Genomic DNA, 57,671 nt, shown 5'->3' with positions numbered 1-57,671 from the left:
TTTGCAAGTAATGTGTTTAATGAAAATACAATGCTTAAATACCTTACTAAAGATGCTATGCAAGGTGTATTAAATGCTATACAGCGTGGTAAAAAAATTGAACGTAATGTGGCTGATCAAGTAGCGGTTTCCATGCGTGATTGGGCTTTAGCTAAGGGAGTTACTCATTATTCACATTGGTTTCAACCACTAACAGGAAGTACAGCCGAAAAGCATGATGCTTTTTTCGATTTAACAGAAAAAGGATTAGGAATAGAGAAATTTGATGGTAGTTCTTTAGTGCAACAGGAACCAGATGCTTCGAGTTTTCCAAGTGGGGGTATTCGAAATACTTTTGAGGCTCGTGGTTATACGGCTTGGGATCCAACTTCGCCAGCATTTATTTATGGAACAACACTTTGTATTCCAACGATATTTGTGGCTTATACTGGAGAAGCTTTAGATTATAAAACACCGTTATTAAAAGCCTTACACGCTGTTGATGAAGCAGCTACTGATGTTTGTAAATATTTCGATAAAAATGTTAAGAAAGTTACATCTTCTTTAGGGTGGGAGCAAGAGTATTTTTTAGTAGATAAAGAATTAATTGCTAGTAGGCCAGATATTTTGCTTACAGGAAGGACTTTAATAGGGCATTCTTCGGCTAAAGGGCAACAACTAGACGACCATTATTTTGGCGCTATTCCAACACGTGCTTTTAATTTTATGAAGGATTTAGAGCACGAGTGTATTTTATTAGGAATTCCAGTAAAAACCCGTCATAACGAAGTTGCACCAAACCAATTTGAATTAGCCCCAATTTATGAAGAAGCTAATTTAGCTGTAGATCATAATGCACTCGTTATGGATATTATGGGAAGAGTGGCTAAACGCCATAATTTCAAGGTGCTTTTACACGAAAAGCCTTTCGCGGGTATAAATGGCTCTGGTAAGCATAATAATTGGTCGTTGTCAACAGATACTGGTATTAATTTATTGTCGCCAGGAAAAACACCTATGAGTAATCTACAATTTTTAACTTTTTTTATAAACACTATTAAGGCTGTTAAAGATTATGAGGAATTATTGCGAGCTTCAATAGCGTCTGCTAGTAACGATCATCGCCTAGGAGCCAATGAAGCTCCACCGGCAATTATGTCGGTGTTTATTGGAGAACAATTATCTAAAGTTTTATTTGATTTAGAGGGTGTTACAAAAGGAAAATTATCCCCTCAAGAAAAAACTGAATTAAAACTTAATGTGGTTGGTAAAATTCCTGATGTTTTACTCGATAATACAGATAGAAACCGAACATCTCCATTTGCTTTTACAGGAAACAAGTTTGAGTTTAGAGCCGTTGGTTCTTTATCTAATTGCGGGAATCCAATAACGGTTTTAAACACGATAGTAGCCAAACAACTAAAAGATTTTAAAATTGAAGTCGATAAATTAATAGAGAAAAAAGATTTAAAAAAGGATGAAGCTATCTTTAATGTACTTCGCGAATATATAAAAGAAACCAAAGCTATTTTATTTGAAGGCAATGGTTACGGAAAAGCCTGGGAAGACGAAGCAAAAAAACGAGGTTTAAGTAATAACCGTACAACACCAGAAGCACTTAAAGCAAAAATAACAAATAAAAGCATAGCACTTTTTGAAGAAATGGGAGTAATGAGTAAGGTTGAAACTGAAGCTCGCTACGAAATAGAAATGGAAGCTTACGTTACTCATATTCAAATTGAGAGTATCGTTTTAGGCGATATGGCAAGAAATCAAATTGTACCAACGGCGGTAAAATATCAAAACACTTTAATTGATAACGTACAAGGGTTAAAGGCAATTTTTGAAAATGATTTCGAGAAATTGGCTAAAGAGCAAATAAAATTAATTAAAGAAATATCAAAACATATTGAAGGTATAAACGATAATGTAACAAAAATGATAAGAGCAAGAGAAGCTGCCAGTAGTAATGAAAACGTTCAAGAAAAGGCCATTGCTTATTGTTTTAAAGTAATACCTTTTTTCGAAAAAATTCGTACGCATTGCGATAGTTTGGAATTATTAGTAGATAACGAAATTTGGCCACTTGCCAAATACAGCGAATTATTATTTACAAGATAAAATTAAATCCCGTAATAAAAATGCGGGATTTTTTAATGCAAAAAAGTAAATTTGCAACTCAATACAACATTATGAGTCAAGAAGTTTCTAAACGATACGCACAGCGAGGCGTTTCAGCATCAAAAGAAGATGTGCACAATGCCATAAAAAATATAGACAAAGGTTTATTTCCTAAGGCATTTTGTAAAATAGTTCCAGATTATTTAACCAATGATAATGACTACTGTTTAATAATGCATGCCGATGGTGCTGGAACAAAATCATCTCTAGCTTATATGTATTGGAAAGAAACTGGAGATGTTTCGGTATGGAAAGGTATTGCACAAGACGCTTTAATAATGAATATTGATGATTTATTATGTGTTGGTGCTACAGATAATATTATGTTATCTTCAACTATAGGTAGGAATAAAAATTTAATTCCTGGTGAAGTAATTTCTGCAATAATTAACGGCACAGAAGAATTAATATCGGAATTAAAAAAGTTTGATGTTACCATTCATTCTACAGGTGGTGAAACTGCCGATGTAGGTGATTTAGTGCGAACCATTATTGTAGATTCTACAGTAACAGCCAGAATGAAGCGAAGCGATGTTATTAACAATGCAAACATAAAACCTGGAGATGTTATTGTTGGTTTAGAAAGTTTTGGGCAAGCCTCTTACGAAACGGAATATAATGGGGGAATGGGAAGTAATGGGCTAACATCTGCAAGACACGATGTATTTAATAAATATTTAGCCGAAAAATATCCTGAAAGTTTTGATGCGTCTGTACCAGAAGATTTAGTGTATTCTGGTCAAGTTAAATTAACTGATGAGGTTGAAGATTCTCCAATTAATGCGGGTAAATTAGTGCTATCACCAACACGTACTTATGCACCAATAATTAAAGCTATATTGGCAAAATATAATAGTGAAACTATACATGGTATGGTGCATTGTTCCGGTGGCGCGCAAACAAAAATTCTTCATTTTATTGAAGAAAATCATATTGTAAAAGACAATATGTTTCCAATTCCGCCTTTGTTTAAGTTAATACAAAAACAAAGTAATACTAACTGGAAAGAAATGTACCAAGTATTTAACTGCGGGCACAGAATGGAACTTTATGTTTCTCCAGATGTAGCTACAGATATTATAGAAATATCAAAATCGTTTAATGTTAATGCTCAGGTAATTGGACGAGTAGAAGCATCAAAAGAAAAAAAGCTTACAATAAAAAGTGAGTTTGGAGAGTTTACTTATTAAATTTTGTTTCAATTTTAATTTTTTGGAATGATTATTGATAAGTTATGTAACTTGAAGATTAACTAAATAAAACCAAATGAAGTATTTTATTTTCATATCTGCTTTTTTAGTAGTAAGTATATCATCCTATGCGCAGCCTAGTTTTTTATTTAAAAAAGATAAAGATAAAGAGGAAAAATACACAGGTCCACAATGGGATCAAACAAATAAAGCGTCGGTTTATTTAAGTCAGGTTTCTTTTGTTAACTGGAATGCTGGTGGGACAAATTCTATTTCGGGTTTGTTTGCTTTCGAAACTAAAGCAAATTACACTGATAAATATTTTAGTTGGAGCAATAATGCTCTTGTTCGATTAGGTATAAACAAACAACAGTCTAAAGATTTACAAAAATCTGACGATTTAGTCGAAATAAATTCAAATTTAGGATATCAACCAGATGTGACTTCAAATTGGTTTTATTCGGCTAGAATGAGTTTTAAAAGTCAGATGTTTAATGGTTATTCTTACCCTAATAAAGATAATCCTATTTCTAGATTGTTAGCTCCAGGTTATTTGTTTTTTGGTGGTGGTATGGAATATGGTAAGCATATTGATAAATTATCGCTTTATTTTTCTCCTGTAACTTTAAAAGCAACATTTGTTTTAGATGAAGATTTATCTAATGCTGGTGCGTTTGGAGTTGATCCAGGAGTATATGATGATAACGGAAATCTGTTAATTCCAGGAGAGCGCGTAAGAAAAGAAATTGGTGTTTTGGTTACCAATACCTATGAAACAGAGGTAGCAACAAACATAAATATTAAAAATCAACTTAGTTTATACTCTGATTATGTAAATAATTTTGGCAATATAGATATTGATTGGAGTGTTGATTTCGATTTTAAAGTTAATAGTTTCATAAAAGCAACTTTAGGTTCTCATATCCGATACGATGACGATGTTAAAACAACTGTGCCATCAACTGAGGTAGAGGGTGAATTTGATGAGGCCGGAGCTAAAGTGCAATGGAAACAATTTTTAGGAATTGGTGTTGCCGTAGATTTTTAGTAGTTCTCGCATATTACATATTGGTGTAAATTTTTCTTAACTTTTCTTTTCTGTTTTTTTTTTAGATAGAGTTTTAAATAAATCCTTTAATTAGTGTAATAAAACTACATGTTATAAAGCTATCTATAAGAAATATACATGAGAAAAATTTAAAATTTGTGAGACCTCTTATTTTATAAAAGTTTAAGTGTTTTCTTAAGTTTATATCGCTTAACATTATCCATAATAAAAAGGTTAAAAACAGCTTTGTAACCAATGCCAATAGAATAACAGGGTTTATAATTGTAATGACTATAGTTATTAAAAAAGACCAAGGGGCTATTGGCTTGTAATAATTTAGTATGGAAGTAATTTGCCGTATCATAATTTATTAAACGTTTTAGCAATTAAAATTATTTTGCACTTCAATTAAATCCATAAAAAGTTGTACTTTTGATTTCCAATTTTTTGAAGATAGATGTTAGAGAAGTTACAGATAGTAAAACAACGATTTGATGAGGTTAGCGATTTAATAATTCAACCAGATATTATATCAGATCAAAAGCGTTATGTAGAGTTAAACAGAGAATACAAAGACTTACGTATTCTAATGGATAAACGCGAAGAATATATTGAATTAACTAATAATTTAGCTGAAGCTGAAGAAATTATAGCAGACGGAAGTGATGCAGAAATGGTAGAAATGGCCAAAATGCAATATGATGAAGCTAAAGAAGGTATACCTAAATTAGAAGAAGAAATTCGAGTACTTTTAATACCTAAAGATCCAGAAGACTCAAAAAATGCAGTAGTAGAATTACGCGCAGGAACAGGAGGAGACGAGGCAAGTATTTTTGCAGGCGATTTATTTAGAATGTATAATAAATATTGCGAAAATAAAGGTTGGCGTGTAGATGTTGTAGATTTTAGTGAAGGTACAAACGGAGGCTTTAAAGAAATACAGTTCGAAGTATCTGGTGAAGATGTTTATGGTACATTAAAGTTTGAAGCCGGTGTGCACCGTGTGCAGCGTGTACCACAAACCGAAACACAAGGTCGTGTACATACAAGTGCAGCAACTTGTATGGTGTTTCCAGAAGCAGAAGAGTTTGATGTAGAAATAGACCCTAAGGATGTAAGAATAGATTATTTCTGTTCATCTGGCCCTGGTGGGCAATCGGTAAATACAACCTATTCGGCAGTACGTTTAACGCACGAACCTACAGGTTTAGTAGCGCAATGTCAAGACCAAAAATCGCAGCATAAAAACAAAGAGAAAGCATTTAAGGTGTTACGTTCTAGATTATACGATTTAGAGCTTGCTAAAAAAATGGAAGAAGATGCTGCTAAACGTGGTAGTATGGTTACATCTGGAGATCGTAGTGCTAAAATTAGAACATACAACTACCCACAGGGTCGTGTTACCGATCACAGAATAGGTTTAACACTCTACGATTTACAAAACATTGTAAACGGAGACATTCAAAAAATAATAGATGAATTAATGCTTGCAGAAAACACAGAAAAATTAAAAGCAAGCGACGAAACCATTTAAATATATTCCCGCAATTGCGGGATTCTTTTTATATAATAGTTTACTGAAAATATTAAAAATGACAACAGCACAACTTGTTTCAGAAATTAAAAAAAAGCAATCATTTCTTTGTATTGGTTTAGATGTTGATTTAAACAAAATTCCCGAACATTTATTAAAAGAAGAAGATCCGATATTCGCTTTTAATAAAGCAATTATCGATGCCACTCATCATTTATGTGTTGCCTATAAACCCAATACCGCTTTTTATGAGGCATATGGTATAAAGGGATGGAAAGCTTTAGAGAAAACTATTATATACTTAAACAAAAATTATCCTGAAATTTTTACGATAGCAGATGCAAAACGCGGAGATATAGGTAATACAAGTACAATGTATGCCAAAGCTTTTTTTGAAGATTTAGCTTTCGATTCTGTTACTGTGGCTCCATATATGGGAAAAGACTCTGTAGAGCCTTTTTTAGAATTTAAAAATAAGCATACTATACTTTTGGCTTTAACGTCAAACCAAGGAGCTTTCGATTTTCAAACAAAACAAGTAGGGGAGAATGAGTTATATAAAGAGGTTTTAAAGGTATCTAAAACCTACAAAAATTCTGAGAGCTTAATGTATGTTGTTGGAGCTACTAAAGCCGAATATTTAGCTGAAATAAGAGAGATTATTCCAGATAGTTTCTTATTAGTTCCAGGTGTTGGTGCTCAAGGAGGAAATTTACAAGAGGTTTGTAAATTTGGACTTAACAGCCAAATAGGTTTATTAATAAATTCATCACGCGGTATTATTTATGCATCAAGGGGAGAGTATTTCGCAGAAGAAGCAGCACTAAAGGCGGAGGCTATACAAAAAGAGATGAGCGCATTTGTTTAATAGTTATGAAACCATTTTTTCATCTTTATTATTAATTAAAGTATTCTGTAGTTGCACTAATTTTATTGGTTTTACTAAATAGTTACTTACCTGATTACTCTTTTTTGCTCTGCGTTTATCATTATCATCAATAGAGGAGGTTACAATGTGTATGGTTGGCTGATAGCTCTTTTTTTTGTTTAATTTTTTTATTAAATCTAGAAATTGCCAACCATTAACACATGGCATATTTAAATCTAATAAAATAGTTTTAGGAAGTATTTGGGGAGTTTCAATATTCTCTTTTATAAAATTAAATGCTGATTTTCCATTTTCAAATAATAATATTGCAGAATCTTTAATATTTAATTTAATTAGTAAGCGCTGTGTAATTTTTCTAAAGAGTAAATTATCGTCTATTATTGCGATTTTATGCATGAGTAATCTAGTTTAATGGTAATAATGTTGCCAATAGTTTTTTGTGGTAATATTTTAATTTTTCCGCATAGTTTTTTTATGTATAAATTTAGGAAGTGCAAGCTGTAATTTTGGTTTTTATCTTTAGATTGGTTTTTAATTTTTTTTATTATTAAAAATTTAGAATTGTCTGTGTAAATTATATTAAAAAAGTTGTCTTTGCGCGATGTGGTAATATTTATATTTAGGTCAATCTCATTTAATTTATTCATAAACGAATTAATAAATAAGTTAACGAATAAGTTTTTCACAAACACTTCAGGTAATTTTAGGTTAGAGTTTAAATTGTAGCTAATTATAGTATTTTTTGGCCTTAAATAATCTAACTCGGACGTAATCTTTTTTAAGTTTTTAGAAAACTTAAGTTTTTTGATTTTATCTGTGCCTAAATTTTTTATGAACTCATGATAATTTGTCAATAAATTTAACCCATAGTTTAAGTTATTTACATTTGTTAAGTACATAGTTTCAAGATTATTGAATTTAACTGAATTGTCTTGTTCAAATTCTTTGTAAAAATTATAAAGTTCTTTTAAAGCTATTATAGGTTCTCTTAAATTATGAGATGTTAATGAAGCAAAATCATTTAAATAATTATTTTTTTCACCTAACTCATTGTTTACTAGTTTTAGTTGAGTGTTTGTTTTTAGTAAAGCTTTTGATTTATCTGATATTTCTTTAAAAAAATCTATAAAGCGCGATGAGTAAAGAAAAATGCTCATTAGTATTGTTAGATTTAAAAACAAGAAAATTATAAAAATTCCAACGTTAGGTAAAATTAGATTGAAATATATAGCAATAGAAACACTTAATATAATGATAATTGGAAGTATAAAAAAGTATGGAAAATAGTTGTAAGGATGAGTTTTTTTTAACGGTAAAATTTGAAATTCGTAGTTTTTTATATTTTCAATTAATGCAATTTCAAATAATGAAATTGAATTAATAAAAAATAATATAGATGTATTCCAACTTAAACTGTTAAAACCTATTACTTTAGTTACAGATTCTTTGTCTAACAAATAGTAAAAAATAGCAAAGGAAGATAGTAAATATAATAAGCAATTAGCAATAATAAAATATACATCTTTTTTTATGGACCAAATAAAAAACACACTAGCATAAGCCAGTATAAACATTAAAATTGTAGCCTGAGAAGATAAAGCAAAAACGCCGTTAGTGTTTAATTGTAGAATATAAGCAATAAGCTGGAATATTTGGATAAAAAAGCCTAATACTAAAACATACTTAATAAATTTTTTTTTTATTAAAAAAGGAAGAACAAGTAAAATAAAACTAATGCTGGTGGCCACCTTCATAGTGGCGTTTGGATTTATATTATAACCGGTAAAAAAATTATTAATATGCTGCGTAAACCAAGCGTACATGTTTACAGCTGCCATTAAAATTGTAAAAACGGCTGTAAGTTTATATGCAAATAATGCACGGTGCCGTAAATTATGTTTTTCTGAATATGCCATAAGTTTATCGGTATAGGTTAACAAATTACTAAATATAGTAATTTTCTTTCAACATAAAATGTTTTTAACCTACATAAATATAATAAACCTATAGGAATTATAATATGAAAACAATTATACTTGATTTGAGAATTATTAAATTAAACCAATTGGTTTAAGTCTTGTTTATAATCTACTTTGCTAACATCATCAACAAAATTCTCAATCATATTCTCTAATTCCTTTAAACTTAAAAGTTTGTTTAAATTGGGCTTAATTTTACCTACTTTGCAAAAATGTTTATTCATGATATCGTTCTTTATATTAAATTACGATAAAAGTGTAGATTTGGATGTTTTTACAAGTTATTTCTAAGGGAAAAAATAAGATAACTTTAAGCAATCGATTGTTTATTATTAAGTTCTCCAGACAAAAAAATTAGCCTATTAATTTTATACGACATCTTAATAGCTCTAAATTCGAAAAAATCGCTTAGAGCGGAATCACTTTGTTTATAATTATAGGAATGTTCAACAAGTTGTTGGTGTCTGCGCTTAAGTTTTTTAAGTTTAAGTTGTATTAATTCAATTCTATTCATTAGTTTGTTGGTTTTTAATGAGTTAAATGTACGATTTTTTAGTTTAATAAAAAAATGTACTTAAAAACCAACTTTTAATAAACGAGAAATTAATCCTGTAATGCAAAAACACGTTTTAGTAAATCGGTAGTTCTAGACGATACATTATTACGTATTTCTTTTTCCTCAATAGCAATCATTTTATACACACCATTTAAAGCTTCTCCTGTAACGTAATCTGTTAAATCTGGGTTTACATTATTTGTAAAAGGTATATTATTATATTTTGTAATTAGGTTTGCCCAAATTTGATCGGCACCAACCTTTGCAAACGAATTATTAATTACAGGTTGAAATTTGTTGTAAAGTGAGGTTTGCGTTTTTGTAGTTAAATATTGAGTTGCCGCATCATCGTTACCCAATAAAATGTTTTTGGCATCGGCGAAAGTTATTCCTTTTACTGCATCTACAAAAATAGGTGTTGCTTCTTTTACAGCGTCTTCTGCAGCACGATTTAATACTTTTAAACCTTCGTCGGCTAAATTACTTAATCCAATATCTCTTAATGCCTTATCAACTTTTTGCAGTTCTTCAGGTAATGTGATTTTTACTAATTCATTTTTAAAAAAACCATCGGTTTGGGTTAATTTGGTAACTTGTTTATCAATACCTAAATTTAAAGCTTGTATTAGTCCTGATGCAATTTGGTCATTTCCTAAACTAGTAGTTTCTTGTGGAAGTTGGTTAACAACTTGCTGTAATTCAGCACATGCGGTTAAGTTTAATACCAGAAAAGCTAATAAAATTTTACGAATCATAGAAGTGATGTTTAATTTTCTAAGTGCAAAGTTAATATTTATATACTATTTTAGCATAGTATTTGTTATTAATAAAGTTAAAGTTAATATCATGAATTTAATGGCATCCAAATATTTTGTTTTTTTCTTCTTTTTCAGTTTACATAGTGTTTTTGGTCAAGTTAAGGTATCTCAAATTATTAATGAGTCTCAGCTAGCAAAAAGCACAGAAAATGCTTTATACTTTGTTGATTTTTGGGCTACTTGGTGTAATCCTTGTATTCACGTGTCCAAATATTTAGAAACTTTACAAAGCCAATATCCCAATAATTTTTATGTTTTATCTCTTTCTCAAGAAAGTCCAGAAGTTGTAACAAAATTTTTAAATAAGCATAATCTTAAATTGGCGGTTGGAATTGATTTTGATGGCGAAACTTTTAAGAAGTATAATATTTATAGCTTGCCACAAGGTGTTTTGTTTAATTCAAATGGTATAAAACTATGGGAAGGACACCCAGCAGATTTTAAAAAACAACATCTTGAAGATTTTTTAAAAAAAAATAAAAGTGTAACGAATGTGCATTCATTTTTTAAAACGGAGGCTTATGCTGTTGCGCCAAGTAATTTAGCAGCATTAGATCTTGATGATTTTGAATGTCATGTTATTGAAAATTTCAGTGATTTTGAAACTATACAAATTATCGAAAATGATTCTTATATTGAATTAAGTGGGAGCTTGCAGAAAATATTGTCATACGTCTATGGTGTTTATTATAAACAAGTAAATGTTAGTGAGAATGATAATAAAAGCTACAAAATGCGGTTTACAAGAGGAAGTAGGGCTAGTAAAAATATGAAGCGTACTATTTTTAAAGCTTTAAAGTTAAGTGCAAAGCAAGAAGAGTTAAAAGGAGATGTTCTTACCATTGTTTTTAATAATGCTAATTTTTGGGATACCTCTCAGTTTAATTGGGAAGGTAATAATCAGAAATTTTTAATAGGTGATACAGAAATTCAAGCTGATAACGTTTCATTTAACGATATGCTTTATAAAGTATCTAATCTTATTGAAAAACCTATCCTAGTAAATGATAAATACGAAGACGACACCTTACACGACTGGCAAATCCATTATAAATATTATGAATTAATGGTAAGTAATTTTCAAGATTATGGTGTTCAAGTTTCAAATAAAAACATGAATTATCCAGTATATAGTATAACAAAAAAAGCACCCTAAAAAAGGGTGCTTTTTCTCTCTTTAAATTGAGTTATTCTTAGTTATTTAAAACTCTAAACTCGGTTCTTCTGTTCTTTTGGTGATCAGATTCTGAACAATCTACACCATTTGAACAACGGTTTACTAAACGAGTTTCTCCATAACCTTTAGCAGTTAAACGATTTCTTGAAATTCCTTTAGATACTAAATAGTTTACTACAGAGTTAGCACGTTGTTGCGATAAAGACATGTTAAAATCATCGTTACCTCTAGAATCTGTATGAGACATTAACTCAATGTTTACAGGCTTACTATTTAATAGTGGTAATAAAGTGTCATCAATAATCTTTTTAGAGGCAGGTGTAATTCTTGCACTACCTAATTCGTAAAAAATTGGTAAGACGTTAGCACTTAATAATCCACAATCAACTTCTTCCCAAGTAGTAATGCCGCCTTTTTTAGCTAAAACCGTTTTAGTTACAGTTTGCGTTCTAGAAGGAATAGTTACACTTTTTGTAGTTGCAGGAGTATCTAATACTTGTTTTTTAATAGTTGCATATTCCGCAGGAATAGCAATTTCATCCATTCTAGCCGGTGTTTTAATAACTCTTTTCTTATAAGTTGCACTTGCTTCTGATACAGGAATGCTTTTCGTACTAGCATCGCTAGCTAAAGTTGTAAAGCTAACATCTTTTGATTGTGAAGGGTACTCAACGAAACATGCTACAACACAATCTTCCTTATTTGGTGAATCACAGGCCGTTTCTTTGTATTCCCATCCTGAAGTTGCCGGATATACTTCAAAAGTTCTAGAATCTGAACCAAAAGAAGCAGGAATAACTTCTAAATTATTTCTTCCTTCTTTTTTAATGTAAGGAACCTCAATAGTTTCATAAGTCGCAGGTACATAAACAAACTTTTTAGTTGCTTCTTTTACTAAAACACGTTCTTCAACTGTTTTGTAAGTTGCTGGTACAACAGTTAATTTAGTGTAAGCAGGATACACTTCAATGGTTTCTTCAACATCTTTAAATTCGTCTTTTGTGATACATTTTACGTAACACTTTCCTGGGTCTGGATTAGCAGGTAAATTTTGAGAGTTAGCAAACCCAACACCTAATAATAACATTAGCCCAACTGATAATTGTTTTTTCATTTTTTTAAATTTAGTTAATGGAAATTTATTCTTCGATTTTTAAGACACAGAAAAAAATAAATAGTCACTAAATTTATGAAAAGACAATTCAAAGCCTGTTAACAAAGCTTTAACACAGTAAGCTAAATTTGTTGGTTATGTGAAAATAATTGTTTTGTTATTAAATACCATAACTTTGCGGTTGGCATGTAATTTTACAGCGTTAGCTAAAACAATTTTTTCTAGATCTCGTCCTTTAGCTATCAAATCCTGTATGGCATGGGCGTGTGTAACTCGGGTTACATCTTGTTCTATTATTGGGCCAGCATCGAGTTCTTCGGTAACATAATGGCTGGTAGCACCAATAATTTTTACACCACGTTTGTAAGCCGAATGGTAAGGCTTAGCTCCTACAAATGCTGGTAAAAAAGAATGATGAATATTAATAATTTTATTCTTATAAACATCTATTAGTTTATTCGATACAATTTGCATATAGCGAGCTAATACAATAAAATCGATGTTATGAGATTTTAAAAGTTCTAATTGCTTTTCTTCAGCGTTAGTTTTTGTTTCCTTGGTTACAGGTATGTGATAAAATGGAATTTTAAAATTATCAGCAATATGCTTTAAATCATTATGATTACTTATAATAAAGGGGATTTCTAAATTTAATTCACCCGAATTATATCTTGCTAATAAATCATATAAACAATGATCGTATTTTGAAACAAAAAGAGCCATTTTGGGCTTAGCTTCCGATGAATAAATACGCCATTTCATTGTAAATTTATCTGCCAACGATGTTTTAAAATCAGTTTTAAAATTATTGGTATTGAAGTTATCAGAAACAAACTCACTTTCTAGTCGCATAAAAAAGATGTTTTGTTCTCTATCAACATATTGATCTATATAAACAATGTTACCGTTATTTTTAACAATAAAATTAGTTACCGAAGCAATAATATTTGGTTGGTCGTGGCAATGTATTAATATGGTTATTTTGTTCATTTATTCTTTGTTTAATGCATTCAAAATTAATTTAAATAGTATTAAAATTGTTAATTTTTTTATTTTTTATGATTTATACATAAATAGTAAAAAAAAATTGCATCTTTTTTACAAAATAATCGTCTATTAAATGAACAATAAAATTAATTATTATGAAAAATAGAGAAAATTGCGCTTGTAATTGCGAACCATGTAGTAAAGGAAAATGTAACGATTGCCAATGTGAGAATTGTAATTGTAAAAATTGCAATTGTTAATTAATTATCAGCTTAAATTTTTTGAAATTTAAGCTGATTTATATAAATTAAGACATGACAACAAAGAAAATTTGGGAAACATACTCACAAGACATTAAACGTTTTATAAAAGATAAAGTAAAACAAAACGATATTGCAGATGATTTACTGCAAGACACCTTTATAAAAGTACATACAAAAATACATACCTTAAAAGATGATAGTAAACTTAAAGCATGGTTGTTTTCTGTAGCTCGATATACTGTTTTAGATTATTTTAAAACCAGTAAACTTAAAGTTAATACAAATGAAATTGAAGCGGAAGTAGAAACAGAAATTTATAAGCATTCTGAAAAAGATTGCTTACGAGGCATATTAGTTAATTTACCAAAAAAATATAGAAACCCTATTTTTTTATCAGATATAATGGGTTTGAAACAACGTGAGGTAGCAGAGCGTTTAAAATTACCATTATCTACTGTAAAATCTCAAATACAACGTGGAAGAACTAAAATAGCTGAAGGTTTTATGGATTGCTGTGGTTATAAATTAAATGAAGAAGGGCATTTGGTTGGCGAACTTAAAGAAAAAGAAGATTGCAAAATTTGCCACTAAAGAGTCATCATCCAGTTGCGCTGTAATTTTTTAAACTTTTTTAATTCACTTCTTAAAATAGGTAAAAAATCTTTTCCGTTACTATTTGAACGTTCTAGTCTGTATGAATTTTTATAAATTCTGTTGGTTAAACGTTTTAAAGAAGCAATGTGCTTACGTTTTTTAAGTGAACAACGTTCCAATTGGGCATTAGCAATTTCTGGAGCTAAAGAATTAGATTGCTGAACGATATCCCCAGAAAAATAAATATTATTGTCTTCCGTCCCATCAGGGTTCAAAGCACATAAATCGTCATTTAAATAAAAAGAAATGTTTTGTGAAAGCGCAAAAATCTCTTGCGCTTTAATGTAAATCGGTAACTCCGATAGGTTTAATGGGGTATTAGTGGACATTTGTTTGTTTTCTTAGCAATTACATCAAAATTACTCACAACTAACTAGAATCTTCTTTAGGTTTTAAAGTAAAATTGTATATTTGGTTTAAAATTTAATTTTTTACTAAAAAAAATCTTTTAAATGAAGTTAGATGTTCTTAATTCTAAGATTTTGAAGTGTTTACAGGAAAATGCACGTTTGTCTAATGCCGAAATAGGTAGGCGAGTAGGAATAAGTTCGCCCGCGGTTTCCGAGCGAATAAAAAAAATGGAAGATTTAGGAATTATTGAAGGTTATAAGGCAATTGTTTCTCCTTACGAAATAGGTTATCAATTAAAAGCTATAATAACACTTCGTGCCTTTATGGGTAAATTAAAGCCTTTCTTGGAAAAGGTAAAAACCTACGACGAGGTGATAAATTGCTACCGAATTACAGGCGATGAAAATATTGTTATGGAAGTAGTTTTAAAGAACAATAAACATTTGGAAAGCTTTATAGACCAATTGATAACATATGGAGAATCGAAAACTCAAATTGTATTGTCGCGAGTGATTAAGCAGAAAGAGGTTGCTCCTTTAAAATAATAAATTTTCTTTTTAAAAATTTAATTTTAAGTTTACAATTACCCCAGTTAGGTATTTATACTTTCTATATGTTTTGCTATTAATTTTGCATGAATTCTAGAATTTTCAATAAACCATTTATGGGTTTCTTCACCACCACAAATTACGCCAGCTAAATACAATCCTTTTATGTTAGATTCCATAGTTTCTGGATTGTAGTTAGGTATTCTTTTCTCTTCAGAAAGTGTTACACCATTAGTTTTTAATAAATTAAAGTCTGGCAAATAACCGGTTAAAGCAATTACATAATCGTTATTTAAAGTAAGGCGTTTTTCTGGCGTTTTAATGGTTACTGTATTTTCTTTTATTTCAGTGAGTTCAGAATTAAAGTAAGTGGTAATACTGCCTTCTTTTATGCGGTTTAAAATATCTGGTCGCACCCAATATTTAACACGTTCACCTATGGTTTCTCCACGAACTACCATAGTTACATTACCGCCTTTTCTATAAATTTCTAAAGCGGCATCAACAGCTGAATTACTTGCACCTACAACTACAACATTTTGTAAAGCGTAGTTGTGAGCTTCTTTGTAATAATGTGTAACTTTAGGTAAATCTTCACCAGGAATATTTAATAGTTTAGGAATATCATAAAAGCCAGTTGATATAATTACCCGTTTACTTATGTAATTTGCTTTATCGGTTGTTACGGTAAATTCATTATCGTTTTTATTAATAGTTTTAACGGTTTCATATAAATTAATATTTAATTTATTTGATGTTACAACACGGCGGTAATACTCTAAAGCTTCATCTCTGTTAGGCTTTGGATTATTGCTTATAAATGGAATATCATCAATTTCTAATTTTTCTGAAGTAGAAAAGAAGGTCATATTTTTAGGGTAATTAAATAAAGAGTTTGTTAATGTTCCTTTTTCAATTATTAAATAGCTCCAGCCTCTTTTTTTACACTCTAAAGCACAAGCAATTCCAATTGGTCCTCCGCCAACAATTATGATATCTTTTTTATTTTCCAAGCTTTTCTTTTATTATCAGTTTTTAATTTTTCATTTAGGCTAAATAATATAATGGCACAAATGGCTGCAATAGCCGTAATAATATACCAAGTTGTATTATAACCAACGGTTCCTGCAAGTTGTAACCCTGCATTATGCCCAAAAATATGAGCCACAGAAAACGAGATGGAATATAAAGCCATGTATTCACCTTGATTACCTTTTTTCGCACGATCTACAGCAAATGCGTTAGAAAAAGGAAAGGCTATCATTTCGCCAAATGTCATTAATAACATACCTATAATTAAAACTCCAGACCAAGTTGTTAAGTTTAAAATTAATAAACTTAAACCTGTTAAAATAGCGCCAAAAAACATAAGACTAAGTTTGCTGTATTTTGAGTTTTCTAGCCACTTAATTAAAGGCATTTCAAATACAAAAATAAGAAATCCGTTAAGACCTAAAATTATTCCAATTTCAAATTCACTTAAAACATGTACATCTTTGTAATATATGGTTATGGTTGAAAAATATTGAAGAAATACAATACCAAATAACATCATAGCTACTAAAAATATAAGAAATGCTTTATCGGAATAAGCCGAAACTGGATTTTCTGTTTTAACTTCATCTAAAATCTTTGCTTTTTTAGGATGTAATACATTTATTAATACTAAGGTTGCAGCTATACACGTAATACCATCTACCCAAAAAAGTCCGCCATAACCTAATCCTGTAATTATTAAGCCTCCAAGGGCAGGACCTGCCGAAAAACCTAAATTTATAGCTAATCGAATTAAAGTTAACGAACGTATTTTGTTTTCTGGTTTACTGTAAGCATTTAATGCCACAAACATAGCTGGCCTAAACGTATCGGCTACGAGCATTACAACAAAAATACCGAAACAAATAGACGCAAAAGTGTTTAAAAATTGGAGGACAATAAATAAAATACCAGTGCTTAATAAACTTCGCACCATAACTTTGTAATAGCCTAAAGTATCGGTTAATTTACCACCTAACCAAGAGCCCGCAACCGAACCTAAACCAAAGGCGCTCATTACCCACCCAACATCGGCAACCGTAAAATTTAAATCTTCTTTTAAGTATAACGACAAAAATGGAATAACCATGGTACCAGCTCTATTTATTAAAGTAATAAAAGCAAGCCACCAGATTTCTCTAGATAAGCCTTTAAAAGTATTTATGTAGTTGTTAAATAGATTTTTCATGATTAAAATTTGATATTCTATTTTTTTATTAATAAAAAAAGCCCGACTTAAATAAAGTCGGGCTTATATATTTGTAAATGCGTTAATGCATTATTTCAAAACATAAAAAACCCAACCTCTTTGCTTAACCGAGGTGAATAATTTTTTACAAGTTGAAATATATAAACGCATAATATTTTTTGTTTGCTTCCTCAAAACTAGTTAAAAAAGTTTTAAGTTGTATTTTTGAAATGAAAAAATTTAATATGAAACCAATAATTATATTGTTTACAGCGCTAATTTGTTTAAGCGGATGTGCTCAAAAAAAGCGATTTTTAAAGGGAGAAACCGATTTTCAAAAGGAATTGAATGCAGAATATAAAGATGCTTCTACTTCTCCATTAAAAAAGAATGATAGAAAAGCGTTTGAAGGTTTAGATTTTTTTAAAGTAGACTCTGTTTATGTTGTAAATGCAAAATTAGAGCGCACTCCAGATAGCAAATGGTTTAATATGAAAACAACAACAAATAGGTTGACTAAAGAACGTATTTATGGGGTTTTACATTTTGAATTAAAAGGAAAGCCATATAAACTAAATGTTTACCAAGGTTTAGAATTAATGCAGCGAGAAGGTTTTGAAGATTATTTGTTTTTACCCTTTTTAGATGAAACTAACGGAAGCACAAGTTACGGAGGCGGGCGTTACATTGATTTAAGAATTCCGGAAGATGATAATATAATTATTGACTTTAACCAAGCTTACAATCCTTACTGCGCATATAATGAAAAGTATTCTTGCCCCATTGTGCCTCGCGTAAATTATTTACGAACTAAAATTGAAGCAGGGGTGAAGGCATTTAATAAACATTAGATTACTTAGTATAAAACCAAACTTTCGATTGAAACGGGTCGAAAACCACCTTTTTGCTATCCATTAAAAAGGAAGCACCTAGTTGTGCAGCAGGAATTTTCCAAGTACCAATACCTCCGCAGGTTTGAGCTTCAGGTGGTGTTTGTTTTAAAAATATATTTACATCGTTGGTTAAAAATATAGGCGAACCATCAATCGAAGTAATCGAGAATTTTACACCTTTAGGCAATTTATAGGCTTTAACAGCTTCACTATAATAACCAACGCAAGTGCTTAACGTTATATTTGCTGAAGGGTTTTCAACTAAATAAATGCCTGCATCAATTAAAGCATTAAAAAAGGCCCGATTAATATTTATGGAGTGGCGGTATTTGGCATCGTCATAACCCGAATCTATTTGAGCAGTGGCACTAATAGTACCAATTTTTACTGGAATGGTTGGGATGTTCGCTGTACAATCGTTATTTAATTTAGTATAATCGTTTGAATAATAACCAACACTAGATGCAGCCTTAAAATCTTTACTAATTAATGTTTCGTTCATGCAGAAATTGAATGCAGCCGATTTGTAAATGGCATTATTTTCGTAATCCAACATATAAATATTGGTAGTTAAAAAGTCGGTTCCAATAATGCCAGCTTGTTTAAAATTAGTTAATCCTGCAATGTTTTTATGGTTTTGATGATATAAACTTACTGATCCCCAATTACCAAGAAAATTAAAGTTGTTGTATTTGTTGGAGCTATTAACAATAGGCTTGCCGTTAATAAAGTTATTGGTATCAATGGTGCTAGATGTGGTTCCGAAATCAACTAAAAAATAACCTTCAATGTTTCCAACAGAAACTTTAGCATAAGGTGTTGCTTGCCCTAATTTTAAAGGGAATTTTTCGCCAAAGCATAAATCGTTTTGTGCACAAGCTACTGTAATTGTAAATAAAAAACCGAGTATAATTTTAAAACATTTCATTTGAAAACACAGGAATTAATTTTGGTTTTAAAATTACTTTTAATTTTTGGAAGACATAAAAAAAACCGCAATTTATTGCGGTTTTTTAATTTAGAAATCTATTGTAAAATTATGCTTTTTTTACAGGTTTAACCGGACAACCAATGGCTTTCGTAAAGTTTGTTTCTGGCTTTTCACCTTTTAATAATGCATCAATAGCATCTTCAACATATTTTGTTTTAACATCACTTGCCGATCTTGCATTGTCATCAATGGTGCCAATGTATTGCACTTTTCTTTCTGCATCTAATAAAAATACGTGAGGCGTTCTAACGGCACCGTATTTAGGGAAAACTTCTTGATTTTCATCAGCTAAATACACAAAAGAAAATGCTTTTTCTTTAGCTCTAGTTTGCATAGCTTCAAAACTTTCTTTGTCGCTGTTGGCATTAACATTTGGGTTTATAGCTACAACCGAAAATCCTTGTGGAGCATATTTTTTGTGTAATTCTTCTAATCGGTCTTCGTACATTTTTGCAAACGGACATTCGTTACATGTAAACACAACAATGTAACCTTTAGCGTTTTCAATACTTGATAACGAAAACAGGTTGCCATCAACATTTTTAAGTTTAAAATCGGTTGCAGTTTCACCTATTTTATAGCCTCCAATTTCTTCCAAGGTTTTTGTTTGTTCAGGACTGTGGTTTCCTCCTGGAGGCGGTCCTTTTCTGTCGCCATGATGTTTAGGTGGATGCTCGCCTTTTGGTGGATGATCTCCCTTTGGGCCTTTGTGTTCCTGTTTTACAACTTCTTTTTCTTTAGATTCAGATTTGTTTTTGCATGAAGTCAATACTCCTAAAGTAAAAATTAGAGCTATTGTTAATACATTAAATTTTTTCATAAGTAGTTAAAATTATAATTAAAAGTTATTTTGAATTTCGTTATTTAAATCTTCTACATTTTCAAAAGAACGCTCGTAAAACATACGTTTATTGTTTATTGAAATAATAGTAAACGGTATTGCGCCAGACCAATTAGGATCTATTTTATTAATCCACGAATTAGCATCAGGATCGTCTAACATAATCACTTTGGCTGTAATATTTTTTTCTTTTAAAAAAGGTTTAAGTTCCTTTTCAATAGTTTCAGGAAAATCTAGACTAACCAATAAAAGTTCAACGTTTGGATGTTTTTGAGCATATTCCTGTAAATAAGGTAATTCCTTTACACAGGGCGCACACCACATAGCCCAAAAGTTAACAATTTTGGTTTTGTTTGAAGTACTGTATAATAATGGTTCAATAGTATTGAAATTATATACAGTTATTTCTTGGTTATTATTTATTGAAGTGTTTTTATTCTTTTTATTGCCACAAGCAGCTAGTAAAAAGAACAAAGAAAAACAGCTTAATAAAAGACTTTTTCTCATTAAAAAATAGCTTTATTAAGCTGTTAGACTTGTTGTGAAAGTATAGGTTTAATGCTTTAACAAAGTTTTAAGCATTTTTTTGTTTATTAATTTCGTCTTGTAATTGTCTGCGTACTTTTTGTTCGCGCTCTAAAGCTACTTTGCGGTGTTGTTCGAACTCTTCTTCGGTTTCTGCTAAGGCTTTTTTAGCACTTTTTGTTATCGCATTACTATTTTTAAATTTATAAATGAAAAGTAATAATAGCGCTAATAATGCTGCAATTATAATCCACATTAAGCTATTATAACCCGTTTTACTCATCTGAATACCGAAAAGAGACATGCTGTCTTTTTCGGCATTTGTTGCATCTAAAGAGCTTTGAGTGTTATTTAAATTAGATTTTAACGTAGAAATTTCTTTGGCTTGTGTATCTACGACAGCTTTGGTGTCGACTAAATTCTTTTTTATGGTATTTAAAGTGTCTTTAGTATTTTCTCTTAAAGCGTTTATCATACTTAACTTTACAGCTTCGTAAGGTTGACCATTAGTCCCTTTAAAATTACCGGATTTTCTTAATAGATATTCGAATTGATCATCTATGGTGCCCGTATTTATAGATTGAGTTTCATCTTCATTAGTTTGAGCAAACGAAAATGTTGTAAAAAGGCAAATTAATAGTATCCAGAAGTTAGATTTAATAGTGTTCATTTATTGTTAAATGTAAATAGTTATGTTAGGTCACTAATTTATAAAATTAAGTTTAAATAAAAAGCCTCAAATTAATGAGGCTATATTATATACGGTAAAAATATAAATTTAGATGCTATTAATAGTAGGTATAACGCCTAACTTTAGCAACATATTTTGCTAAACGAATAACTTGATGGCTGTAACCATATTCATTATCATACCAAATATAAAGTATTATGTTTTTCCCATCTTTGCGAACAATTGTTGATTTGCTGTCGTAAATGGATGGAGCAGAGCTTCCTATAATATCGCTAGATACTAACTCGTCGCTTAATTCGTATTTTATTTGCTCAACCAAATCGCCTTCTAAAGCATATTTTTTAAGAATTGTGTTTACACCATCGAGAGAGGTTTTATTTTTTAATTCTAAATTTAAAATGGCTAATGATCCATTTGGAACAGGAACTCGAATGGCATTCGATGTTAATTTGCCTTCTAAACTAGGTAAAGCCTTGGCAACAGCGCTACCAGCTCCAGTTTCTGTTATAACCATATTTAATCCTGCGGCTCTTCCTCTTCGGTATTTTTTATGAAAATTATCGACCAAATTTTGGTCGTTGGTATAAGCATGAATGGTTTCTAGATGTCCGCTTTTTACACCAAAAGAATCTTCAACAGCCTTTAAAACAGGTGTAATGGCGTTTGTAGTACATGATGCCGCAGAGAATATGTTTAACTCGTCTGGATTATAGCTCTTGTGATTTACGCCATAAACAATATTTGGAATGCCTTTACCTGGAGCTGTTAAAATAACTTTGTCTACACCTTTTGCTTTTAGGTGTTTACTCAAGGCAGCATCGTCTCGAAAAGCTCCTGTATTGTCAATAACCAGAGCATTATTTATATTAAATTTGGTATAATCGATACTTTCTGGAGCATTTGCAGAAATAATTTTAACAGTTGTTCCATTAATTATTAAAGCTTGATTTTCTACATCGATGTTAACCGTTCCTAAAAAGTCGCCATGTACGGAGTCGTTACGAAGTAAAGAAGCGCGTTTTTCAAGAATTTGTTCATTTATATCTCCACGAGTTACAATAGCTCGAAGCCGTAATTGGTTTCCTTTACCTGTGCGTACCATGAGTTCTCGTGCTACCAATCTTCCAATTCGTCCAAAGCCGTATAAAACAACGTTTTTTGGGGTAATGGAGCCATTTTTGCTGGCATCTTTTAATTTAGAAGCAACAAAAGCCGTGGCATTGCTATATGCATTTTCTTCTAAATGATATTCGAAGGTAAGTTTGCCTATATCAAGCTTAGCAGGAGGTAAGTTTAATGTTTTTATGGCTTGAGCAATTTCAACAGAATCGAAAACAGAAATAGGTTTCTGCACAAATTTACCAGCGTAATCATGTAAATTTAAAATTTGGCTTACGTTTCTATCAATTAATTGGTTTCTAAAAATGACTAATTCAATAGACTTGTCGTACCAAAGATCGTTTACTATTTTAATAAATTCTACGGTGGCTTTTCTTCGGTCTGCTTGAAAGGCTAATTCCTTTTCATAAGTTTTATTAAAACTCATAGTATATAGTTTAGTTTAAAGTTTTATGAAGTAAAAATACCATATTTCAAACGTTTTCGTAAGCTGTTTAACGAAAAAAATAACCCTTCAAAAGATTATCTTATTTTGAAGGGTTGTTAGATTGAAAAGACTTTATAATTTACAAATTATCTAAAATTATAACGTTCTTTTTCGCCATTGGAATTTATAAGTTCAATTCGTAACGGTTCGTATTGTGTTTTGTTTTTTATCGCGTTTTTAACATCATCGATATTATTAATTTCAATATCGTTAATTGCAGTAATAATACAGCCTTCTGTTACACCGTTCTTTTTCCAGTAAGATTCGTATTGAGCGTCTAAATCGGTAATTTTTACACCGTTTGATGCGTTTAGTTTTTTCAATTCTTGTTTTTTCGCATTTTTTACCATGCCTACAAGTGGCATTGTAAAGGTTTCGTTTCTGGTTAGTGTAACAGGAATTGTTTTAATATTACCATCTCTAAAAATTTTAAGAGATACATTATCGCCGGCACGTTTAGCACCAATATGTCCAGTTAAATCGGCAAACTTCGATACTTTAATATTATCTATTTCTTTAATAATATCGCCTTCTTCAATGCCCGCTTTTTCGGCTCCAGAATCTTCAACTACACTCGCTACATAAATGCCTTCGGTATCATTTATTCCTAAATCGTCGGCGAATTTACTGTTTAAAGCACCTCCGCTAATACCTAAAATACCGTTTTGCACATTACCGTATTCCATTAGATCTTCAATAACACGACGCGCGATGTTACTTGGTACAGCAAACGAATAACCAACATAAGATCCTGTTTGCGATGATATAGCTGTATTAATACCTACCAATTCACCGTTGGTGTTTACAAGTGCGCCACCAGAGTTTCCTGGATTTACAGCAGCATCGGTTTGAATAAACGATTGTAAAAACGTTCCTGTTGGGTCTAAATTTCTGGCTTTGGCACTTATTATTCCGGCTGTTACGGTCGATGTTAAATTAAACGGATTTCCAACAGCCAATACCCATTCACCAATTTTAGCTGTGTCAGAATCTGCAAAAGTTACATAAGGTAAATCTTCGTCAGCTTCAATTTTTAAAAGCGCAATGTCGGTTTTAGGGTCTGTACCTACAATTTCTGCATCATAGGTTTTGTTGTTATTTAAGGTAACGGTAAGCTTGTCAGAATTATTAATAACATGGTTGTTTGTTATAATGTAACCATCGGCATTAATAATAACGCCAGAACCTGTTCCTTCTTGAGCACGTTGCGGACTTCTTCCTAAAAATAAATCTTGAAAACTCATTTGCCCAGTACTTATGGTAATGTTTTTTACGTGAACCACAGCATTTACAGTGTTTTCGGCAGCAACGGTAAAATCTACTTTATCTTCGGCACTATATATTGTGTTAAGGTTTGTAGTTGGTAAAAATGATGGATTACTTTCGGTAGTAGCTAAAACTACAGGTTTATCTTTTTCTAAAAATAATTTGTAAGCACCTAGGGTAAAAATACCTCCTAGAGCAGATACTAAAACAAGTGTTAAAACCTTTTTCATAATTTAATTGTATTTTACTTAAAGTTGTTTATTATTAAAAACACCCGCATATAATTACGAATGCCTTATATTTTTTGTTAATAACGATTAAAATTAATTATTTATTGAATCGTATTTTCCCTTTTAACGCTTTTTAACGTCGTTTTTAACGCCTTTTAACAGTAATAAAAACGGTTTTATATTTATATATTTGTGATTCATTATGGCGCAAACTTTTTACAAATATCAGGGGACAGGAAACGATTTTGTGATGATTGATAATCGTTCGCAAATATTCGATAAAAATAATACCAAACAGGTTGCTTTTTTGTGCGACCGACGATTTGGTATTGGAGCAGATGGATTAATTTTGCTTGAAAATCATCCAGAGTTAGATTTTAAAATGGTGTATTTCAATGCCGATGGTAACGAAAGTACCATGTGTGGCAATGGCGGGCGTTGTTTAGTAGCGTTTGCAAAACACCTTGGGGTTATTAAAGATAAAGCGGTTTTTGAAGCTATTGATGGCTTACACCATGCTACTATTAAAAATGATATTGTGAGCTTACAAATGCTAGATGTTGATGTGGTTGAAAACCATAAATCGCATGTGTTTTTAAATACAGGCTCTCCACATCATGTGCAGTTTGAAGATGCTATTGAAGCCTTCGATATTAAAACATTAGGTGCTAAAATTAGATACAGCGCTCCTTACAACCAAGCGGGTAGTAATGTGAATTTTGTTAAAAAAATATCCGATTCTAATTTTAGATTAAGAACTTACGAACGCGGGGTAGAAGACGAAACTTTATCTTGCGGAACAGGAGCAACAGCAGTGGCGATTGGAATGCATTATATTGGTGAAACCGAGAAGAATTTAATTGATTTAAATGTTGAAGGCGGAAAACTACAAGTATCTTTCGATGTTGAAAACGGTGCATATAAAAACGTGTGGTTAATTGGGCCAGCCAAATTTGTGTTTAAAGGCAGCATATGATTACCCTAAAAGGAGAACATATTTTCTTACGAGCTCTAGAACCAGAAGACCTAGAGTTTATACACGATATTGAAAACGATGAAACTATTTGGGAAATAAGTAACACCCAAACCCCATATTCTAAATATTTAATAAAGCAATATTTAGATCATGCACATAAAGATATTTTTGAAGTAAAACAGTTGCGTTTAGTCATATCAAATTACAACAAAGAAACTTTAGGTTTGATAGATGTCTTCGATTTCGATTTTAAAAACGTGCGTGCTGGTGTTGGTATTTTAATTAAAGATGAAAATAATAGAGATAAAGGCGTAGGAAGCGAAGCGTTAAAATTACTTACAAATTACTGTTTTACGCATTTAGGCTTGCATCAGCTATATTGTAATATTAGTGAAGATAATGAAGCCAGTATTAAACTATTTACCAAACAAGGATTTAAAAAAGTTGGACTTAAAAAAGATTGGACAAAAATTAACGGTTCCTATAAAAACGAATATTTATTTCAGTTAATAAAAAAGTAAATGTACATTAAAAAAATTTTGATTGCTATTGCTTTAATTGGTTTAGTAGCAGCGGCATATTTTGCAAATATGGTTTACAAAGCCATGATAAAACCAAATACAGCTTTTAATAATGAAACAGCTTATATTTACATACCAACACATGCAAAATATAGTGAAGTAAGAAGTCAGTTAGAACCTTTGCTGGCAGATATTGAATCGTTTGATGTTATTGCTGAACAAAAAAAATACATATCAAATATTAAAGCAGGACGTTTCGAAATAAAAAAAGGAATGAATAATAATGATATTATAAATTCTATTAGAAGCCGAAATTTACCAATAAAAGTAGCATTTAACAATCAAGAAACTTTAGAAAAATTGGCAGGACGTATTTCAACCCAAATTGAAGCCGATAGTTTGTCTTTACTAAACGCTATGAAAGATCAAGCCTTTTTAAGAGAAAATAATTTTAATGAAGCTACAGCTTTAGGCATGTATTTGCCGAATACCTATGAGTTTTTTTGGAATACTTCAGCTGAAAAATTTAGAGACCGAATGCTAACCGAATATAAACGGTTCTGGACAGAAAGTCGATTAAAAAAAGCAAACGCCTTAGGGTTAAACCCAAATCAAGTTATTGCTTTGGCTTCTATTGTTTACGAAGAATCTAAACAACCTACCGAACAACCTCGTGTTGCTGGTGTGTATTTAAATAGATTGCGCATTGGTATGCCTTTGCAAGCAGACCCAACTTTAAAATTTGCCGCTTACCAATTGCCACAATATAAAAACACGGTGATTAAGCGTGTATTAAACGTGCATAAGGAGATTGATTCGCCGTATAACACTTATAAAAACTTAGGATTACCACCAGGGTTAATTGCTATGCCAGATATTTCGGCAATTGATGCTGTTTTAAATTACGAAAAACATAAATATTTATATTTTGCGGCCGATGCCAAACGACTTGGGTTTCATAAGTTTGCTAAATCTTTAGCTCAACATAATGTAAATGCACGAGAATACCACCGTTATTTATCTTCACAAGGCATTCTTAAATAGTGTATTGCAATGCTAGAAAATATGGGGTCATATTTGTTTTATTGCCGTTTTTGGTTTGTTCTCAATCTAAAGTCGATACGTTTTTTACCGTAAGCGATACTTTAAATAAATCGAGACGAAACACCGTTTTAATTTCTGAAGCTGTTGTTTCTACCGCAACAATCGTTGGGTTAAGCACACTTTGGTATGCCGATTATGAGCAGTCTAAATTTCATACAACAAACGATAATAATGAGTGGTTGCAACTCGATAAAATGGGGCACGCCTTTACAGCTTACCAAATGGGAAAACATGGCGCACAATTATTAAATTGGAGTGGTGTTAATAAAAACGAGCAGCTTATTTATGGAGCCACTTTGGGTTTTACATTTTTGTCTGCAGTTGAGGTTTTAGATGGCTTTTCGCAAGAATGGGGATTTTCTTGGGGCGATATTTTGGCTAATGCCGCAGGAACAGGATTGTATGTTGGCCAAGAATTACTATGGAAAGAGCAACGTATTCACTTAAAATATTCATTTCACCATACTTATTTTGCGAACCAAAATCCAAATAAGCTTGGGCAAACGTATATAGAGCAATTTTTAAAAGATTATAACGGGCAAACGTATTGGTTAAGTTTTAATTTACATTCGTTTTTTAAAGATAGTAATTTGCCAAAGTGGTTAAATTTGGCAGTAGGTTATGGGGGAAAAGGGATGATAAATGGAGTGGAGAATGCGAGTTTTTTAGGAGATAGATATCGACAATTTTTTATAAGTTTCGATTTAAATTTAGATGTAATAAATACTAATTCAAAATGGTTAAATACACTTTTCGAGGTTTTTAATATGATAAAAATCCCGTTTCCAACTTTAGAATTTTCAAAAAAAAGAGGTGTATTTTATCTATTCTACTATTGAAAATGGTTTTTAATCGATAAATTTTGCTAATACAGTAAAAACTACTACCTTTGCACGCTCAAATTTAAAAATGTGCTAAAAATAACAATTTGCACTTTTGTAAAATTTAGAAGTTATGGTAAGAAATATTGGAATTTACATTACAATAACGCTTACAGTTTGTGTGCTTATTAATGTGGGGTTTCAAACTAAAGAAACTCCTAATTTAGGTGATTACTCAACAAAAGAGTTAAGCTTAAATTATACTGTAGAAGATAATATCGATTTATTATCTTTAGCTACAACAGAACAAGAAGACTATGAATTTTCTCCATATTTGGGTAAGTCGTTTGTAGGTTTTAAAGAAGCTCTTGCATTTAAAGAGTCTGGTGGAAATTATTTTTCAGTTAATACCTTTGGGTATTTAGGTAAATATCAATTTGGTGCAGGAACACTGAAACTTATAGGTATTAACAATCCTAATGAATTTTTAAATAACCCTAAGTTGCAGGAAAAAGCATTTATTGCTAATGTAGCTCGTAATAAATGGATTTTACGTCGAGATATAAGAAACTTTGTGGGACGACGTATTAATGGCATCGTAATTACTGAATCTGGAATTTTGGCTGCAGCTCATTTAGCAGGTCCAGGAAGTGTGAAAAAATATTTGCGTAGTTACGGATTGGATAATTTTGCTGATGGTTATGGCACTACTGTACATAATTATATGAAGCGTTTTTCTGGTTACGATACCTCTTTTGTAAAGGCCAACAAAAAGGCAAAAGCAATATAGAAAATAAGTTAGTTAGTTTTTATGGATGATGAATATGGTAGGTCTTTTATGAAGATTTACCATATTTTTTTTCCAAGACTTTGCGGTATTGGTTTTTATAAATTCGGTAGGAAGGGTAATATCGCAGGCTACACACACATTGGTGTTAGTATCGAGAAAGTTTGCTAAATCTTCTAGCATTTTATTGTTTCTGTAAGGTGTTTCAATAAATAATTGCGATTGATTGTGTTCAAAAGATAAGCGCTCTAAACGTTTAATTTCGTTTTTCCGTTCATCTTTATCTATTGGTAAATATCCGTTAAAGGCAAAACTTTGTCCATTCATTCCAGACCCCATCATCGCCATTAAAATTGAAGATGGTCCAACAAGAGGAATAACTTTAATGTTTTTTTGATGTGCAATTTTTACAATATCGGCACCAGGATCGGCTACACCTGGGCAACCAGCATCAGATAACAAGCCTACAATTTTACCTTCTAAGCAAGGAGTTAAGAAATTAGGGAGCTCGCTTAAGTCTGTTCGTTTGTTTAATTCGAACAATTTTAGTGAAGGTTGTGGTTTTTCAGGACATATTTTTTTTATAAATCTTCGAGCAGCTTTGCTGTTTTCAACTATAAAAAAATCGGTTTTTTCTATTATGTTTTTTACGGTAATTGGTAATACATCTAACGGATTGTTATCTCCTAATGTATTTGGTATTAAGTATAATTGCCCTTTTACCGTCATATTATTCTGTTAATTTAGTGGCTATAATTGTGCAGGCTTCATCAAGCATATTGTACACGGTTTCAAAGCCATTGTCGCCACCATAGTACGGGTCTGGAACATTGCAATTTTCGTTAGGATATACTTCATTTAAAATCATGGAAACCTTAGCAATATCTTCATCGTTTCGGGCTAGTTTTACCACATTTTTAAAATTAGAATCGTCCATAACGTAAATCAAATCAAAGGTATCAAAATCGGAAACCTTAAATTGGCGTCCACGTAAATTTGAAATATCCAACCCGTTAAGTTTTGCAATTGCTACAGAACGTCTATCAGGAGCATTACCAATATGGTAATTAGATGTTCCTGCGGAATCTACAGTAAAATTTTCTGGTAATTTGGTTCTTAAAATACCTTCGGCAAGCGGAGAACGACAAATGTTGCCCAAGCAAACCATAAGAATTTTAGTCATTGTAATACAAATTTAAATAGATAATTTTTTTGTGATATCTTCAACGTATTTTCTAAATTGTTTATCGGTGGAAGAAAGGTTATCAACCGTTTTGCAAGCGTGTAAAACCGTAGCATGATCTCTTTTCCCTATTTGGGAACCTATACTCGCTAACGACGCTTTTGTGAATTTTTTAGCAAAAAACATAGCTAATTGTCTGGCTTGAACAATATGACGTTTACGGGTTTTCGATTGTAAAGTTTCAATATCCATTTGGAAATAATCTGAAACTACTTTCTGTATATAATCAATCGAAACTTCGCGTTTTGTATTTTTAACAAACTTTTCTACTATAACTCGGGCTAAATCTAAAGTCACTTCTTTTTTATTGAACGAAGATTGTGCAATTAATGAAATAATAGCACCCTCAAGTTCACGAACGTTACTTTTTATGTTTTTAGCAATATAATCTACAATATCGTCTGGCATTATTACACCATCTCTATATAGTTTATTTTTTAATATTGACACACGAGTTTCAAAATCTGGATTTTGTAATTCTGCGGATAGGCCCCATTTAAAACGAGATAATAAACGTTGTTCAATATCTTGCATGTCTACTGGAGCTTTATCACTAGTTAAAACTACTTGTTTACCGTTTTGGTGTAAGTGATTAAAAATATGGAAAAACACATCTTGTGTACCGCTTTTACCTGATAAAAATTGTACATCATCAATTATTAAAACATCAATTATTTGGTAAAAATGAATAAAGTCATTTCTATTATTCTTTTTTACTGCTTCGATATATTGTTGAGTAAATTTTTCTGCTGAAATATAAAGAACAGTTTTCTCTGGATATTTATCTTTAATATCAACTCCAATCGCATGTGCTAAATGAGTTTTTCCTAAGCCAACGTGCCCGAAAATTAGTAATGGATTAAAAGAAGTGCCTCCAGGTTTTGAGGCTACGGCTAAACCAGCACTTCTTGCCAAGCGGTTAGAATCTCCTTCTAAAAAGTTTTCAAAACTGTAATTAGGATTAAGTTGTGATTCAATTTTAACATTTCGAATACCTGGTATAATAAAAGGGTTTTTTAATTCTCTACTTTTATTATTTAAAGGTATGTCTACATCTTGCGATTTAACTGCAGTTCTATGAGAACTGGGTATTTTTTCGGTAAATGGTTGTTTGTTGCCATAAGTGTTTTCCATTTTAATAATGTACACGAGTTTGGCTGTTTCACCTAATTCTTTAGTAAGTGCTACTTTTAGAATTTTTACATAGTGCTCTTCAAGCCATTCGTAAAAAAATTTACTTGGAACTTGAATACTCAAGGCGTTGTCTGTGAGTTTAACTGCGACTATGGGCTCAAACCATGTTTTGTATGCTTGGGGCTGAATATTATCTTTTATAAATAGAAGACAATTATTCCACACCGATTTCGCAGTTTTACTCATTTTTTTTGAATTTCTTTAGGTTTTTTGTTAGATAAGAATGTTTGAAATTAAATTTCAATACCCCCTTTTATAGTGAGGCAAATATGTGAACAAAATTCTAAAAAAAAAAATGAATACCTCTTGAATTTTAAGAAATTTTTTCTCATGTTTAACCAGATAGGAAAACTACAAAAAAATATTTAAATTACCGTATGAAATTCGATAAAATACAAATAAGAGTGCGTTATGGGGAAACCGACCAAATGGGGGTGGTATACCATGGAAATTATGCATTATACTTAGAAATGGGAAGGGTTGAGTGGTTAAGGAAGCTAGGAGTTTCTTACAAATCGATGGAAGATAACGGTATTATGTTGCCTGTTGTTTCTTTAAATATAAATTATAAAAAATCAGCGGGTTACGACGAGTTAATTACGGTTAAAACCATGCTTAAAAATAGGCCAACTTCTAAGATAGAATTTGACTACGAAATAACCAATGAGAAGGGGGAAATATTGACCTTAGCAAGTACAACATTAGTTTTTGTTAGTATGAAAACTATGAGACCAATTAAAGCTCCAGATTTTGTTTTAAATTTAATTGACGATTAGTTTAAATTGCTTTGATTTTTACCTCGAAAATCGAATTAAAAATTTCAAATATTTTTTCAGATTCTGTTTTTCTAACAGAAATGGTTATTTGGCAATTTAATTCTAGTTTTTGATTAATAATATTTATTTGGTGCTCTTTTATTCGGCGCATTACCACATTCATATTTTTATAATCGAAAGTTATTTGGTAATTTATATTTATTGTTTTTTCAATAATTGTTGCGCTTTCTAATGCTAATTGTGCAGTTTGTCGGTAGGCATTAATTAATCCACCAACACCTAATTTAACGCCGCCAAAATAACGAACCACTATTATTAAAATATTGGTAACGTTAAACGATTGTATTTGTCCGTAAATAGGCATGCCGGCAGAGTTGCTTGGTTCGCCATCGTCGTTTGCACGATAATGTATTTGTTCGGTGCCTATTTGGTAAGCGTAACACCAATGTCTAGCCGAATGGTGTTCTTTTTTAACGATTTCTAAACTAAGTTTAACATCATCTTCAGTTAAAACTGGAAAAGCATACCCGAAAAATTTACTGTTTTTATCTTTAAATAAAACAGGTTCTGTTGATTTGTTAATAGTTTGGTATGTGTCTTCGCTAATCAAAAAAATAGATTATTTATTTTCGTATATTTCTAGTATATCTCCCTGAATGATTTCCGTAGAAGTTAATTTTCCTTTGAATTTAGGGGCTTCAATACCTTCATTAAAAACAACAGCGCCTTTAAAAACTCTAGCTTCATCCCAGAGACCTTCATTTATAAAAGTTTGCAACGTTTTACTTCCGCCTTCAATAATAACGGAATTAATATTTGCATTAAATAGTTCGTTACAAATGGCCTTAGCCGTGTTTTCTTGCAAACTAATTGTTTCCGCTTCAGCGTTAAAAATATTTAGATTTTTAGGTAAACTGTTATTATTATCAATTACAATTCTAATAGGATCTTGCCCAAGGTAATCTCTGGTTGTTAAGCTAGGGTTATCTGCTAGCACTGTGTTGTAGCCAACTAGAATAGCTTGTTCTTCAGCACGCCATTTATGTACCAATTGTCTGGAAAAGGTATTGGTAATCCAAACAGGTTTTTGTTCGTTTTTTGTTTTAGGCGCGATAAAACCATCGGCAGTTTGCGCCCATTTTAAAATAATATACGGGCGTTTTTTATTGTGAAATGTAAAGAATCTTTTGTGTAACGATTTACATTCGGCTTCCAACACACCAACAGTAACATTACAACCCGCTTCCATGAGTTTTTTTATGCCTTTTCCTGCTACTTTTTCGTTATCGTCAATACAACCTATAACCACATTTGGAATGTTGTGATGTATAATTAAATCACTACATGGTGGTGTTTTACCATAATGCGAACAAGGTTCGAGTGTTACATAAATAGTCGCTTCGTTGAGCAGATTTTTATCTGTAACCGAGTTTATAGCATTTACTTCGGCATGACTACCTCCATAAGGACTTGTAAAACCTTCGCCAATAATTTTATTATCTTTTACAATTACTGCGCCTACCATTGGGTTAGGTCTCGTTGTTCCTAAACCGTTTTTGGCTATTTCTATACAGCGTTTTATGTATTTTTCATGTATCTTCATCCCGTAAAATATCTACAAAAATATCATTTTAAAGTGAGTAAAGATAGTATAGTTATTAGAGAAATAGAACCTCAAGATAATGAGCAACTTGAGGCTGTAATACGCGCCTGTTTTCATGAGTTTAAAATTCCGCTAGAAGGTACAGCGTATACCGATCCTGAGACTAAAAAAATGTATGAAGCCTATCAAAACAGCAATGATGTGTACTTTATTATTGAAGAAAATGGAGAAGTGTTAGGCGGTGGTGGTGTAAAACCGTTGCAAGATTCAAATGGTGATATATGTGAAATACAAAAAATGTATTTTTCACCTAAAGTTAGAGGTAAAGGTTACGGGAAACAACTTTTTGGTAAATGTATTGAAGCAGCAAAACAACTAGGGTATAAGCAATGTTATTTAGAGTCTGCATCGCAATTAAAAGCGGCAATACATATTTACGAAAATTTTGGTTTTAAACACTTGCAAGGTGCATTGGGAAATACAGGTCATTTTTCTTGTGGCGTGTGGATGATTAAAGATTTATGAAATTAAAACCTATACAACATACGTTTTTAAGACGTTTAGCTGCGTTTTATTCTTCGGAAGAAATTAATGCGTTTTATTATGAGTTAATTGAATTCTATTTTGGCATTTCTAGAATTAACTTAGCATTAAATCCAGATGTTGAAGTTGATGATGCATCAAAATTAAATGAATCTTTAAAAGATTTAGAAGCACAAAAACCGATACAATATATTATTGGTGAAACCGAGTTTTATGGTTTAAAGTTAAAGGTGTCTCAATCTGTTTTAATTCCGCGTCCAGAAACCGAAGAATTAATAAGTTGGATAATAAACGATTGTAAAGAGGCGTCTGCCAAAATAAATATTCTAGATATTGGCACAGGCAGCGGTTGCATTGCTATTTCCTTAGCCAAAAACCTACCAAATGCTAAAGTTTATGCGCTAGATGTTTCCGCGGAAGCGTTAAAAATAGCGAAACAAAATGCGGAGTTAAACCATGTAGATATTGAGTTTATTGAGGATTCCATTTTAGATATTAAGAACTTAAAATTACTTTCGGAGGATTTAAAATTTGATGTAATTGTTTCCAATCCGCCATACATTCGGAACCTTGAAAAAGAATTAATGAAACCCAATGTTTTGGAGAACGAACCACATTTAGCTTTGTTTGTGGATAATAATAATCCTCTAATATTTTATAAAGCAATTACAAATTTTGCTGTTGATAAGTTATATAAAAATGGTTCGTTGTTTTTTGAAATCAATGAGTATCTTGGGCAAGATATGAAGGCTTTACTAAATTTAAATTTTAATAAAGTTGAATTAAAAAAAGACATTTTCGAAAAAGATAGAATGATAAAAGGTGTTTTAAAATGAATGATGTAAAACAAAAAATAGAAGCTTTAAGAAACGAGTTACGCCAACATAATTACAATTATTATGTACTAGATAACGCCACTATATCAGATTATGATTTTGATATTAAGTTGAAGGAATTACAAGCACTTGAAGATAAACATCCGGAGTTTTTTGATGCCAATTCGCCAACACAACGTGTAGGAGGTGAAATAACTAAAAATTTTGAAACTATTCCGCATGAGTTTAGAATGTATTCTTTAGATAATTCTTACTCAAAAGAAGATTTAGAAGACTGGGAAAAACGAATAAAAAAACTGGTTGATGGAGCAATTGAATACACCTGCGAACTAAAATACGATGGCGCATCTATTAGTTTAACCTACGAAAATGGAAAGCTAACAAAAGCAGTTACACGTGGCGATGGTTTTCAAGGCGATAATGTAACAGCTAATGTAAAAACAATAAAATCGGTTCCTTTACATTTAAAAGGCGATTATCCTCCAAAATTCGACATTCGTGGTGAAATTATTTTGCCTTTTGATGGGTTTAATAAAATGAATGAAGAGCGTATAGAAATAGGCGAGGAGCCTTACCGAAACCCAAGAAATACAGCATCTGGTAGTTTAAAATTACAAGATAGTGCAGAAGTAGCAAAGCGTCCGTTGGAGTGTTTGCTATATAATTTAACTGGAAATAATTTAGGTGTTGCTACGCAATTTGAAAGTTTAGAAAAAGCTCGCCAATGGGGGTTTAAAGTGCCAAACGCCGCAAAACTAGCAAAAAGTATTGATGAAGTTTTAGAGTTTATTGATTACTGGAACGAAGAACGCCATGCTTTGCCATACGAAACCGATGGTGTCGTTATTAAAGTTAACAATTTACAACAACAAGAGGAATTAGGTTACACAGCGAAAGCACCGCGATGGGCCATGGCTTATAAATTTAAAGCCGAGCAAGTATCTACAAAATTAAATAGTATAACTTACCAAGTTGGTCGAACAGGCGCTATAACACCTGTTGCTAATTTAGAACCTGTAGAGCTTGCAGGCACAACTGTAAAACGAGCGTCTTTGCATAATGCCGATCAAATTGAAAAACTTGATATTCGAGTTAACGATACGGTTTATGTTGAAAAAGGTGGTGAGATTATACCAAAAGTTTTAGGAGTCGATATGTTGCAGCGACCAATAGATTCTGAACCAACAAAATATATTACACATTGCCCAGAATGTGGAATTGAATTAGTTAGAAAAGCAGGTGAAGCACAACATTATTGCCCTAATTTTAATGGATGTAATCCTCAAATAATTGGTCGTATTCAGCATTTTATATCTAGAAAAGCTATGGATATTGATGGTTTAGGCGGCGAAACTGTTGCGCTTTTGGTAAATAATGGTTTAATTAATAATTATTCCGATTTGTATGAACTAACTAAAGAGCAAGTAATTCCTTTAGAGCGTATGGCAGAAAAAAGTGCCGATAATTTAATTAAAGGTATTGAGCTATCTAAACAAATTCCTTTTGAGCGCGTTTTGTATGCTTTAGGTATTCGATATGTAGGGGAAACTGTTGCAAAAAAATTAGCGAAACACTATAAGAGCATTGATACTTTAATGATGGCAACAGAAGAAGAATTAGTAAACGTTGATGAAATAGGCATAAAAATAGCGGAGAGCGTAGTAGCGTTTTTTGCTTCAGAAGAAAACAAAATAATTGTTGAAAGATTAAAAGAATTTGGAGTTCAGTTAGAATTATCGGAAGAAGCTTTACAAGGGCAAACAAATTTACTTGAAGGTCAAACTATAGTTGTTTCTGGAGTTTTTGAAACCGTTTCTAGAACTGAGTTAAAAAAGCTGATAGAAGATAATGGAGGTAAGGTAAGTAGTTCTATTTCAACTAAAACTAGTTTTATTGTTGCCGGAGATAAAATGGGACCAAGCAAGAAAGAAAAGGCAGAAAAGTTAAGCATAAATCTCTTAAATGAAGCTGAATTCCTTCAAAAAATAAAAAAATAATCGATTAAACGTATTTTTAATTGGTTAATAAGTGTAATTTTATTTATGTTTGTTACTCATTTTGATCACTTTAGCAATGAAAATTTCAAAAGTTTTTGTTTCACTTATAGTTGGTTGCTTTATTTTATTTGCAACTTTCGAACTAATGGGGCATTATAATATCTCTTCGGTTTTTGAGAGTCTTATAGTTCCTTTAGTTGCCGTTGCGTACTTTTTTTTAGTAAAAGAAAAAAGTATTTGGTTTTTATTTTTTTTACTTTTTTACTCAATTTCGGATATTTTAGGCATTTTCGTAGAGTGGATTATAGATGACTATAATTTGGATGAAAAACTTTACTTTGCCTATGACTATTATATAGCTAATTTACTTTATGATTTAGCGTATTTGTGTTTGTTAATAGAAGTTAGTAGATTTTTATCTTTTTCATACGTTATAAAAAAATTATGGATTCATTTGCTAGTGCTTACAACCTTAAATATATATTTAGTTTATGTTTTGCAATTAGTATCTGGTTCAAATTTAAGATACGAATTCGAAGGTGTATTTGAAATTGTTTACAATTCTATTGTTTTAAGTGTACTATCTGTATCTCTATTAAATTATTTTTATAACGACAATAAAAAATCGTTATATTTATTTTTAGGCTCTTTATCTATTGTTTTTTCAGAGGTTATGGATATTGCTTTTATTTACGTTTCCAATAACCCAATGATTTATATAATGGGATCAGGGTTCACGTTGCTAGCTTTTTATTTTTTCTATCAACAATCTGAATTTGCTAATAGTGCCGATAGATTTAAAATTTTAAGTAGCTAATTAGTTCTATTAGTATTTTTCTTCAATTTTCCATTTAAATTATTTAATAATTTCTAAATCTTAATAGCCAGAGATTAAATCAGTTTAAAAGTTACGATTTCTAAATATTATAACAAATTCTTAAAGGTTTACTTAATATAAAATATAAAGTTGCGTTATTATGATATGATTAGTTTTTTGCTATTTAGAAATAATTGCTTCTAAAATATTTATTAGACTTTTAGAAAGCCGATACTACTTTAGTTATTTATGTGTTTTTGAAATAAATTAATCACATTATAGTAACATAATGCTTCCAATTATATTTTAAGCCTAATAAAAAATAGCTTGTTCATATTAAGCTTATTTCTTATCTATTTGAATTATTTACGAAAATACCTACATAACAATGTATTTTGAATCGATAAAATGTATGTTTTATAAGTTTAATCGATAAAATGTCTCATTTTAGCGTTAAAATAAAAAAAATAATATTAAATTTGTGTTAACCTACTTATATTATGATTTTGAAAAAATTAACCTCACCAGTTTTTAGCAAACTGTTACTAGCAGTTTTAATAGTTACTTTATTATTTAATTTAATAGGAGTATTTTCTAGCAGTAAAATTTTCATACAGGCATCATTTGTATTATTAATTCCGGTGTTTCTAACAGTCTTTTTAATACGGTATAAAAAATTAAATTTTGCTTTAGTTTCTTTTTTAAGTTTTTCCTTGCTCGGTAATCTAAGTAGTGTTTTCGTTAATGATTTAAATTTTAGTTTTATTCCAGATGTTTGCTATTTTTTTAGTTTCGTATTCTTAATTTTAATGGTCGCTCCAGATTTTAAATTTAATAGAATTGATAAAATTATTGGTAGTTATTTGATACTTGTTTTTTCTATAAACTTATATTTGTTACATGCTCTTTATAGTTTTTTAATAACGATTATACCAGACGATATAGGTGTAAAAGTATTTGCTATTAAAAGCTTAGTATTAATAGTTTTAGCCTTTGTTACATTGGGAGTATATTTAAATTACCAAACACAAAAAGCTTTATTCTTTTTATCAGCAGTTGCATCCTTTGGGTTTTCGTTAATGCTTGAGTATGTAAATAGCTATTACAGTAGTGCTGTGAGTAATTTAATGATTCACAGAATGTTATATGTAGTTGGTGTTTATTTTATTTTTAAATATGCTACTATTGAAGCTGTAAAAAGTCAAAAAGCACATAAAGCTAAACAAACAGTTACTGAAAACCATCAAGCTATTACTGACACTATACTTTTAAACTAAAATAGAAGTTCCGTTGGCACTTTTGTTATTATTTTTGTCGAAATAGAAGTCTATTTTACCTAAGTACAATCCGTAACAACCAACTTGATTAACTAAAACATTTTGGCCTTCAATATTTTTGGTTACTGTTGGTTTGGGTAAAAAAGTGTGTGTATGCCCACCAATTATTAAATCGATGTTTTTTGTTACTGAGGCCAATTTTAAATCACTTATTTTTTTTGAGTTGTTTTTATAGTGATACCCTAAATGTGATAAACACACTATAAGGTCACAATGTTCATTTTCTTTTAAAATACGAGTCATATCTTGAGCTATTTCAATAGGTTCGAGATACTTTGTTTCCTTATACATATCTGGAGCCACTAAGCCGTCAAGTTCAATACCTAATCCAAAAACACCTACTTTAATACCGTCTTTTTTAAAAATTTTATAAGGCTTAGCATGTGTGTCCATTACGGTATTTTTAAAATCGTAATTTGAACAAATAAAATCAAAATTTGCATGAGGTAATTGGGCGTATAAACCTTCAATTCCGTTATCAAAATCATGATTACCTATGGTTGATGCGTCGTATTTTAGTTTACTCATTAATTTAAACTCTAATTCACCACCGTAATAATTAAAATATGGTGTGCCTTGAAAAATATCACCCGCATCTAGCAATAAAGTATTTGGATTTTCCTTTCGGTAGGCGTCAATTAAAGTTGCACGTCTTGCTACACCTCCTTTATTAGCATTCCTGCCATCTTCTGGACCAAAAGCATCAATATGACTATGCACATCGTTAGTGTGTAAAATGGTAATTTTAGTGCTTTTTTGTGCCGCAGTAAAAGATGAAAGCCCAATACCACCCAAACCAATTAATGTTGTACTTGCTGCTGTCTGTTGTATAAAATCTCTACGTTTCATAATTTAATTTATTTGGGTAAATCGGTCGTCTCGTATAGGGTTTATGGTGTCGTTTTTAATAAAATTATCGATTAAAGCATTTCTTATTTTATAATTTAAAACATACAAAGAATCGTTAGTTTTAAAAAATCGCATATTATCTCCGCCGTTGTATAAATAATCGTTTGTGGCTACATAGTAAGTTTTATTTGTAATATTTTTACCTTTAATTTTGGCATCAATAACTTCAAACTTTTTATTCAAGGTTAATTTAAGTTGCGAAATAGGGTGTGCTTTTTTCGATTTAGATAAGTAAAGCACTAAACTATCTATTTCTGGTTTTTTTAAAGCCACAACTACTATGCTATTTTCAAAAGGCATCAGTTCGAAAGCAGTTCTTTTAGATATGTTTCCCTTCGATAAAATAGACCTAATACCACCATGATTAAGCAACACCATATCAATTTCTTTACCCGTTCTACTTTTAAAAATGGGGTTAGCTTCCTGGTAAACAGCGTCTGCCATAAAATTTCCAAGAGCTGTATTAAAATCGCCATCAGATTTTGTGTAAGTATTAGACGCATAAGCAATAATGCTGTCTAAATCGTTTTGAATGTGTTTTCTATAAGGCTTTATATAAGCTTCTATATTGGCATTTTCGGTAATCGTATTGTTAATTTCAATACGTTTACCTTCAATTTTATTTAGGTGCAATTGATTTTGTTTACAACTAGAAAAATTTAAAAAATATAACAAAACCAATAAAATTGTTATCCTCATTTTTTTACAATATTTTTTGAATGTACTTTTGCTACCTTTGCGCAAAGTATAAAGGTAAATGATTTTACAAGGTTTTAAAGAAAAATCTAATAAAAAGTACTTAAACAAATTGTTATCAAAAAGAGAAATAGAAATAAATGATAATAAAGTTGAAAGTCTGGGAGTTATTGTAAACATTGATGAATTTGATGATTTAGATAAATTTGTGAATTTTTCTGAAGCTTTAAATATTCGGTCTAATCGACTGAAAATTATAACCTTTACCGAAAACGAAAAAGAACAAGTTTTATCTTGGGATTCCTGTTTTAATCCTAGCGATTTTGGCTGGAAAGGAGCTGTTAAGAACGTTGAATTATCTGGTTTTTTAAATAAAAACTTCGATTTACTCATTAGTTTTTACGAAAAAGATATCACAGAAATTAAATTAATAACGGCGCTTAGTCAATCTAAATTTAAGATCGGTGTTTTTCAACCAGACGAACGATTAAACGATTTAATAATAAAAACATCAACAAAAGAAATTAATCTTTTTAAAGACGAGGTGGTAAAATACCTTACTATATTAAATAAAATATAAAATGAATAATAAGTTTCTTGGAACTGGAGTAGCTTTGGTTACACCGTTTAATTCCGATTCATCAATTAACCACGAAGCCTTAGTAAATATTGTAAATTATAATATTGAAAACGGTGTAGAGTATTTAGTAATTTGTGGCACCACAGGCGAAAGCGTTACCATTACTAAAGAAGAGAAAAAAGCCGTTGTAGCAACTGTAGCTAAAGCCAACAATGGGCGAGTGCCAATGGTTTTAGGTATAGGAGGCAACAATACCATGCAGGTTATTGAAGAAATAAAAACGACAGATTTAAGTAATATTGATGCTATTTTATCGGTATCTCCATATTATAGTAAGCCTACGCAAGAAGGCATGTACCAACATTTCAAGGCCATAGCCGAAGCTTGTCCGGTCGACATTATCTTATACAACGTTCCTGGGCGTACTTCAAAAAACATGGAGCCAGAAACGACGCTGCGTTTAGCTAAAGATTTTAAAAATGTAATTGCAGTAAAAGAAGCAGGTAACAATGTGGCTCAATATTTAACCTTAATAAAAAACAAACCAGACGATTTTATGATTATTTCTGGCGACGACGATTTAGCTTTAGGCATTGTACTAGCTGGTGGTTCGGGTGTTATTTCGGTGATTGGACAAGGGTTTCCAAAAGAATTTTCAGAAATGATTCGTTTAGGTTTAGCAGGAAATGCAAAAGAAGCCTACAAAATTCACTTTAAATTAATGGATGTGATTGATTATATTTTTGAAGAAAACAATCCCGCCGGAATTAAAGCTGTTTTTGAATCTTTAAAATTATGTGAAAGCACTGTAAGATTACCTTTAGTACCAGCTTCATACGCGTTAAAAAGTAAAATTACGGATTTTGTAAATAAGTTTTAGTGTTGTTAAATATTACTTAAACCTTATAAATACTGGCTTTTACCTGTTATTTTAGCGTTTAAATAATATTTTTAAAATCCATTTTATTAACTTAATTTTGCAAACTGTTCAAGATTTATGAAAAACTTTTTTTACATACTATTAGCGATAACACTTTTTACAAGTTGTAGTGAATACCAAAAGGCTTTAAAGACTGAAGATATTGCTACAAAATTTAAATTAGGTGAAGATCTGTATAATGAAGGTAAGTTTGGAAAAGCCAACAAACTTTTTGCTCAAATTGTGCCTAACTACAGAGGCAAGCCACAAGCCGAAAAACTTATGTTTTTGTATTCTAATTCATATTACAAAATGAAGGATTATTATACGGCTGGTTATCAGTTCGAGCGTTTTGCTACCAGTTACCCTAATAGTGAAAAATTAGAAGAAGCTTCGTTTTTAGCGGCAAAAAGTTCTTTCATGTTATCTCCAGTATATTCTAAAGATCAAACCGAAACTTATAAAGCTATCGAGAATCTTCAAGACTTCATTAATATGTTTCCAGATTCAGAATATGCCGATGAAGCAAATAAATTGGTTCAAGAATTAGATTTTAAGCTTCAAAAGAAAGCATTCGAAATAGCTAAAAAATATAAAGTAATTGCACCGGGATATACAAAAGATTTTAATGCAGCCATAAAATCTTTCGATAATTTTTTATTTGAGTTCCCTGGTTCTTCTTTACGAGAAGAAGCCATGTTTTTAAAGCTTGATGCCATGTTTCAGCAGGCTATAAACAGTAGAGAATATAAAAATACCGTACAAGAAGGTTTGGTACATTTGCGTAAAGAACGATTAGAGAGTGCAAAGGAATATTCAAGTACATTTAAAAGTACATTTGTAAATTCTAAACACTTAGAAACTGTTAATGAAATGACGGTTCAATTAGACGAAGAATTAAAAAACTATAGCACAAAAAGTTAAATATAGAAGACCGATGGATTTAAAGAAAACTAATGCTCCTGTTAATACTGTAACGTACGACAGAAACCAAATAGACGAGCCAACCGAAAACATTTACGAGGCTATTTCTATTATTGCAAGACGTTCTGAGCAAATTAATACTGAAATTAAAAAGGAACTTATCGATAAGTTAGAAGAATTCGCTACGTACAACGATAGTCTTGAAGAAATTTTTGAAAACAAAGAGCAAATCGAGGTTTCTAAATTTTACGAAAAATTACCAAAACCTCATGCGTTAGCTGTTCAAGAATGGTTAACCGATAAAATTTATTTTAGAAATACTGAAGAAGACGCTCAGTAAAACAATCTAAAATGTCAATATTAAGCGGCAAGAACATACTATTAGGAATTAGTGGTGGTATTGCCGCTTATAAAACAGCTTCACTTGTTAGGTTGTTTATTAAATCTGGTGCCCAAGTTAAAGTGGTTTTAACGCCATCTGCAAAAGATTTTGTAACACCGTTAACACTTTCTACATTATCCAAAAATCCTGTGTTTTCTTCGTTTACAAATGAAGATGACGATTCGGGTGTATGGAATAATCATGTCGATTTAGCCCTTTGGGCAGATATCATGGTAATTGCTCCAGCAACAGCCAATACCTTGTCTAAAATGGCAAATGGTGTTTGCGATAATATATTACTTGCAACATATTTATCGGCAAAATGCCCTATTTATTTTGCTCCTGCGATGGATTTAGATATGTATAAACACCCATCTACCTTAGCCAGTTTTACAAAATTACAAGATTTTAGAAATGTTATGATTCCTGCTGCTAGTGGCGAATTGGCAAGTGGTTTGGTAGGCGAGGGCAGAATGGCAGAACCAGAAAATATTATTTCTTTTATAGAAAACGATATTTTAAATAAATTACCACTTCGTGGAAAAACTATTTTAATTACGGCTGGTCCTACGTACGAAGCCATCGATCCTGTTCGTTTTATAGGAAATCATTCATCGGGAAAAATGGGCTTCGAAATAGCTAAAGCAGCAGCCAATAACGGCGCAGAAGTTATTTTAGTTACTGGTCCAACCCACGAAAAAGTTAATCATAGTGCAATAAAAGTGGTTCCTGTAATTAGTGCTCAAAGCATGTATAATGCCGTACACGAGCATTTTAACACCAGTGATGTGGCAATTCTTTCGGCAGCTGTGGCCGATTTTACACCAAAAGAAGTAGCAACGCAGAAAATAAAAAAGAAAACCAATACGTTAACTTTAGAGTTAGAAAAAACTAAAGATATTTTGGCATCTTTAGGCGAAATAAAAACGAAACAATTTTTAGTTGGTTTTGCTTTAGAAACTAATAACGAGTTAGAAAACGCAAAAGGGAAACTAAAACGTAAAAATTTAAATTTAATAGTATTAAATTCGTTAAATGATAAAGGTGCCGGATTTAAAGGCAACACCAATAAAGTTACTTTTATTGATGATAAAGATAATATCACAGCATTCGATTTAAAAACTAAAACCGAAGTGGCAAACGATTTAATAAATCATATTACAACAAAAATACATGCGTAACCTATTAATTTTATTTGCATTTTTATTAAGTTTTGCTGGTTTTTCGCAAGAGCTAAACTGTAAATTGGTTGTTAATGCACAACAAACGGGTAACGAAAACTTCCCTATTTTTAAAACACTTGAAAAACAACTTAACGAGTTTGTTAATAATACTAAATGGACTAATAAAGCCTTTAAACCACAAGAACGAATTAACTGTTCTATGGTGTTAAACATTAGTAATTATAGCGGCGAAACCTTTCAAGGAGCTTTACAAGTACAAGCTTCACGACCTGTTTATGGGTCTAGTTTTACCACGCCAATTTATAGTTTTAACGACAAAGACTTAACTTTTAGGTATTTAGAATTTCAAAATTTAAACTTTAGTAATACGCAGTTTCAATCGAACTTAATTTCTATAATTGCTTATCACGTTTATATTATTTTGGCTTTAGATGCAGATACTTTTGCTGAAAACGGCGGAAGCCCTTATTATAAACAAGCCCAAACCATTGTTAACTTTTCGCAACAAAGTAATTTTAGTGGTTGGAAAGTGGAAGATGGTTTACAAAGCCGATTTATTTTAATCGATAATATTTTATCGCCAACTTATAAAGAATATCGTAACATAATGTACACGTATCATCGTGATGGTTTAGATGTTATGAGCGAAAACGTAAAAGAAGGAAAAGAAGCTATTGCTACGTCTATTTTAAAGTTTAATGCCATGAATAGTCGCAGACCAAACTCTTTTTTATTACGTACGTTTTTTGATGCTAAAGCAGACGAAATAGAGCAAATTTTTTCAAACGGACCAAGTGTAAATATTGTTAAGTTAAAAGAAACTTTGCCTAAAATTGCACCGCTTCATAGTAGTAAATGGCAAAATATAAAATTTTAAAGTCAGCCTAAATTAGTCGTGATTTTTTTAGTAAGAATTGAAAACGGAGACTATTCCGTAACTAGACATAAAAATTAAACACTTCGATTTAAAACTATAAACTAAAACATGCTAACCTCACTTTCAATAAAAAATTACGCGTTAATCGATCATTTAAAAGTCGATTTTAATGATGGATTTTCAATAATAACGGGAGAAACTGGCGCAGGTAAATCTATTTTACTTGGTGGTTTATCGCTTATTTTAGGTAAACGTGCGGATTTAAGTAGTTTAAAAGATGATACTAAAAAATGTATTATCGAAGCCGTTTTTAATATTGAAAAGTATAAGCTTGAAGCACTTTTTAAAGCTGAAGACTTCGATTACGAAGGGCAAACCATTATACGACGAGAAATTTTGCCTTCTGGGAAATCTAGAGCATTTGTAAACGATTCGCCTGTAAATTTAAGCAGTTTACAATTACTTGGTGAACGCCTAATCGATATCCATTCGCAGCATCAAACCATGCAATTAACTAATAACGATTATCAGTTTCAAGTTATTGATGCTTTGGCAAAAAACGACGATGTTTTAAAGCAATACAAACAGGAATTAAGAGCTCTTAAAAAGCTAGAAAAAGAATATAAAGAATTATTAAATTTTCAAGCAGAAGCCATAAAAGAACACGACTATAACAGTTTTTTATTAAGCGAATTAGTTGAAGCTAATTTGGTTATCGACGAATTATCAGCTCTTGAAGAAGAATATGAAACACTTAACAATATTGAAAATATTCAAGAAAAATTAAGTGAAGCAGAGCAGTTGTTGGGAGATGAGCAAGTGGGAGCGTTAACTGCTTTAACTGCTTTAAAAAATGCGTTGCATAAACTATCGAGTTATTCGGTAAAATATCAAGAGGTTTACAATCGTGCCGAAAGTAGTTTTATTGAGTTAGACGATATTTTTAGCGAAATCACAAATTTGCAAGAAGCAATTGATGCCGATCCAAACCGACTGGAAGTTGTTGATGCGCGACTAAAAATGCTTCATAATTTAATGCAAAAACATGTGGTTAGTGAAGTTTCAGAATTAATTGAAATTAAAAATCAGCTTCAAGAGAAAGTTGCGGTTACCGAAAATTTAGACGATAGTATTAAAGTCAAACAATCTGAAATAAATTCAAAAGAAAAACAACTTAATACCATTGCCTTACAAATTACTAAGCAACGTAAGGCCGTAATACCAGAACTAAAAACACAACTAGAAACTATTTTAAGTAGTTTAGGAATGCCTAATGCTCAGTTTAAAATAGATTTAAGTTTATCGAGTACATTTTTCGCAAACGGAAAAGACGAATTGTCCTTTTTATTTTCAGCAAACAAAGGCGGAAACTTTAACGAGCTTAAAAAAGCAGCTTCTGGAGGTGAATTATCGCGTATAATGTTAGCAATTAAGTCTGTTTTAGCCAATTATATACAGTTGCCAACCATAATGTTCGACGAGATCGATACAGGAGTTTCTGGAGAAATATCAAATAAAATGGGCGATATAATGTTGCAAATGAGTAAAACCATGCAAGTATTTTCCATAACCCATTTACCACAGGTGGCAGCCAAAGGGCATTCACATTTTAAAGTGTATAAAGAAGATGTTAACGAGGTAACACAAACCAATTTAGTGAAACTAAACCACGACGAACGTATTGTGGAAATTGCACAAATGTTAGGTGGTACAGAAATGTCTACTTCGGCTATTGCACATGCTAAAGATTTACTAAATTAGTAAAAGTTAAAAGGCCTAAGCAAAAAGTTTGTTACCTTTGCCCAACTAAAAATTACAACGAACGATTTTTAACAAAAATAAATATGTCATTTAATTTACTAAAAGGAAAAAAAGGAATCATTTTTGGAGCCTTAGATTCTAATTCTATCGCATGGAAAACGGCCGAGCGCGTGCACGAAGAAGGCGGAGAATTTGTATTAACCAATGCACCAGTTGCAATGCGCATGGGGCAAATTAACGAATTGGCCGAAAAAACAGGATCTCAAATTATTCCTGCCGATGCGACAAATGTTGAAGATTTACAAAACTTAATCGATAAATCTATGGAGATTTTAGGCGGAAAAATAGATTTCGTACTACACTCAATAGGTATGTCTATAAATGTGCGTAAAGGCAAGCACTATACCGATCAAAACTATGATTGGACACAAAAAGGAACCGACGTTTCTGCTATGTCTTTCCACAAATTAATGCAAACACTTTACAAAAGTGACGCTATGAACGAGTGGGGAAGTATTGTAGCTTTAACCTACATGGCCGCACAACGTGTATTTCCAGATTATAACGATATGGCCGATAATAAAGCTTATTTAGAAAGTGTAGCTCGTAGTTTTGGTTACTTTTTTGGTCGCGATAAAAACGTACGCGTAAATACTATTTCGCAATCGCCAACCCCAACAACAGCAGGAAGTGGAGTAAAAGGTTTCGATGGTTTTATAGCATACGCCGATAAAATGTCGCCACTTGGTAACGCAACAGCAATGGATTGTGCAAACTACACTGTAGCCATGTTTAGCGATTTAACAAAACGCGTAACCCTACAAAATCTTTACAACGATGGCGGATTTAGCAACATGGGTGTAAGCGATGCTGTAATGAGTACATTTACCGGAGAAGAGCAATAAAATCTCAGTAATAAACACATAAAAGCCACCTATTTAAGGTGGCTTTTTTTGTTACATTTGTTATATAAAAATAATTAGGGCATTACCCCGTTTTATTACGGGGTTGGGCTTTCGCTACTCGCTGCCTCCTGCGTCGGCGAACTCAAACAAACCGCTCAATCCCTAATGCAACAACCAGTTAAGTAAAGTGCAAAACATGAAATTACAGTTTTCTTTTATAATTCCGGTTTATAACCGCCCTAACGAAACCCAAGAACTATTAGAGAGTTTTAAAGGTTTACAAGGCAACAAGGAGTTCGAAATTGTAATAGTAGAAGATGGCTCAACAATAACCTCAAAACAAGTTGTAAATAGTTTTAAAAATTATTTAAATATAGCCTATTATTTTAAAGAAAACTCAGGCCCAGGCGATTCCAGAAATTTCGGTATGGAAAAAGCAAAAGGTAATTACTTTATTATTTTAGATTCCGATTGTGTTTTGCCAAGTAATTATTTAAACCAAGTAAAACAAAGTTTAAATAACAATTACGTCGATTGTTTTGGTGGGCCAGATGCAGCACATCAATCGTTTTCAAGTTTGCAGAAAGCCATTAATTTTTCAATGACATCGTTTATAACAACTGGTGGAATTAGAGGAAATAAAAACAGTGTCGATAAATTTCAACCAAGAAGCTTCAACATGGGGTTATCTAAAAAAGCCTTTTTAGCCTCAAAAGGGTTTGGTAATATTCACCCAGGTGAAGATCCCGATTTAACCATTAGGTTATGGAAACTCGGTTTTAAAACTAAGCTAATTCCAGAAGCTTATGTATTTCATAAACGCCGAATTTCTTGGGAAAAATTTTATACTCAAGTTAAAAAATTTGGTTTAGTTCGCCCAATTTTAAATAAATGGCACCCATCAACAAAAAAAATAACATATTGGTTTCCAACACTTTTTAGTTTAGGGTTTTGTACTTCTGTAATATTAGCTTTTCTGGGAGTTAATTGGGCGCTTTTTTGCTATATTTTTTACTATTTAATGGGCTTTTTTGTAGCTTTAGTTTCAACAAAAAAATTAAATGTAGCATTGTTGGCATTGTTGGCTATAACCATTCAATTTATAGGTTATGGTTACGGGTTTTTAAAATCCACAATTGCAGTTAGTATTTTAAATAAAGAACCAGAAGCGTATTTTCCGTATTTATTCTTTAAAAACAAATGATCAAAAAACTTAAATCTGAAATTATAAAATCTCATAAAAATAAGAGAATTAATGTGTTTTTCTTGTTTTTGTTATTTGCGTTTATAATTCTAATTTTCAGTAAGCTATCTAAAACATATACAAATACGTTAGCATTTGAAATAAATAAAAAAAACGTACCAGACGAATATATAATTTTAAATGATAGTGCTAAACTAAATATAACACTTACAACTCATGGCTTTAAGTGGTTAAAATATTTAACATCGCAACCTAAAATAACTATAGATTTTAGTAAAGATATTTACGAAGAAAACGGATTTTTTGAATGGAATAAATCGGCTTCATTTTTAAATAATACACAATTTTCTAGCGAGGTAGAATTATTAAATATATCACCCAATAAGTTAACCTTTAAGTTTGATGTAAATCAAGTTAAAAAAGTGCCAGTATTAGTAAAAGCCAATATTAATTTTGTTCCAGGATATAATACCGCTAATTCTATTAAAGCAGAACCAGATTCTGTTATTATTATTGGGCCTAATGTAATAGTTTCCAAAATTAAAGCACTAGAAACTCAACCTTCAAGTTTTAAAGAAATTCGATCTAACTTAAACGAAGAAGTTAAACTAAAACTTCCAGAAAATACTGCCGATTTAAAATTTTCTGCTAAAACAGTAAAATTAAAAGCAGATGTAGAAAAGTTTACAGAAGGCAACTTAGATATTCCTGTTAGCATAATTAACAAACCTAAAAATATTACTTTAAAATATTTTCCCAAATCTGTAAATGTACAGTACAGTGTAAGTTTAAGTAATTACAGTAAAGTTACAATTAAAGATTTTAAGGTGGTTTGCGATTACTCGAAATTAAATACTAAACAACTATTTTTAATTCCAGAATTAGTAAAGCAACCTAGTATTGTGAAAAATGCTAAAATTAATCAGCAACGTGTAGAATTTATACAAATAAAATGATAATAGTAGGATTAACAGGAGGTATTGGAAGCGGAAAAACCACAGTTGCAAAAGAATTTAAAAAATTAGGTATACCCATTTATATTGCAGATGACGAAGCTAAAAAACTCATGCGGAAATCGAAAGTAATTAAAAGAAAATTAATACAATTATTTGGTAATGAGTCTTATATTGAGGGTGAGTTAAATCGTTCATTCGTAGCTAACATTATATTTAATAATAAAAGTTATTTGGATAAAATGAATGCAATCATACATCCAAGAGTGGCAAGACATTTTGAAAAATGGGTGCTAAAACAAAAATCGCCTTATGTTATTAAGGAAGTCGCTATTTTATTTGAAAATGGCGGAGATAAATCCTGCGATTATATTATAACGGTAACAGCGAACCTAAAAGCCCGAATAGAGCGACTTTTGGAAAGGGATAATACCACTCCCGAAAAAATAGAAGCCATTATGAAAAATCAATGGACCGATGAAAAAAAAATGGAGCGTTCAGATTTTATAATCCAAAATACTACATTGGAAAGTATTAAAAATCAAGTAGCAGAAATTCATAAAAATCTATTGAAACGATAACAAGTTGGCATTTTGTTAATGTAAGGTTAAAAATAAAATTTCTAAATGTTAAAATGTTAAATTTGAATAATGAGGAAAAGAATTTTTATCCTACTCATAGTATTAATGAGTTTGTCACTAATAGGTATTATATCTATTCAGGCATATTACATTAATGAATCGGTTAAAAATGAGAAGGAGCATTTTAAGTTTAATGTAATAACAGCATTAAATTATGTGTCTAATATTATTGAAGAAAATGAGTTAGAAACTGCTTTTAAAAATGTACAAAAGTTAGATAAAGATAAGGTTTTAGACTCTACAAATGTTTCGCAATTATTGGTTTATAGAAAAAATAATACGACCAACGAAACGCTTATTTATAAAAGTAATGTACTTGAAGAGAATTATAAATTATCTTCATCGCTCTTTGACATTGGTTTAGATAGTCTTGATATTACAAATATAATTGGTAATTCAACAACTGAAGTTTATACAGATTTTGGGCCTGCAGATAAAGACTTAAAGAGTCCAATTGCCGAAATTATTCGCAACAATGGATCTATAAATGAGGCGCAGCGAATTAGTTTTGAAAAAAGTTATAAAGCCATTTCAAAACGAACACCAATTCATAAAAGAGTTTCGGAAACAGAAATAAGAAAATTGTTAGCCGAAAAACTTAAAAAAGACGGTATTGATATTAATTTTGAATTAGCTATTTATAGTAACGATTTAGCAACTAAAGTAAGTAGTGAGAATTTTGAAAATAAGCCTAATTCAACTTTTAAAGTTCCAATTTTTTATGACGAAAATAGGCAAACACCGTATCGGCTTTTAGTAAACTTTCCAGACGACGATAAATTTATTTTGTCAGGTGTAATAGGTATGATATTGCTTTCTGTAATTTTCACGCTTATCATTATTCTAGCGTATACAAGTGCCATTTTACAGTTAGTTAAACAACGTAAAATTTCACAAATAAAAAGTGATTTTATAAACAACATGACGCATGAGTTTAAAACACCTATAGCTACTATAAATTTGGCGTTAGATGCTATAAAAAATCCTAAAATTATTAATAATGAAACCAAAGTACTGCGATACTTAAAAATGATTAAGGATGAAAACAAACGTATGCATGCACAAGTTGAAAACGTATTGAGAATATCTAAATTAGAAAAAAATGAATTAAATATTAGTAAGGAACGTGTTAAGCTACACGACTTAATAGAAGATGCAATAATGCATGTAGAGTTAATAATTGAAGACAGAAAAGGGTATATAAAAACCTTTTTAAATGCCGATAAATCATCTGTTTTAGCTAACGACACACACTTTACTAATGTTATAGTTAATATTTTGGATAATGCTATAAAGTATTCTCCAAATGCACCAGAAATAGAAGTTTATACAGAAAATGTAGGAACTAATATTGTTTTAAAAATAAAAGACCATGGCAGTGGAATGAGTAAAGCTGTTGCCAAACGCGTGTTTGAAAAATTTTACAGAGAACACACAGGAAATATACATAATGTAAAGGGCCACGGTTTAGGTTTGGCTTATGTAAAAAGAATTGTAGAAGACCACCAAGGTCATATATCAGTAGAAAGTGAAAAAGACAAAGGAAGCACATTTATAATTAAGCTTCCACTAATATCTTAAATATGGAAGAGCAAAAGAAAAGAATTTTACTAGTTGAGGACGATCCTAATTTTGGCACCGTTCTTAAAGATTATTTAATGATGAATGATTATGAGGTAACACATGCAAAAAACGGTATGGAAGGTTTTGAAAAGTTTAAAAAAGACGATTTCGATTTATGCATTCTAGACGTTATGATGCCTTATAAAGATGGGTTTACTTTAGCCAAAGAGATTCGTGAAAAAAATAGTGATGTACCCATTATATTTTTAACGGCTAAAACCATGAAGGAAGATGTTTTAAAAGGTTATAAAGTTGGTGCCGACGATTATTTAAACAAACCTTTTGATAGCGAAGTTCTTTTAATGAAAATTAAAGCCATTATGCAGCGTAAGGCCACTGAAACTATTTCAGACAGTAAGCAGTTTGAGTTTAAAATTGGTAAATTCGATTTAAATTCAAAATTACGTTTCTTAAAATTTAACGGAGGCGATCCAGTAAAATTATCTCCTAAAGAAAACGAATTATTACGTTTATTGGCTTTACATGAAAACGATTTAATGCCGCGAGAATTAGCACTAACTAAAATTTGGCGCGACGATAATTACTTTACATCACGTAGTATGGATGTTTATATTGCGAAATTGCGTAAATATTTAAAGCTTGACGAAAAAGTTGAAATTTTAAATATACACGGTGAAGGTTTTAGATTGGTGATAAACGAATAATAAAACATATTATATTATAAAAAAAATCCAGCATTGAGTTGGATTTTTTTTGTTTTAAATATAAAATTGTCCGCGATGCGGTTTTAAGGCATCTCTTATAGGTTTCATATCAGGTTCGTTAACAACCAAAAAAGCAATGGAATGTACGTCGCTAATAGTGCTGCAGCCAGTAATTTTTATGTCTAAATTTTCTATTTGAATGTATTCCTTTAAATGTATTTCATGATGCTGTGCCGTTTTTTCGGCATTTGGGCCATAAAAATCCCAAATAAGCTTAAGTTGTTTCATTTTTTACTGTCTTTATTTTCAGACTAAATATTCTCAAAAATCAAAGTTAAACAATTATAATATTCTGCTATATAAACCGTTTCAAAAACAACTTGTATAATAGCTTTATATTAGTATTTTTGTAATCATTCTAAAAAAATAATATCATGCGCGTCTGCGGATTTTTAACTTTATTTCTTACAGCTTTTTTTGTAAATCTAAATGCACAAACGCAAAAAGATAAAATTCTTTTTACTATTGATAATGATTCGATATATACTTCAGAATTTTTAAGAGTTTATAATAAAAATCTTGATTTGGTTCAAGATGAATCTCAAAAAGAGGTAGATAATTATCTGGACCTTTTTGTAAACTATAAATTAAAATTAAAAGAAGCCCATGCTTTGGGTTTCGATAACAACCCAAATTATTTACGCGAATTATCGAGTTATAAAAGGCAATTAGCTAAAGGTTTTATGAAAGACACTAAAGTAACCGATGCTTTAGTTGAAGAAGCTTACGAGCGTATTTCGTACGATGTTAATGCGAATCACATCCTTGTAAAACTCGCCGAAACCGCTAGTCCACAAGATACTTTAGCAGCCTTTAATAAAATTAATGCTTTGCGAGATAGAGCATTAAAAGAAGGTTTCGAAAAAGTGAGGCAAGAAGTGCATAATGGACAAACTATTTATGGTGAAAAATTAGGTTATTTTTCTGGTTTTAAAATGGTGTATAATTTTGAAACGGTTGCCTTTAACACACCTGTTGGCGACATTTCGAAACCATTTCGTACACGTTTTGGCTATCATATAGTTAATGTGTTAGATAAACGTGAGTCACGCGGTGAGCGAACCGTAGCACATATTATGTTGGTTAATAATAACAATAGTGCCGAAAAGGCAGAGGTTAAAATTCAAGAGATATATCAAAAATTAAAACAAGGAGAAGACTTTGAAGCTTTAGCGAAACAATTTTCAGACGATAAAAGTACCGCATCAAATGGAGGAAAACTAGCACCAATAAAAGGAGGACAATTGCGTTCGCAGGAATTTGAAGATGTGGCTTTTTCTTTAGAAAACATTGGAGATTTCTCTCAGCCTTTTAAGTCGGATTATGGTTGGCACATTGTAAAATTATATGATACTAAACTAATTCCTGAATTTGAAAGCATAAAGTCAGATCTTATTAATAAAGTGGAGCGTGACGATCGTTCTAAACTTATAGATGAGGCTTTAACAACAAAATTAAAAAAGCACTATAACATTACATCGACACCAGATTTAAGTTATTTCGAATCTATTTTAAACGATAGCTATTTTACTAAAACATGGTTTTTACCACCAAATTTTATTGGTAAAAAAACTTTAGTAGTAATTGGGAAAAGAACATTTTCGTATAAGCATTTTGCCGATTATTTAATGAAATCGCAAAGAAACCCAACCGCAAAAGCACCTTTTAAAACCATTGTAAATAATGTTTATAACAACTTTTTAAACGAAAATTTAATTCGTTATCATGAAAATAATTTAGAATATGAAAACGAAGAATTTGCAAACATAGTTGGCGAGTATCGCGACGGGTTGTTGCTTTTCGATTTAATGGAAAATACCATTTGGAATGCCGCTAGTAATGATATTTTAGCGGTAAAAGAATATTTCGAATCGCATAAAGCCAATTACATTTCAAATGAAAAAATTGATGCTGTAGTGGCATCATCATCAAATAAAAAGGCTTTAAAAAAGGTAGCTAAATGGTTTGAAAAAGGTTACGATGTCGAAAAAATTAAACCATTAGTTAATTCAGAAGATAAAATTGACGTGTTGTTCTCAACGGGTATTTTAGAAAGAAACCATCAAACATTACCAAAAAACTTAGCATTTAATGTAGGTGTTTCAAAAATATTGAGCCATAACGATTCTTATGTTGTGGTGAAAATTAATGAAGTTTTACCTAAAAAGCAGCTCGAGTTTGTCGAGGCAAAAGGTGCTGTAATTAACGATTACCAACAACAAAAAGAAATTAATTGGGTAAACGGATTGCACGAAAAATACGAAGTTGATATTGATGAAAAAGTATTGCAAGAAGTAAAAAATCAAATAAAAAACAACTAAGTGCATAAGCGTTTTCTCATCATATTAACAATAGTAGTTGTAGCTCAGTCTTGTCAGTTTTTTAAAACCGAGCAAGAAGGAATTCCTGTGGCTCGAGTAAACGAATCGTATTTGTATTTAAGCGATATTGAAGATTTGGTGCCCGAAGATGCATCGGTAGAAGACAGTACGCTTCTTGTGCAGAATTTTATAAATAAATGGGCAACCCAACAGCTTTTTGTAGATGGTGCAAGACTAAATTTAAGTCAAAAAAAACAGGAAACGTTTAACAAGCTAGTAAATCAATATAAGAATGATTTGTACGCAAAAGCTTATGTAGAAGCGCTTGTAAAACGAAATATAGATACTATTGTTAAATTAAATGAAGCCGAACAATATTATCAAAACAATAAAGAAATTTTTAAGTTAAACGAAGAGTTAATTAAATTTCGATATATTCATTTAGATGAAAATATCATCGATTTTAAAACAATTAACGAGCGGTTTAAACGCTATAATAAGGAAGATAAAAAGGTTTTAGATTCTATTTCTATTCAGTTTAAATCTTATTCGCTTAACGATTCAATATGGATTAAGTTTAATCAAGTGGTTCAAAAAATACCTGCAATAACTACCGAAAACTCAAACGAACTGTTAAAAAAATCTAATTTTATACAACTCAAAGATTCATTAGGAGTATATTTGATGCAAATTAACGATGTGTTATTACGTAACGATACGGCACCATTGGAATATGTTAAGCCTACAATTAACCAAATCGTAATAAATAAGCGCAAACTAGAGTTAATTAAAGAATTAGAAAAGGATATCACAAAAGATGCTATTAAAAACAAACAATTTGAAATTTACAATTAATTTGAAATACATTTTACCCATTTGCATAAGCGTTTTAGCAGTAAATGTTATGTCGGCGCAAGAAATAATTGAAGATGAAAAGGAAGTCGCTTCAAAAGTAATAGATACAACAAATAAACAAAAGGCTGTAAAGGTTGATGGTGTTGCTGCTGTGGTTGGCGATTATATCGTACTAGACTCAGATATTGAAAAAGAACGTTTACAATTGGAGGCTGGCGGTTATAGCACAAAAGATATTACCGATTGTGAGTTATTTGGTAAGCTGTTAGAAAATAAATTGTATGCGCATCATGCCATTCAAGATAGTATCGTTGTTTCTGATGCCGAAATTAGAAGACAAGTAGATTACCAAATAGAACAATTTTTACAGCAAGTAAACGGTAACATGGATCGTTTGTTAGCGTTCTACAAAAAAGAAGACGAAAAAAGTTTCCGTGATGAAATGTTTGCAATAAACAAGGCAAACCAATTGGCGCAACGTATGCAGGCAAGTATTGTTGAAGAAGTTGAAATTACTCCAGAAGAAGTACGTAGCTTTTTTAACGATATTCCAAAGGAAGACCGTCCAACTTTTGGAACCGAACTTAAGGTAGCACAAATTGTTGCCGAACCAAAAGTATCGAAAGAAGAGGAGCAACGCGTAATTGATAGATTAAAACAATTTAAGGCCGATATTATTGAAAACGGAGCAAGTTTCCGTTCTAAAGCCGTTTTATATTCCGAAGATCCAGGTTCTGCAAGTAGAGGCGGTAAGTATACTTTAAATAAAAAGAAACCTCAAATGGTAAAAGAGTTTCGCGAAGTTGCTTTTGCATTGCAAGAAGGCGAAATATCAGAACCTTTTAAAACCAATTTTGGATATCATATTATAACTTTAGAAAAAATTAGAGGTCAAGAATACGATATCGCGCATATTTTATTAACACCTAAAGTGGCGAGCGAAGCTGTAGTTGAGGCTAAAGAACGTTTAGAAAAAGTAAGAGAACGTATTGTATCTGGAGATATTACGTTTGCTGATGCCGCACGTGAGGCAAGCGACGAAAAAGAAACCCGTAACGATGGTGGCCAATTAATAAACCCAACAACGCAAGATTATAATTTTGAGTTAACCAGAATGGATCC

Annotated in this window: 60 protein-coding genes (2 of these 60 cut by a window edge); 36 read left to right on the top strand and 24 right to left on the bottom strand. The window is 31.2% G+C overall.

Annotated elements, in window-relative coordinates:
* From PW52_RS07675 to pyrF, 5 genes are all read left to right on the top strand, one after another.
* Positions 1-2,100: the 3' portion of a glutamine synthetase III family protein gene (locus PW52_RS07675; RefSeq protein WP_044632358.1), read on the top strand. The gene continues 87 nt to the left of window position 1, outside the view; 2,100 of the gene's 2,187 nt are visible here — the last part of the coding sequence; its start codon lies off the left edge, out of view; it ends in the stop codon at positions 2,098-2,100.
* 71 nt (positions 2,101-2,171) lie between these two features.
* The gene (locus tag PW52_RS07670; RefSeq protein ID WP_044632695.1) at positions 2,172-3,350 is read left to right on the top strand and encodes an AIR synthase related protein; all 1,179 of its coding nucleotides are present in this window, start codon (positions 2,172-2,174) and stop codon (positions 3,348-3,350) included.
* Between the two features lie 76 nt (positions 3,351-3,426).
* Positions 3,427-4,398, top strand: a complete 972-nt coding sequence (locus PW52_RS07665; RefSeq protein ID WP_044632357.1) for a DUF3078 domain-containing protein — start codon at positions 3,427-3,429, stop codon at positions 4,396-4,398.
* 457 nt (positions 4,399-4,855) lie between these two features.
* Complete coding sequence (gene prfA, locus PW52_RS07660) at positions 4,856-5,932, top strand: peptide chain release factor 1 (RefSeq protein ID WP_044632356.1); 1,077 nt, start codon at positions 4,856-4,858, stop codon at positions 5,930-5,932.
* Positions 5,933-5,990: 58 nt separating this feature from the next.
* Positions 5,991-6,800: an orotidine-5'-phosphate decarboxylase gene (pyrF, locus tag PW52_RS07655; protein ID WP_044632355.1), complete on the top strand. Its 810-nt coding sequence runs from the start codon at positions 5,991-5,993 to the stop codon at positions 6,798-6,800.
* A gap of 3 nt (positions 6,801-6,803) precedes the next feature.
* Here pyrF and PW52_RS07650 read toward each other — a convergent pair whose 3' ends face one another.
* The 5 genes from PW52_RS07650 to PW52_RS07635 all read right to left on the bottom strand — a co-directional run bounded on the left by PW52_RS07650 (position 6,804) and on the right by PW52_RS07635 (position 10,111).
* Positions 6,804-7,217, bottom strand: coding sequence for a response regulator (locus PW52_RS07650; RefSeq protein WP_044632354.1), 414 nt, complete (start codon positions 7,215-7,217; stop codon positions 6,804-6,806).
* The gene (locus PW52_RS07645; RefSeq protein WP_131453986.1) at positions 7,199-8,737 is read right to left on the bottom strand and encodes a hypothetical protein; all 1,539 of its coding nucleotides are present in this window, start codon (positions 8,735-8,737) and stop codon (positions 7,199-7,201) included. Before PW52_RS07645 ends, PW52_RS07650 begins: the two co-directional genes overlap by 19 nt.
* A gap of 140 nt (positions 8,738-8,877) precedes the next feature.
* A complete protein-coding gene (locus PW52_RS17530; protein ID WP_165586767.1) occupies positions 8,878-9,024 on the bottom strand; it encodes a hypothetical protein in 147 nt (48 codons plus the stop codon).
* Positions 9,025-9,110: 86 nt separating this feature from the next.
* Positions 9,111-9,314, bottom strand: a complete 204-nt coding sequence (locus tag PW52_RS07640; protein ID WP_044632352.1) for a Lacal_2735 family protein — start codon at positions 9,312-9,314, stop codon at positions 9,111-9,113.
* An 89-nt stretch (positions 9,315-9,403) separates the two neighbouring features.
* Positions 9,404-10,111 (bottom strand): DUF4197 domain-containing protein, encoded by a 708-nt coding sequence (locus PW52_RS07635; protein ID WP_044632351.1) that lies wholly within the window; start codon positions 10,109-10,111, stop codon positions 9,404-9,406.
* A 91-nt stretch (positions 10,112-10,202) separates the two neighbouring features.
* Here PW52_RS07635 and PW52_RS07630 point away from each other — a divergent pair, with 91 nt between their 5' ends.
* Positions 10,203-11,330 carry a TlpA family protein disulfide reductase gene (locus PW52_RS07630; protein ID WP_044632350.1) on the top strand — a complete coding sequence of 376 codons (1,128 nt, stop codon included), beginning with the start codon at positions 10,203-10,205 and terminating at the stop codon, positions 11,328-11,330.
* A 37-nt stretch (positions 11,331-11,367) separates the two neighbouring features.
* Here the strand turns inward: PW52_RS07630 and PW52_RS07625 are convergent, their stop codons facing one another.
* Positions 11,368-12,465, bottom strand: coding sequence for an OmpA family protein (locus PW52_RS07625; protein ID WP_044632349.1), 1,098 nt, complete (start codon positions 12,463-12,465; stop codon positions 11,368-11,370).
* Positions 12,466-12,600: 135 nt separating this feature from the next.
* Positions 12,601-13,455, bottom strand: a complete 855-nt coding sequence (purU, locus tag PW52_RS07620; protein ID WP_044632348.1) for a formyltetrahydrofolate deformylase — start codon at positions 13,453-13,455, stop codon at positions 12,601-12,603.
* 311 nt (positions 13,456-13,766) lie between these two features.
* On the opposite strand from purU, the gene PW52_RS07615 reads away from it, so the two are divergent.
* Positions 13,767-14,306, top strand: coding sequence for a sigma-70 family RNA polymerase sigma factor (locus tag PW52_RS07615; protein WP_044632347.1), 540 nt, complete (start codon positions 13,767-13,769; stop codon positions 14,304-14,306).
* Here PW52_RS07615 and PW52_RS07610 read toward each other — a convergent pair.
* A complete protein-coding gene (locus PW52_RS07610) occupies positions 14,303-14,698 on the bottom strand; it encodes a hypothetical protein (protein ID WP_044632346.1) in 396 nt (131 codons plus the stop codon). The two genes, PW52_RS07615 and PW52_RS07610, sit on opposite strands and share 4 nt — an antisense overlap.
* 123 nt (positions 14,699-14,821) lie before the next feature.
* On the opposite strand from PW52_RS07610, the gene PW52_RS07605 reads away from it, so the two are divergent.
* Positions 14,822-15,265 carry an Lrp/AsnC family transcriptional regulator gene (locus PW52_RS07605; RefSeq protein WP_044632345.1) on the top strand — a complete coding sequence of 148 codons (444 nt, stop codon included), beginning with the start codon at positions 14,822-14,824 and terminating at the stop codon, positions 15,263-15,265.
* A 47-nt stretch (positions 15,266-15,312) separates the two neighbouring features.
* Here the strand turns inward: PW52_RS07605 and PW52_RS07600 are convergent, their stop codons facing one another.
* Both PW52_RS07600 and PW52_RS07595 read right to left on the bottom strand, forming a co-directional pair.
* Positions 15,313-16,281 carry a YpdA family putative bacillithiol disulfide reductase gene (locus PW52_RS07600; protein WP_044632344.1) on the bottom strand — a complete coding sequence of 323 codons (969 nt, stop codon included), beginning with the start codon at positions 16,279-16,281 and terminating at the stop codon, positions 15,313-15,315.
* Positions 16,257-17,492: an MFS transporter gene (locus tag PW52_RS07595; RefSeq protein WP_044632343.1), complete on the bottom strand. Its 1,236-nt coding sequence runs from the start codon at positions 17,490-17,492 to the stop codon at positions 16,257-16,259. Before PW52_RS07595 ends, PW52_RS07600 begins: the two co-directional genes overlap by 25 nt.
* A 245-nt stretch (positions 17,493-17,737) precedes the next feature.
* On the opposite strand from PW52_RS07595, the gene PW52_RS07590 reads away from it, so the two are divergent.
* Complete coding sequence (locus PW52_RS07590; protein ID WP_044632694.1) at positions 17,738-18,343, top strand: DUF1684 domain-containing protein; 606 nt, start codon at positions 17,738-17,740, stop codon at positions 18,341-18,343.
* Between the two features lies 1 nt (position 18,344).
* On the opposite strand, the gene PW52_RS07585 is transcribed toward PW52_RS07590, so the two are convergent.
* From PW52_RS07585 to PW52_RS07560, 6 genes are all read right to left on the bottom strand, one after another.
* Positions 18,345-19,313, bottom strand: coding sequence for a hypothetical protein (locus PW52_RS07585; RefSeq protein ID WP_044632342.1), 969 nt, complete (start codon positions 19,311-19,313; stop codon positions 18,345-18,347).
* Positions 19,314-19,422: 109 nt separating this feature from the next.
* The gene (locus PW52_RS07580) at positions 19,423-20,196 is read right to left on the bottom strand and encodes a thioredoxin family protein (protein ID WP_052823422.1); all 774 of its coding nucleotides are present in this window, start codon (positions 20,194-20,196) and stop codon (positions 19,423-19,425) included.
* An 18-nt stretch (positions 20,197-20,214) separates the two neighbouring features.
* Entirely contained in the window at positions 20,215-20,724 is a 510-nt protein-coding gene (locus PW52_RS07575) for a TlpA disulfide reductase family protein (RefSeq protein WP_044632341.1), read from the bottom strand.
* Between the two features lie 67 nt (positions 20,725-20,791).
* The gene (locus PW52_RS07570; protein WP_044632340.1) at positions 20,792-21,412 is read right to left on the bottom strand and encodes a hypothetical protein; all 621 of its coding nucleotides are present in this window, start codon (positions 21,410-21,412) and stop codon (positions 20,792-20,794) included.
* A gap of 118 nt (positions 21,413-21,530) precedes the next feature.
* Entirely contained in the window at positions 21,531-22,979 is a 1,449-nt protein-coding gene (locus PW52_RS07565; protein WP_044632339.1) for a glyceraldehyde-3-phosphate dehydrogenase, read from the bottom strand.
* 146 nt (positions 22,980-23,125) lie between these two features.
* A complete protein-coding gene (locus PW52_RS07560; RefSeq protein ID WP_044632338.1) occupies positions 23,126-24,535 on the bottom strand; it encodes a trypsin-like peptidase domain-containing protein in 1,410 nt (469 codons plus the stop codon).
* A 202-nt stretch (positions 24,536-24,737) separates the two neighbouring features.
* Here PW52_RS07560 and dapF point away from each other — a divergent pair, with 202 nt between their 5' ends.
* From dapF to PW52_RS07535, 5 genes are all read left to right on the top strand, one after another.
* Positions 24,738-25,511: a diaminopimelate epimerase gene (gene dapF / locus PW52_RS07555; protein ID WP_044632337.1), complete on the top strand. Its 774-nt coding sequence runs from the start codon at positions 24,738-24,740 to the stop codon at positions 25,509-25,511.
* Positions 25,508-26,032 carry a GNAT family N-acetyltransferase gene (locus PW52_RS07550; RefSeq protein ID WP_044632336.1) on the top strand — a complete coding sequence of 175 codons (525 nt, stop codon included), beginning with the start codon at positions 25,508-25,510 and terminating at the stop codon, positions 26,030-26,032. Before dapF ends, PW52_RS07550 begins: the two co-directional genes overlap by 4 nt.
* Entirely contained in the window at positions 26,033-27,076 is a 1,044-nt protein-coding gene (gene mltG, locus PW52_RS07545; RefSeq protein WP_044632335.1) for an endolytic transglycosylase MltG, read from the top strand.
* A 50-nt stretch (positions 27,077-27,126) separates the two neighbouring features.
* Positions 27,127-27,975: a DUF2279 domain-containing protein gene (locus PW52_RS07540; protein WP_240475163.1), complete on the top strand. Its 849-nt coding sequence runs from the start codon at positions 27,127-27,129 to the stop codon at positions 27,973-27,975.
* Positions 27,976-28,090: 115 nt separating this feature from the next.
* The gene (locus PW52_RS07535; RefSeq protein WP_044632334.1) at positions 28,091-28,747 is read left to right on the top strand and encodes a peptidoglycan-binding protein LysM; all 657 of its coding nucleotides are present in this window, start codon (positions 28,091-28,093) and stop codon (positions 28,745-28,747) included.
* 12 nt (positions 28,748-28,759) lie between these two features.
* Here PW52_RS07535 and PW52_RS07530 read toward each other — a convergent pair whose 3' ends face one another.
* The 3 genes from PW52_RS07530 to dnaA are packed head-to-tail and all read right to left on the bottom strand — an operon-like array spanning position 28,760 to position 31,367.
* Complete coding sequence (locus PW52_RS07530; RefSeq protein ID WP_044632333.1) at positions 28,760-29,473, bottom strand: SAM-dependent methyltransferase; 714 nt, start codon at positions 29,471-29,473, stop codon at positions 28,760-28,762.
* Between the two features lies 1 nt (position 29,474).
* Complete coding sequence (locus PW52_RS07525) at positions 29,475-29,927, bottom strand: low molecular weight protein-tyrosine-phosphatase (protein ID WP_240475162.1); 453 nt, start codon at positions 29,925-29,927, stop codon at positions 29,475-29,477.
* 12 nt (positions 29,928-29,939) lie between these two features.
* A complete protein-coding gene (gene dnaA, locus PW52_RS07520; RefSeq protein ID WP_044632332.1) occupies positions 29,940-31,367 on the bottom strand; it encodes a chromosomal replication initiator protein DnaA in 1,428 nt (475 codons plus the stop codon).
* A 191-nt stretch (positions 31,368-31,558) separates the two neighbouring features.
* Here dnaA and PW52_RS07515 point away from each other — a divergent pair, with 191 nt between their 5' ends.
* Positions 31,559-31,957: an acyl-CoA thioesterase gene (locus PW52_RS07515; RefSeq protein ID WP_044632331.1), complete on the top strand. Its 399-nt coding sequence runs from the start codon at positions 31,559-31,561 to the stop codon at positions 31,955-31,957.
* A 1-nt stretch (position 31,958) separates the two neighbouring features.
* On the opposite strand, the gene PW52_RS07510 is transcribed toward PW52_RS07515, so the two are convergent.
* Both PW52_RS07510 and ribD read right to left on the bottom strand, forming a co-directional pair.
* A complete protein-coding gene (locus PW52_RS07510) occupies positions 31,959-32,567 on the bottom strand; it encodes an IMPACT family protein (RefSeq protein ID WP_044632330.1) in 609 nt (202 codons plus the stop codon).
* 9 nt (positions 32,568-32,576) lie between these two features.
* Positions 32,577-33,560: a bifunctional diaminohydroxyphosphoribosylaminopyrimidine deaminase/5-amino-6-(5-phosphoribosylamino)uracil reductase RibD gene (gene ribD / locus PW52_RS07505; protein ID WP_044632329.1), complete on the bottom strand. Its 984-nt coding sequence runs from the start codon at positions 33,558-33,560 to the stop codon at positions 32,577-32,579.
* Positions 33,561-33,593: 33 nt separating this feature from the next.
* On the opposite strand from ribD, the gene PW52_RS07500 reads away from it, so the two are divergent.
* The 5 genes from PW52_RS07500 to PW52_RS17465 all read left to right on the top strand — a co-directional run bounded on the left by PW52_RS07500 (position 33,594) and on the right by PW52_RS17465 (position 39,030).
* Complete coding sequence (locus tag PW52_RS07500) at positions 33,594-34,085, top strand: GNAT family N-acetyltransferase (protein WP_044632690.1); 492 nt, start codon at positions 33,594-33,596, stop codon at positions 34,083-34,085.
* Positions 34,082-34,939 carry a peptide chain release factor N(5)-glutamine methyltransferase gene (prmC, locus tag PW52_RS07495; RefSeq protein WP_044632328.1) on the top strand — a complete coding sequence of 286 codons (858 nt, stop codon included), beginning with the start codon at positions 34,082-34,084 and terminating at the stop codon, positions 34,937-34,939. Before PW52_RS07500 ends, prmC begins: the two co-directional genes overlap by 4 nt.
* A complete protein-coding gene (gene ligA / locus PW52_RS07490; RefSeq protein ID WP_044632327.1) occupies positions 34,936-36,936 on the top strand; it encodes an NAD-dependent DNA ligase LigA in 2,001 nt (666 codons plus the stop codon). Before prmC ends, ligA begins: the two co-directional genes overlap by 4 nt.
* 76 nt (positions 36,937-37,012) lie before the next feature.
* Positions 37,013-37,753: a hypothetical protein gene (locus tag PW52_RS07485; protein WP_044632326.1), complete on the top strand. Its 741-nt coding sequence runs from the start codon at positions 37,013-37,015 to the stop codon at positions 37,751-37,753.
* Between the two features lie 809 nt (positions 37,754-38,562).
* Positions 38,563-39,030, top strand: a complete 468-nt coding sequence (locus PW52_RS17465; RefSeq protein ID WP_131453985.1) for a hypothetical protein — start codon at positions 38,563-38,565, stop codon at positions 39,028-39,030.
* Here PW52_RS17465 and PW52_RS07475 read toward each other — a convergent pair.
* Both PW52_RS07475 and PW52_RS07470 read right to left on the bottom strand, forming a co-directional pair.
* Entirely contained in the window at positions 39,022-39,939 is a 918-nt protein-coding gene (locus PW52_RS07475; RefSeq protein ID WP_044632324.1) for a bifunctional metallophosphatase/5'-nucleotidase, read from the bottom strand. The two genes, PW52_RS17465 and PW52_RS07475, sit on opposite strands and share 9 nt — an antisense overlap.
* A gap of 3 nt (positions 39,940-39,942) precedes the next feature.
* Positions 39,943-40,698 carry a 5'-nucleotidase C-terminal domain-containing protein gene (locus tag PW52_RS07470; RefSeq protein WP_044632689.1) on the bottom strand — a complete coding sequence of 252 codons (756 nt, stop codon included), beginning with the start codon at positions 40,696-40,698 and terminating at the stop codon, positions 39,943-39,945.
* Between the two features lie 58 nt (positions 40,699-40,756).
* Here PW52_RS07470 and PW52_RS07465 point away from each other — a divergent pair, with 58 nt between their 5' ends.
* The 13 genes from PW52_RS07465 (at position 40,757) to PW52_RS07405 (ending at position 53,313) form a co-directional block, all read left to right on the top strand.
* Positions 40,757-41,275 (top strand): DUF6913 domain-containing protein, encoded by a 519-nt coding sequence (locus PW52_RS07465; protein ID WP_044632323.1) that lies wholly within the window; start codon positions 40,757-40,759, stop codon positions 41,273-41,275.
* A gap of 1 nt (position 41,276) precedes the next feature.
* Complete coding sequence (dapA, locus tag PW52_RS07460) at positions 41,277-42,155, top strand: 4-hydroxy-tetrahydrodipicolinate synthase (RefSeq protein WP_044632322.1); 879 nt, start codon at positions 41,277-41,279, stop codon at positions 42,153-42,155.
* A 117-nt stretch (positions 42,156-42,272) separates the two neighbouring features.
* On the top strand, positions 42,273-43,118 hold the full coding sequence (locus PW52_RS07455) for an outer membrane protein assembly factor BamD (protein ID WP_044632321.1): 846 nt from the start codon (positions 42,273-42,275) through the stop codon (positions 43,116-43,118).
* Positions 43,119-43,131: 13 nt separating this feature from the next.
* Positions 43,132-43,458, top strand: coding sequence for a DNA-directed RNA polymerase subunit omega (locus PW52_RS07450; RefSeq protein ID WP_044624954.1), 327 nt, complete (start codon positions 43,132-43,134; stop codon positions 43,456-43,458).
* Between the two features lie 11 nt (positions 43,459-43,469).
* Positions 43,470-44,681: a bifunctional phosphopantothenoylcysteine decarboxylase/phosphopantothenate--cysteine ligase CoaBC gene (coaBC, locus tag PW52_RS07445; RefSeq protein WP_044632320.1), complete on the top strand. Its 1,212-nt coding sequence runs from the start codon at positions 43,470-43,472 to the stop codon at positions 44,679-44,681.
* On the top strand, positions 44,674-45,561 hold the full coding sequence (gene porD / locus PW52_RS07440) for a type IX secretion system protein PorD (protein ID WP_044632319.1): 888 nt from the start codon (positions 44,674-44,676) through the stop codon (positions 45,559-45,561). The genes coaBC and porD overlap by 8 nt, the downstream gene beginning before the upstream one ends.
* A gap of 108 nt (positions 45,562-45,669) precedes the next feature.
* Positions 45,670-47,322, top strand: coding sequence for a DNA repair protein RecN (gene recN / locus PW52_RS07435; RefSeq protein WP_044632318.1), 1,653 nt, complete (start codon positions 45,670-45,672; stop codon positions 47,320-47,322).
* 83 nt (positions 47,323-47,405) lie between these two features.
* The gene (locus PW52_RS07430; RefSeq protein WP_044632317.1) at positions 47,406-48,227 is read left to right on the top strand and encodes an enoyl-ACP reductase FabI; all 822 of its coding nucleotides are present in this window, start codon (positions 47,406-47,408) and stop codon (positions 48,225-48,227) included.
* 196 nt (positions 48,228-48,423) lie between these two features.
* Positions 48,424-49,431: a glycosyltransferase gene (locus PW52_RS07425; RefSeq protein ID WP_044632316.1), complete on the top strand. Its 1,008-nt coding sequence runs from the start codon at positions 48,424-48,426 to the stop codon at positions 49,429-49,431.
* On the top strand, positions 49,428-50,387 hold the full coding sequence (locus tag PW52_RS07420; RefSeq protein ID WP_240475161.1) for a YbbR-like domain-containing protein: 960 nt from the start codon (positions 49,428-49,430) through the stop codon (positions 50,385-50,387). Before PW52_RS07425 ends, PW52_RS07420 begins: the two co-directional genes overlap by 4 nt.
* The gene (coaE, locus tag PW52_RS07415) at positions 50,384-50,965 is read left to right on the top strand and encodes a dephospho-CoA kinase (protein WP_044632315.1); all 582 of its coding nucleotides are present in this window, start codon (positions 50,384-50,386) and stop codon (positions 50,963-50,965) included. Before PW52_RS07420 ends, coaE begins: the two co-directional genes overlap by 4 nt.
* A 69-nt stretch (positions 50,966-51,034) precedes the next feature.
* Positions 51,035-52,606 (top strand): sensor histidine kinase, encoded by a 1,572-nt coding sequence (locus PW52_RS07410; protein ID WP_240475160.1) that lies wholly within the window; start codon positions 51,035-51,037, stop codon positions 52,604-52,606.
* Positions 52,607-52,608: 2 nt separating this feature from the next.
* On the top strand, positions 52,609-53,313 hold the full coding sequence (locus PW52_RS07405; protein WP_044632313.1) for a response regulator transcription factor: 705 nt from the start codon (positions 52,609-52,611) through the stop codon (positions 53,311-53,313).
* 54 nt (positions 53,314-53,367) lie between these two features.
* Here PW52_RS07405 and PW52_RS07400 read toward each other — a convergent pair whose 3' ends face one another.
* The gene (locus PW52_RS07400) at positions 53,368-53,601 is read right to left on the bottom strand and encodes a hypothetical protein (protein WP_044632312.1); all 234 of its coding nucleotides are present in this window, start codon (positions 53,599-53,601) and stop codon (positions 53,368-53,370) included.
* Positions 53,602-53,747: 146 nt separating this feature from the next.
* On the opposite strand from PW52_RS07400, the gene PW52_RS07395 reads away from it, so the two are divergent.
* The 3 genes in view from PW52_RS07395 to PW52_RS07385 are tightly spaced (each overlapping or abutting the next) and all read left to right on the top strand, a layout consistent with a single transcriptional unit that may run on beyond the window.
* Entirely contained in the window at positions 53,748-55,694 is a 1,947-nt protein-coding gene (locus PW52_RS07395) for a peptidylprolyl isomerase (RefSeq protein ID WP_044632311.1), read from the top strand.
* Positions 55,695-56,549 carry a hypothetical protein gene (locus PW52_RS07390; RefSeq protein WP_044632310.1) on the top strand — a complete coding sequence of 285 codons (855 nt, stop codon included), beginning with the start codon at positions 55,695-55,697 and terminating at the stop codon, positions 56,547-56,549.
* On the top strand, positions 56,512-57,671 hold the 5' portion of the coding sequence (locus PW52_RS07385; RefSeq protein WP_044632309.1) for a peptidylprolyl isomerase. It continues 292 nt past the right edge of the window; 1,160 of the gene's 1,452 nt are visible here — the first part of the coding sequence; it begins with the start codon at positions 56,512-56,514; its stop codon lies off the right edge, out of view. The genes PW52_RS07390 and PW52_RS07385 overlap by 38 nt, the downstream gene beginning before the upstream one ends.

This window comes from Neotamlana sedimentorum (genome assembly GCF_000943565.1).
GTDB lineage: Bacteria > Bacteroidota > Bacteroidia > Flavobacteriales > Flavobacteriaceae > Neotamlana > Neotamlana sedimentorum.
Note: the sequence above shows the minus strand (reverse complement) of the source record. Positions and strands in the feature narration are given on the sequence as shown.

Coding starts and splice junctions, on each gene's coding strand:
- PW52_RS07670 (WP_044632695.1), top strand. CDS start 2,172: ATGAGTCAAGAAGTTTCTAAACGATACGCACAGCGAGGCGTTTCAGCA.
- PW52_RS07665 (WP_044632357.1), top strand. CDS start 3,427: ATGAAGTATTTTATTTTCATATCTGCTTTTTTAGTAGTAAGTATATCA.
- prfA (WP_044632356.1), top strand. CDS start 4,856: ATGTTAGAGAAGTTACAGATAGTAAAACAACGATTTGATGAGGTTAGC.
- pyrF (WP_044632355.1), top strand. CDS start 5,991: ATGACAACAGCACAACTTGTTTCAGAAATTAAAAAAAAGCAATCATTT.
- PW52_RS07650 (WP_044632354.1), bottom strand. CDS start 7,217: ATGCATAAAATCGCAATAATAGACGATAATTTACTCTTTAGAAAAATT.
- PW52_RS07645 (WP_131453986.1), bottom strand. CDS start 8,737: ATGGCATATTCAGAAAAACATAATTTACGGCACCGTGCATTATTTGCA.
- PW52_RS17530 (WP_165586767.1), bottom strand. CDS start 9,024: ATGAATAAACATTTTTGCAAAGTAGGTAAAATTAAGCCCAATTTAAAC.
- PW52_RS07640 (WP_044632352.1), bottom strand. CDS start 9,314: ATGAATAGAATTGAATTAATACAACTTAAACTTAAAAAACTTAAGCGC.
- PW52_RS07635 (WP_044632351.1), bottom strand. CDS start 10,111: ATGATTCGTAAAATTTTATTAGCTTTTCTGGTATTAAACTTAACCGCA.
- PW52_RS07630 (WP_044632350.1), top strand. CDS start 10,203: ATGAATTTAATGGCATCCAAATATTTTGTTTTTTTCTTCTTTTTCAGT.
- PW52_RS07625 (WP_044632349.1), bottom strand. CDS start 12,465: ATGAAAAAACAATTATCAGTTGGGCTAATGTTATTATTAGGTGTTGGG.
- purU (WP_044632348.1), bottom strand. CDS start 13,455: ATGAACAAAATAACCATATTAATACATTGCCACGACCAACCAAATATT.
- PW52_RS07615 (WP_044632347.1), top strand. CDS start 13,767: ATGACAACAAAGAAAATTTGGGAAACATACTCACAAGACATTAAACGT.
- PW52_RS07610 (WP_044632346.1), bottom strand. CDS start 14,698: ATGTCCACTAATACCCCATTAAACCTATCGGAGTTACCGATTTACATT.
- PW52_RS07605 (WP_044632345.1), top strand. CDS start 14,822: ATGAAGTTAGATGTTCTTAATTCTAAGATTTTGAAGTGTTTACAGGAA.
- PW52_RS07595 (WP_044632343.1), bottom strand. CDS start 17,492: ATGAAAAATCTATTTAACAACTACATAAATACTTTTAAAGGCTTATCT.
- PW52_RS07590 (WP_044632694.1), top strand. CDS start 17,738: ATGAAACCAATAATTATATTGTTTACAGCGCTAATTTGTTTAAGCGGA.
- PW52_RS07585 (WP_044632342.1), bottom strand. CDS start 19,313: ATGAAATGTTTTAAAATTATACTCGGTTTTTTATTTACAATTACAGTA.
- PW52_RS07580 (WP_052823422.1), bottom strand. CDS start 20,196: ATGAAAAAATTTAATGTATTAACAATAGCTCTAATTTTTACTTTAGGA.
- PW52_RS07575 (WP_044632341.1), bottom strand. CDS start 20,724: ATGAGAAAAAGTCTTTTATTAAGCTGTTTTTCTTTGTTCTTTTTACTA.
- PW52_RS07570 (WP_044632340.1), bottom strand. CDS start 21,412: ATGAACACTATTAAATCTAACTTCTGGATACTATTAATTTGCCTTTTT.
- PW52_RS07565 (WP_044632339.1), bottom strand. CDS start 22,979: ATGAGTTTTAATAAAACTTATGAAAAGGAATTAGCCTTTCAAGCAGAC.
- PW52_RS07560 (WP_044632338.1), bottom strand. CDS start 24,535: ATGAAAAAGGTTTTAACACTTGTTTTAGTATCTGCTCTAGGAGGTATT.
- dapF (WP_044632337.1), top strand. CDS start 24,738: ATGGCGCAAACTTTTTACAAATATCAGGGGACAGGAAACGATTTTGTG.
- PW52_RS07550 (WP_044632336.1), top strand. CDS start 25,508: ATGATTACCCTAAAAGGAGAACATATTTTCTTACGAGCTCTAGAACCA.
- mltG (WP_044632335.1), top strand. CDS start 26,033: ATGTACATTAAAAAAATTTTGATTGCTATTGCTTTAATTGGTTTAGTA.
- PW52_RS07535 (WP_044632334.1), top strand. CDS start 28,091: ATGGTAAGAAATATTGGAATTTACATTACAATAACGCTTACAGTTTGT.
- PW52_RS07530 (WP_044632333.1), bottom strand. CDS start 29,473: ATGACGGTAAAAGGGCAATTATACTTAATACCAAATACATTAGGAGAT.
- PW52_RS07525 (WP_240475162.1), bottom strand. CDS start 29,927: ATGACTAAAATTCTTATGGTTTGCTTGGGCAACATTTGTCGTTCTCCG.
- dnaA (WP_044632332.1), bottom strand. CDS start 31,367: ATGAGTAAAACTGCGAAATCGGTGTGGAATAATTGTCTTCTATTTATA.
- PW52_RS07515 (WP_044632331.1), top strand. CDS start 31,559: ATGAAATTCGATAAAATACAAATAAGAGTGCGTTATGGGGAAACCGAC.
- ribD (WP_044632329.1), bottom strand. CDS start 33,560: ATGAAGATACATGAAAAATACATAAAACGCTGTATAGAAATAGCCAAA.
- prmC (WP_044632328.1), top strand. CDS start 34,082: ATGAAATTAAAACCTATACAACATACGTTTTTAAGACGTTTAGCTGCG.
- ligA (WP_044632327.1), top strand. CDS start 34,936: ATGAATGATGTAAAACAAAAAATAGAAGCTTTAAGAAACGAGTTACGC.
- PW52_RS07485 (WP_044632326.1), top strand. CDS start 37,013: ATGAAAATTTCAAAAGTTTTTGTTTCACTTATAGTTGGTTGCTTTATT.
- PW52_RS17465 (WP_131453985.1), top strand. CDS start 38,563: ATGGTCGCTCCAGATTTTAAATTTAATAGAATTGATAAAATTATTGGT.
- PW52_RS07475 (WP_044632324.1), bottom strand. CDS start 39,939: ATGAAACGTAGAGATTTTATACAACAGACAGCAGCAAGTACAACATTA.
- PW52_RS07470 (WP_044632689.1), bottom strand. CDS start 40,698: ATGAGGATAACAATTTTATTGGTTTTGTTATATTTTTTAAATTTTTCT.
- PW52_RS07465 (WP_044632323.1), top strand. CDS start 40,757: ATGATTTTACAAGGTTTTAAAGAAAAATCTAATAAAAAGTACTTAAAC.
- dapA (WP_044632322.1), top strand. CDS start 41,277: ATGAATAATAAGTTTCTTGGAACTGGAGTAGCTTTGGTTACACCGTTT.
- PW52_RS07455 (WP_044632321.1), top strand. CDS start 42,273: ATGAAAAACTTTTTTTACATACTATTAGCGATAACACTTTTTACAAGT.
- PW52_RS07450 (WP_044624954.1), top strand. CDS start 43,132: ATGGATTTAAAGAAAACTAATGCTCCTGTTAATACTGTAACGTACGAC.
- coaBC (WP_044632320.1), top strand. CDS start 43,470: ATGTCAATATTAAGCGGCAAGAACATACTATTAGGAATTAGTGGTGGT.
- porD (WP_044632319.1), top strand. CDS start 44,674: ATGCGTAACCTATTAATTTTATTTGCATTTTTATTAAGTTTTGCTGGT.
- recN (WP_044632318.1), top strand. CDS start 45,670: ATGCTAACCTCACTTTCAATAAAAAATTACGCGTTAATCGATCATTTA.
- PW52_RS07430 (WP_044632317.1), top strand. CDS start 47,406: ATGTCATTTAATTTACTAAAAGGAAAAAAAGGAATCATTTTTGGAGCC.
- PW52_RS07425 (WP_044632316.1), top strand. CDS start 48,424: ATGAAATTACAGTTTTCTTTTATAATTCCGGTTTATAACCGCCCTAAC.
- PW52_RS07420 (WP_240475161.1), top strand. CDS start 49,428: ATGATCAAAAAACTTAAATCTGAAATTATAAAATCTCATAAAAATAAG.
- coaE (WP_044632315.1), top strand. CDS start 50,384: ATGATAATAGTAGGATTAACAGGAGGTATTGGAAGCGGAAAAACCACA.
- PW52_RS07410 (WP_240475160.1), top strand. CDS start 51,035: ATGAGGAAAAGAATTTTTATCCTACTCATAGTATTAATGAGTTTGTCA.
- PW52_RS07405 (WP_044632313.1), top strand. CDS start 52,609: ATGGAAGAGCAAAAGAAAAGAATTTTACTAGTTGAGGACGATCCTAAT.
- PW52_RS07400 (WP_044632312.1), bottom strand. CDS start 53,601: ATGAAACAACTTAAGCTTATTTGGGATTTTTATGGCCCAAATGCCGAA.
- PW52_RS07395 (WP_044632311.1), top strand. CDS start 53,748: ATGCGCGTCTGCGGATTTTTAACTTTATTTCTTACAGCTTTTTTTGTA.